This window comes from Mesorhizobium sp. M7A.F.Ca.US.006.01.1.1 (assembly GCF_003997935.1).
Taxonomy (GTDB): Bacteria; Pseudomonadota; Alphaproteobacteria; order Rhizobiales; family Rhizobiaceae; genus Mesorhizobium.
Genome location: NZ_RZQL01000008.1, coordinates 1 through 56,758, shown reverse-complemented (window position 1 = coordinate 56,758; position 56,758 = coordinate 1). Strand labels below are relative to the sequence as shown.

Below are 56,758 nucleotides of genomic sequence, written 5' to 3'. Positions count from 1 at the left end.
ATCCCCCGCCAGGATCGCTTGCAGCGACCGCCGGCCGCGCGCGAGCAGGCTTTCCAGGGCATCGACGCTGACCCGCAATGTCGCTGCCGCCTCGATGTTGGACATCTCCTGATAGTAGACCAGAACGATCGCTTCGCGCTGGCGCGGCGCTATGGCTTGCAGCGCCCGTTCGACCCGAAGCGCATCCTCTTGGCGAGGGGCGTCGGGAAGTGCCGCGGGGTCGACCATTTCCGGCAGGTCGCCGGTCACCCACTCGCGTCTGCGACGCAGCCGGTCGTAGCAAAGGTTGAGCGTCACCCGGTGGATCCAGCTGTCGAAGCGCGCATTGCCGCGCCGCCAGCTCGCGGCATGGCGCCAGATCCGTACGAAGGTCTCCTGCGCGACATCCTCGGCCTCCGCCGCATCGCCGAGCATGCGCACGGCAAGCGCCAGGATACGCGGCAGCTTGCGCGCGACGAGCGTTTGCACGGCTGCCGGCTCGCCGGCGCCAACACGGCGAACCAGCTCCTCGTCCGGATCCGCAGCCATCAGTCGGCGCACTCCCGATGTTCATCGCGCGTCATTGCCTCTTGGTCATTGCTCCTGCTTGGGAGCGGTTTTGTGGCCCGGCAGTTCGTCGGCCGTCAAAATGCCGTCGGCATTCTTGTCCAGCCGGGCGAAGCGCTTGGCGAAGAATGCATCGAGTTCGGCGCGATCGATGAAGCCGTCATGGTTGGAATCGATCCGTGCGAAGGATTTGGCGGCGTCGCCCTTGACGTTGCGCTTCGCCTGAAAAGCCTCCCATTCCAGCAGGCTGATCTTGCCGTCGCCATCCGTGTCGGCCGCCATGATCGCCTTTTCGCGCCGCTTCTGGAATTTGGCCAGCGTGATGTCGGACCTGGTCGCCGAGGCGCCTGGCGCGGCAAGTGGCGCGGCGGTCTGCGGTGCAGGCGGCGTCGTTGCCTGGGCAAGAGCCGCAACGGTCTGCAAACTCAAGGCAACGACTAATATCGAGCGGCTGATCATGTTGTGCGTCTCCAGGTTGGCGCGACGCGAACGGCTTATGCCGCCATCGCGCTTCAACCGTTAAACGCCGCGACCCGGAAAATCCGTCGGTCGCGCGTGCTGATCCGTTCACGCCCGGACAACAGAGGGTGTCCATCCCCACTCGATCGGGATGGAAGGAACTCTAGTCCGACTGGTCGGCCGCAATCAGTTGTTCGGGCTTGAACCCGGCATGTTGCGGGGTCCACACCTCGCCCTCGCGATTGAACCAGTGGCACAGATACATGCCCGAGGCCGCGCCATCGCTGACCGTCATCCTGGGGCCTCCGGATTTCAGCTTGACGACGTCTCCGGTCTTGAAATTGTTGGGCATTTTTTGACCTCCCATGCTGAGGCCATGAGTTTCACACCAAACCGGGGTCTCGACAATGGCAGATCTGCCAAGCCGGCGCCGCAATCCTTTGCGCCAGATGCGAAGGGGTAGACGACAAAACGAAGGGAGAAATGGTGCCGCTTGCGTGACTCGAACACGCGACCCCCGCATTACGAATGCGGTGCTCTACCAACTGAGCTAAAGCGGCCCGGGAAGCCAACGCCTCCAAGATGCGGCGGTGATAGACGCAACCGGGCGCGAATTCAAGATGCGACTTGGCAATTCCTGCGGCGGCATCATGGCACCCTCGAAAGCCGGTCGCCGCCTTGTCCGCCAATCAATCGCCAAGGGATGCTGCACACGGTGCGTGCGCTCCCTGCGCCTGGAAATCGGCGAAACATGCTGATTTTGTTGCCGGAACAGCGCCGGAATGGACTTTGCACACCTCTGCGAGGCAGAATGCGCCGCTCGCCCGTTGATTGATTGGTCGCCTGCGGCTAACGATCACGGCAAGGTTGGCAAAGACAGAGGGACCCGCTTGGACGCGATCGAAAAAGCGATCCGGAACGCCTTGGAGAAAGGCAATGCCGAGGACCGCGCGTTCCGCGAGAAGGTCTATCGCTCGGCTTTTGCCGCGCTTGATCGCGCGCTCCAGGCCAATCCCGGTGTGACCGTTGAGGTCGCCATCAAGCGCCGCAAGGCAATCCAGGCGAAAATCACCGAAATCGAATCCGAGTTCCTGCCGGCGGTGCCGGATGTCGGCCCGCAGGGCGATGCACCGGCGATCGAACTCGGAGCGGACTCGGCGCCCGCGGTCGAAACCGGCCGACAGGCATCGTCCCCCGACGTCGTCGTCGACGGACCCGTGCAATCCGCTGCCGATGCGCCGCGCTCGCGCGTCCTGCCCGTCGTTCCCGACATCATGCCGGACGCCACACTTCCCGATGCTCCGGCCATCGACATGTCGGTTCCGGCCTCGGCCGGCGCGACGACGGAAGTGGCGCCCGACCGCGATGAACGGCGCATAAGGGGGCGTCGCCTGCCGCTGACCGCCATCTTCCTGACCGTGACACTGCTCGCCGCGGTTGGCATCGGCCTGTTCTTCGCCATGCAGACCGGCGTGTTCAAGACATCCGCGCAACTCGACACCGCCCCGCCGCAAGCGCCGCCGACCGTCGAGGACGACGATTTCACTCCGGCCGATGGCGGTCCGGCAAAACCCGGCGCCGCGGATCAGGCGCGCGACTGGATCAATGTGTTTTCGCCGGCCGATGCTTCGCATGTCAGCGCGCCGTCGGACGCCAGGGCCGAGGTGATGAAGGACGATACCGGTTCGTTCCTGCGCATCCGTTCCGGCGCGTCCGGTTCGGCGATCAGCTTCGACGTCGGACAAGGCGTGCTGGAGAAACTGGCCGGCAAACATGCCGTGTTCGACATCATTGCCCGCTCCGAAGAAGGCAAGGAGACGCAGATTTCGGTCGACTGCAATTTCGGCGAACTCGGCGACTGCGGCCGCAAGCGCTATGCGGTGGGCCAGCAGCAGAACGAATATCTGTTCGATGTGCAGTTTCCCGACAAGCATCCGGGCTCGGCCGGCACCATTGCCATCAATTCCGACTTCGACAAGCAGGGCAAGGCCGCGGATATCTACGAAATCCGCGTTTCGATCGAGCCATAGCGCACCCGGCACCGCGCGAAATCAGCGATCGAGCAGCGCCTGCAGCGTCTCGATGCGGTCGGCCTCGTTGGCCGGCTTGTCCCAGCGCAGCCGCGAAATGCGGGGAAAGCGCATGGCGACGCCGGATTTGTGCCGGGTCGAGCGGTTTAGCCCTTCGAAGGCGACTTCCAGCACCAGGCCGTTGTCGCGGTCGGCCCGCACCGAGCGCACCGGCCCGAAACGCTCGATCGTGTTGTCGCGGACATATTTGTCGATCTGCTTCAGCTCCTCGTCGGTGAAGCCGAAATAGGCCTTGCCGACCGGCACCAGTTCCTCCTCGCCTTCGGCACCTGTCCAGACACCGAACGTATAGTCGGAATAGAAGCTGGAGCGTTTGCCGTGGCCGCGCTGGGCATACATCAGCACCGCGTCCACCGTGTGCGGATCGCGCTTCCATTTGAACCACGGACCTTTCGGCCGGCCGGCGACATAGGCCGAGTCCCAGCGCTTCAGCATGACGCCTTCGATGATCGGATGCGGTGGCACCCGGCGCAGTTCCTCCAGCGTTTGCCAATCCGTGAAGTCGACGAATGGCGACAGATCGAAACGGCTCGGGTCGAGCGTCGCGACAAAGCTTTCGAGGCGACCGCGCCGCTCGCGAAACGACAGAGCGCGCAAATCCTCGTCGCCGACCTGGAGCAGATCGTAGCAGCGCATGAAGGCCGGGTATTGCTGCTGCATCTTCGGCGTCACCGTTTTGCGGTTCAGCCGTTGCTGCAGATCCGAGAAGGTTCCCGTCTGGTCCCGGGGATCGCCAACAAGCAGTTCGCCGTCCAGCGTTGCGGAAAAATGCATGGCCTCGGCGAGATCCGGAAAGGCACCCGAAACGTCATCGCCGGTGCGCGAATAGAGCCGGCGGATACCGCCCTCGGCCGCCGCCTGGACACGGATGCCGTCCCATTTCCATTCGGCGGCATAATCCGCCGGATCGAGCTTTTCGAGATCGCCGTCACCGACCGGGTTCGACAGCATCACCGGGCGAAACAATGCCAACGCCGTGTTCCTGGGCTTTTCGGCCTTGCCTTCCAGCCACGCGAACAGCGCTGTGTAAGGCGGTGACAGCCCGTGCCAGAGCTCCTCGATTTCGGCGACTTCGACCTTGCCGAAATCGGCCAGCGCCTGTTTGGCCAGCCGCGCCGATACGCCGATGCGCAGCCCGCCGGTGACCAGCTTGATGATGGCGAAACGCGCCGAGATGCCGGCGCTGTCGAGCAGCCCTGCCAGCACCTTGGGCCCGTCGGAGCGGCTTGCCGCCTGCAGTTTGGCGACGACCTCGCCAAGCGTCGGCTCGCGGTTCGGGATGTTTCCGGGCGTTTGTGGCCAGACCAGCGACACTGTCTCGGCCAAATCACCGACATAGTCGTAGGAATAGCCGAACAGCACCGGATCCATGCGCTCGGTGACGAGCATGCGCAGCATCGCCGGCTTGACCGCGGCGATGTGGAGATCGCCGGTGATGGCAGCCAGCGCCAGCCCGCGATCGGGATCCTCGACGCTGCGGAAATAGTCGGTCAGCAAGGTCAGCTTGCCGTTGCGCGACGGCGTCAGCACCAGGCGGTCGAGAAGTTCGGCGAAGCGGTTCATGGGCGTGTGGACCAGGCCAATGATGGCGGCTTGCGTTCTGTGGCGCCCCCCTCTGTCCTGCCGGACATCTCCCCCTCAAGGGGGGAGATTGGCAGCTTCGCTGACGGCTCTCTCTTTACGAGGTTGGAGATTGGCGAAAGCCGGCACGGCAGCCGATCTCCCCCCTTGAGGGGGAGATGGCCGGCAGGCCAGAGGGGGGCGCCGTAGGGCGCCAAATCGGCCAAACGTGCCATCAATCGCCCTCGTCCTCATAGCCGACCAGGTGCAGCGGCCGGGCGGCGATGCCTTCGAGCTCGCACCAGCGCACCAGCGCTTCCTCGCGGCCGTGCGTCACCCAGATCTCCTCGGCTCCGGTCTCCTTGACGGTGGCGGTCAGCTCATCCCAGTCGGCATGGTCCGAGATGATCAGCGGCAGTTCGACGCCGCCTTGCTTGGCGCGCTGGCGGATGCGCATCCAGCCCGACGCAAAGCACGAGATCGGATCGGGAAAGCGCCGCGCCCAGCGATCGGCGAAGGCCGATGGCGGGCCGACGACGATGGCGCTGGCGAAGTCCTCTTTGCCGCCGCTTTCCACGGTTGCCGGCTCCAGCTGCCCAAGGTCTATGCCTTGGCTCTGATAGTACTCGCTGAGCTTGGCCAGCGCGCCATGGATGTAGAGCGGCTTGTCGTAGCCGGCGTCGCGCAACAGCCGCATCACCCGCTGCGCCTTGCCCAGCGCATAGGCGCCGACCAGATGGGAGCGTTCGGGGAACTGCGCCGCCGATTTCAGCAGGCGGGCGATCTCTTCGGTATCGGGGGGATGGCGAAACACCGGCAGGCCGAAGGTCGCTTCGGTGATGAACACATCGCACGGGATCGGTTCGAATGGCGCACAGGTCGCGTCTCTCTGCCGCTTGTAGTCGCCGGACGCGACGATGCGCGCGCCCTGATGCTCGACCGCTATCTGTGCCGAGCCCAGCACATGGCCGGCCGGATGAAAACTGACGCTGACACCGTTGAGGACAATCGTCTCACCGAGCCCGGCCGCTTGCGTCGTGCCAGCGAAATTCTCGCCGTAGCGCAGGCCCATAATGTCGAGCGTCTGCCGCGTCGCCAGCACCGAGCGGTGGCCGGAACGCGCGTGGTCGGAATGGCCATGCGTGATCAGTGCTCGGTCGACCGGCCGCACCGGGTCGATGAAGAAATCGCCCGGCGGGCAATAGAGGCCCTCGGGCCGGGGATGAAGCAGGTCGCTGGCGCGCATGATCCCCAAGATAGGATATAATTCCGCGGCGGGAAGCCTGTTGTAAGTCACTGCTGACTCCCGCATAGAGCACCGCCGGCTCGATCCGCTGGCAGGACCAATCGCCATGAAACCGCTTCAGGCCTCGTCCGGCGACTTGAACGCCGATCGTCGCGCCGACTATGCCGAGATGCTGCACGCGGATGGCGATCATGCGGCGGCGGCGGAATTGCTGCTCGGTGCGCTGGAAATGACACCGCAATGGGCGATGGGCTGGTTTCGCCTTGGCGAGATGCAGCAGGCGGCGGGCGCGGCGGATCTGGCTGCGCAGGCCTGGACGATGTCGCTGCAACTCGATCCATCGGATCGTCAAGGCGCTGCACTGAACCTGCAATTGATAGGCAAGGCGCCGGCGGTCGATGCGCTCCCCAGCGCCTTCGTCGAGACACTGTTCGACCATTATGCCGAGAGCTTCGATGAGTCCTTGGTCGGCAGGCTGGGTTACCGCCTGCCTGGGATGCTCGACCAGGCCATTCGAGCGGCAAGGTCAGGCCGCTTCGCGCTGGCGCTCGATCTTGGCTGCGGCACCGGCCTGATGGGGCAGAGGCTGCGGCCGATCGCCGACCGGCTGGAGGGCTATGACATTTCGGCCAAAATGCTGAGAAAGGCGCGGGCCAAGGGCGTCTACGATTTCCTCGATAAGGCCGATCTGCGGGATTTTCCCTATGCCGGTCCGAAAGCCGATCTGGTAACGGTGGCCGATGTTTTCATCTACGTCGGCGCGCTGGACAGCGTGGTGAAGACGATTGCCGGCTTGCTGGCCACGGATGGCCTGTTCGCGTTTTCCGTCGAGACGCTGGCTGGCGATGGCGATTTCGTGCTGCTGCCGTCGCGCCGCTACGCGCATGCGCAACACTATGTGCGCGACGTCCTGGCCGACAACGGGCTTTCGGTCCTGTCACTGGAGCCAACCGTCATCCGGCAGGATCGTGGGGAACACGTCAACGGGTTGGTCGTTGTGGCTAGGGCTCCGAACTCAGCTCAGCGAAAGAGCTGACGACAGCCAGTTCGGCGGTGTCGGCAGCTTTTTGCCGGGCAGTGCAATAGGAATTTTTTCTTGACACCCTGCCCTCAGCTATGGTACATTTTCGCCCATGGTGCTGATTTGCGCCAGTGACCCGCCGCACAGGCGGGTTTTTCGTTTGATGCTCCGTCAGCCACGCGCCAGCGGAGGGTCCGTCGCCGCCCCGCAAACATTCTTGCTGTGAAAAAGTCCGATTTGCATGCGCGACTGATATTTGGCATCTGCTCGCATCAGGGCGGGATATCAGGAGGAGCATAGCCGATGCGCTGGAACATGATGATCTTGGCCTCTTGCCTGCTGACCGCCGGCTGTGTCGGCGGCACTTCGATGTCGGAACAGCAGGATGCGAACGTCCAGTCCTCCCTGCAATATGACAGCGTGCCGTGCGACCAGTTGCTGGCGCGGCGCAACGGCTTGGCGCAGCAATACAACCTGCCGATCAAGGCCAAGCCGACCTTCTCCAATCCGGCGATGGGCTTCGGCCCGTTCATGCCGGACATGCGCTCCAAGGCCAAGCGCGATACCGACAAGGCGAGCGGTGAGATCGATGCCATGAACCGGTCGATCGACCGACGCGACTGCGGCCAGCCGGACAAGCAGAAGAAGCTCGCTCTGCCTGGTTAGTACCCCGCCTTGCGGTCCACCAGATTGTCGAGCTTTTCGCCGCGTTCGAAGGCGTCCATCTGGCGTAGCATGATGGGCGCCAGATGCACCGGATCGGAGGTCGCCGCCGCGTGTGGCGTCACGAACACTTTTGGATGTCCCCACAGCGGACTGGTCTTCGGCAGCGGTTCGACCTCGAACACGTCGAGGCTTGCCTCCTTCAATGTGCCGTCATCCAGCGCCCGCAAGATGTCGGCATCCTTCTGCAGGCGGCCGCGCCCGGCATTGATCAGCACGGAACCGCCGAGGCCGTTGCGCTTCCGCAATTCCTTCAGCACGCCGTAGTTGATGATGCCCTTGGTCTCCGGCGTCAGCGGCAAGAGCACCACCAGGATGTCGGTTGCCTTGAGGAAGGGGATCAGTCCGGCCTCGCCGGAATAGGTCGCGACGCCTTGCATAGGCCGCTCTGTGCGTGACCAGCCATTGACGGCAAAGCCGAGCGACAACAGCACTGAGGCCGCGGCGCGGCCGAGACTGCCGAGGCCCATGATGCCGACCGAAATGTCACCGGCAGGCCTCTGCTGCGGCTCGTGCCAGATCTTCTTCGGCTGCTGCGACCGGTAGAGCAGGCCCTGGCGGTGATGGTCGAGCACCCGCCAGACGACATATTCGGTCATGTACTGGGTGAGGTTGTCGGCGACGACCTTGACGATCGGGACGTCGGGCAGGCCGGGATCGGCGAAGATATGGTCGACGCCGGCGCCGATCGAGAAGATGGCGCGCAGATTGGGCAGCGACGCCAGGATATTCGGCTTCTGCTTCCACACCACGGCATAGGTGATCGAGGGATCGCTGGTGCCGTCCGGCTCCAGCACCACCTCGCGTTCGGCCGACAGCAGGTCGCGCCAGCGCTGCGGATGAAAGCCGGTGACGGCAAGCAGGATGCGGCCTTTTTCCATTGCGGTCTTTTAGTCCCTCTCTACGCAAATCACTCGCTGACGATGCCGACCGGCGCCGTCTCGATCTTGAAGGCGGCCGAGATCAGCGCCCGAGTATAGTCGGTTTGCGGATTTTCAAAAATCTGCTGGGAAGGGCCGGCTTCGACGATCCTGCCATTGCGCATGACGATGACGTCGTTGGCGAGCGCCCGGATGACTTTCAAATCATGGCTGATGAAAAGATAGGCGAGGTCGTGCTTGGCCTGCAGGCTGCGCAGCAGGTCGACGACCTGCGCCTGCACGCTCATGTCGAGTGCCGATGTCGGCTCGTCCAGCATGACGAAGCGCGGGTTGAGCACCATGGCGCGTGCGATGGCAACGCGCTGGCGCTGGCCGCCGGAAAACTCATGCGGATAGCGGTTGCGTGTCGCCGGATCGAGCCCGACCTCCTTCAGCACGGCGGCCACCTTGTCGTCGCGCTCGTCGGGCGACAGCTTCGGTTCGTGGATCTTGAGGCCCTCTTCGATGATCTCGGCGATCGACATGCGCGGGCTGAGCGAGCCGAACGGATCCTGGAAGACGATCTGCAATTCGCGTCGGAGCGGCCGCATGGCGTTGAAGGACAGCTGGTTGATGTCGCGACCGTTGAACTGGATCGTTCCGGTCGACGAAATCATGCGCGCCAGCGCCAGGCCGAGCGTCGTCTTGCCAGAGCCGGATTCGCCAACCACGCCGAGCGTCTGGCCAGCGCGCACGGTGACATCGATGCCGTCCACCGCCTTCACATTGTCGACGGTGCGGCGGAAGAAGCCCTGCTTGATCGGGAACCAGACCTTTATGTCCTTGCCGGTCATGACCGGCTTGGCGTCGGCATTGGCGGCCGGCGGTTTGCCCTTCGGCTCGGCCGCCAGCAGATGCCGCGTATAGGCATGCTGCGGATTGGCGAAGATCTCCTTGGTCGGCCCGGTCTCGACGATCTTGCCCTTGGTCATCACGCAGACGCGGTCGGCAATCTTGCGCACGATGCCGAGATCATGGGTGATGAACAGCATCGACATGCCCTTGCGGCTCTTCAAGCCGGCCAGCAGTTCGAGGATCTGCGCCTGCACGGTGACGTCGAGCGCCGTCGTCGGCTCGTCGGCGATCAAGAGTTCGGGCTCGTTGGCCAGCGCCATGGCGATCATCACGCGCTGGCGCTGGCCGCCGGACAACTGGTGCGGATAGGCATCGAGGCGCTTGTGCGGATCGCGGATGCCGACCTCGTTGAGCAAGGCCAGCGTGCGCTCTTTGGCCGGGCGGTCGGCCATGCCCTGGTGCAGCTTCAGGATCTCGACGATTTGATGCTCGATCGTGTGCAGCGGATTGAGCGAGGTCATCGGCTCCTGGAAGATCATGGTGATCTTGTTGCCGCGCACCTGCCGCAACTGCTTCTCGCTCATCGCCAGCAGGTCGTTGCCCTGGAACACGATCTTTCCCGAGGGGTGGCTGGCGCTTGGATAGGGCAGCAGCTTCAGCACCGAAAGCGCCGAGACCGATTTGCCGGAGCCGGATTCGCCGACCAGCGCCACCGTCTCGCCCTTGGCGATGTCGAACGAGATGTGGTCGACAGCCGTCGACTGGCCGCCGCCCTGGCTGAAGGCGACGCTGAGGTCCTGTACGCTGAGCAGGGGGGCTTCGCTCATCTGAACGTCTTGCGCGGATCGAAGGCGTCGCGCGTCGCCTCGCCGACGAAAACCAGCAGCGACAGCATCAGCGAGATGACGACGAAGCCGGAAATGCCGAGCCACGGTGCATTGAGGTTGCGCTGCGCCTGCTTGAGCAGTTCGCCGAGCGAGGCGGAGCCGGGCGGTAGGCCAAAGCCAAGGTAGTCGAGCGAGGTCAGCGTCGAGATCGAGCCTGAGAGCAGGAAGGGCATGAAGGTCAATGTCGCCACCATGGCGTTGGGCAACAGGTGCCGGAACATGATGGTGCGGTTGGGCACGCCGAGCGCGCGGGCCGCGTTGACATATTCGAAATTGCGGGCGCGCAGGAACTCGGCCCGCACCACGCCGACCAGCGCCACCCAGGAGAACAGCAGCATCAGGCCAAGCAGGATGAAGAAGCCCGGCGGCAGGATGGCGGCGACGATGAGCAGGAGATAGAGCACTGGGATCGCGGACCAGATTTCGATGAAACGCTGGAACAAGAGATCCGTCCAGCCGCCGAAATAGCCTTGCACGGCGCCGGCCGCGACGCCGATCAAGGCCGAGCCGGCGGTCAGGATCAGGCCGAACAGCACCGAAATGCGGAAGCCATAGATGACGCGCGCCAGCACGTCGCGCGCCTGGTCGTCGGTGCCCAGCCAATTCCAGTTGCCGACGATGCAGGCAGGGTCGGCGGCACCCTGCGGATACTGGTTGCAGCGCTTCGTGGCGTCATACTGCCAGGACGGCTTGGCCGGGGCTGCTTCCGGAATGGCGTTGTTGACGGTCTGATAGGAGTAGCGCACCGGCGGCCAGATCATCCAGCCATTGGCGTTGATCTCGTCCTGGATGACCGGGTCGCGATAATCGGTGACGGCATAGAAGCCGCCGAATTTTTCCTCGGGGTAGGCGACCAGCACCGGAAACAGGATCTCGCCCTTGTAGGAAGCGATGATCGGCTTGTCGTTGGCGATGAACTCGGAAAACAGCGACAGCACGAACAGGACGAGGAAGATCCACAGCGACCAGTAGCCGCGGCGGTTGGCTTTGAAGTTCTGCAGGCGGCGCTTGTTGAGCGGCGACAGAAACGGCCGCTTTATCCGCGCCGGTGCCGCGTCCACGGGGACTGTAGCCTCCGACATCAGACGTCTCTCCGCTCGAAATCGATGCGCGGATCGACCCAGGTGTAGAGCAGGTCGGACAAGAGCCCGACGAACAGCCCCAGAAGCGAGAAGATGTAGAGATTGGCGAATACCACCGGATAGTCGCGCTCGACCACCGACCGGAAGCCGAGCAGGCCGAGGCCATCGAGGGAGAAGATGTTCTCGATCAGTAGCGAGCCGGTGAAGAAGGCCGAGATGAAGGCGCCGGGAAAGCCGGCGATGACGATCAGCATGGCGTTGCGGAAAACATGGCCGTAGAGCACCTGCCGTTCCGACAGGCCCTTGGCGCGCGCCGTCACCACATACTGCTTGCGGATTTCTTCGAGGAACGAGTTCTTGGTCAGCAGCGTCGTCGTGGCGAAGGCAGACAGCACCAGCGCGGTCAGCGGCAAGGTCATGTGCCAGAAATAGTCGACGATCTTGCCCCACCAGGACAATTGATCCCAATTGTCCGAGGTGAGGCCGCGCAACGGAAACCAGTCCCAGAACGACCCGCCGGCAAACAGCACCATCAGCATGATGCCGAACAGGAAGCCAGGTATGGCATAGCCGACAATGACGACGCCGCTGGTCCAGACGTCGAAGGAAGTGCCGTCCTTGACCGCCTTGCGGATGCCGAGCGGGATCGAGATCAGATAGGACAACAGAGTGATCCACAGCCCGATCGAGATCGACACCGGCATTTTTTCCAGGATCAGGTCGAGCACCGAAATGTCGCGGAAATAGCTGTCGCCGAAATCGAAGCGGGCATAATTCCACAGCATCATACCGAAGCGCTCGAGCGGCGGCTTGTCGAAGCCGAACTGTTTCTCCAGCTTCTTGATGAATTCCGGATCGAGCCCTTGCGCACCGCGATATTTCGAACTGACGTCACCGGCGGCATCGAAATTGCCGCCAGCGCCCGCGTCGCCGCCACCGCCGCCGAGGCGGTCGCTGCCGCCCTGATTGGTCAGCCGGGCGATGACCTGTTCGACCGGACCGCCGGGGGCGAACTGGATGACAGCGAAGGATATCGCCATGATGCCGAACAGCGTCGGGATCATCAAAAGGATGCGGCGCAGGATATAGGCGCCCATCAGGCCTTCTGCCCTCGTTGGGCGAACATCTCAGCCTTTGCCAATTCTTGCCGCCTTGCCCTTATCGAACCACCACAGCGTCTCGACCGGAAAGCCGAAATCGGGCTTCTGTTCGACAAAGCCGAACATGTCCCAATAGGCGACGCGGTGATTCGCCAGATAGTATGTTGGAATCCAGTCGAGCCGCGCGCGCAAGACCCGGTCGAGCGCTCTGAGCGCCGTGACGAGTTCTATACGGTTTTTCGCCTGGCCGGCTGCCGCGATCAGGGCGTCGATGGCCTTGCTTTCGGTGCCCGGATAGTTGCGTTGCCCCGGGATTTTCGCCATCCGGGAATCATAGAGCATCTGCAGGCTGTCGTCGGTCGGCGTCGCCCCGATCGACCAATGCAGCAAGGCAAGATCGAAGTCGTAATTGCTGTGCCGCTGCTCATACTGCGCCGAATCGATTTGCCGGATCGATGCGTCGATGCCGATCGCCTTCATATTCTCGGACCACGGGGTGTAGATGCGAACGATGCCGTCATCCTCCGCCAGCATTTCGACCCGCAGCCGCTCACCCTTGTCGTCGACGACGAAACTGCCATCGCGTTTCCAGCCGGCTTGCGCGAGCAGTCTCGAAGCCTCGCCCAGCAGTTTGCGGTCATGGCCCGAACCGTCGGACAGGGGCTGTGTTACCGCTTCACCGAAAACCTCTGGCGGCAACTCGGCCCGGAACGGCTCCAGCAGGGCCAATTCGTCAGGCGAGGGCAGGCCTTCGGCCTTGTAATCCGATCGTTCGAAGTTCGATTGAGAACGCTCGTAGGAGCCGTAAAACAAGGCCCGCTTCATCCATTCGAAATCGAAGCACCGGGCGATCGCCCGTCGCACCCGCTCATCGCGGAATTGCGGTCGACGCTGGTTCAGTGCGACGCTCTGCATGTCCGGCGTCTTCTCGCCGGGAAATTCCCGTTTGACGATCTTGCCGTCCTTCAGCGCCGGAAAGTCGTATCCGGTCGCCCATACCCGTGAGGTGAACTCCTCGCGAAAATGCGTGTCGCCTTTCTTGAAGGCCTCGAAGGCCGCCTGCCGGTCAAGATAGAAGTCGATGCGGATGCGGTCGAAATTGTAGAGGCCGCGGTTCACTGGCAGATCACGGCCCCAATAGTCGGCCACGCGGTCATATTCGACCGTCTGTCCGGCCGCCACGCGTCCAATCTTGTAGGGACCCGAGCCAAGCGGCGGCGTCATGGTCGAGGCATCGAAATCATTGGCCGTATAAAAGGCCTTGGAGACGATCGGCATCCCCACGATCGCAAGGATGTTTTGCGCCGACTGCTTGCCGTTGAGGGTGAGATCGACGGTAGCGGGATCGACCGCAACCGCGTCGGTCATGTACCGCAACGCCTGGGAAAGGTTCGGATGGCCCTTGTCCTTATAGAGCTTCAGCGAGAAGACAACGTCCTGCGCGGTGAGCGGCGAGCCGTCGTGGAAACGCGCTTGCGGCCGCAGCGCGAAGCGGAAACCGTTGCGATCTGGCGACAGGGTAACGGTTTCGGCAAGCAGGCCATAGGCCGCATCCGGCTCATCGAGCGCGCTTGTCATCAGCGAATCGAAACAGAGTTCGGTACGCGGCGGCGCCTCTCCTTTCAACACCAGCGAATTCAAGGTGTTGAAGGTCAGGAAGCTCTGATTTAGGGTCGAGTTCGGCGGCGCGAAATTCATCTGGCCGCCCTTTGGGGCGTCCGGATTGACGTAGTCGAAATGCATGAAATCGGGCTTGTATTTGAGGTCGCCGAAGGCCGACAGGCCATGCAGCTTGGTGCCGGTCGCAATTTCGGCGAAGGCACGGCCGGGCAACAGGGCGGCGGCTGCCGCGGCACTGCCCAGGGCCAGGAAGTCGCGGCGGGCAAGGGCCGCCGTCAATTGCCACCCTTGTATTTGGCTGCCAGGGCCTTCTCCTTGTCCGGGTCGATCCACCAGGAATCGATGTCGGCTCCGACATAGGCGGGCTGCTTGTCGGGGAATTTGAACTTGTCCCAATAGGCCAGCCACACGGCCGACCGGTAATATTGCGGAACGACGTAGAAGTTCCACAACAGGATGCGGTCGAGCGCATGGGTGGCGGCGACGAGATCGTCGCGATCGGTGGCGAAGATGATGCGATCGACCAGCGCGTCGACGGTCGGATCCTTGATGCCCATCAGATTGCGCGAACCGGGCGAGCCGGCGGCTTTCGAGCTCCAGAAGTCGCGTTGCTCGTTGCCCGGTGATTCCGACTGCTGGAGGATGCCTGTAACGACATCGAAATCGAAATTGTTGACGCGATTGATGTACTGCGTCTGGTCGATGATGCGCAAAGTGGCGTCGACCCCGATCTTGCGCAGATTGGCGATGTAGGGGCTGGCGATCACCTGGTCGGTGTCGTTCCAGCCAAGGATCTCAAACTTGAACGGCGCACCGGTCTTGGCATTGACCATCTTGCCGCCCTTTATCACCCAGCCCGCCTTGGCGAAGAGATCGACCGCCTGCTTCAGGTACTTCCGTTCCGCTTGCGGGGAATCATAGATCGGCAGCTTGAATTCCTGGGTGAAAAGTTCGGGCGGCAGCTTGTCGCGGTATTGTTCCAGGATCTCCAGTTCCTTGCCTTGCGGCAATCCGCTCGACGCCAATTCGGTGCCCTGGAAATAGCTCGATGTTCGGGTGTTGAAGCCGAAGAACAGCGTGCGGTTCATGCTCTCGAAATCGAACGGAATGGTCAGCGCTTCGCGCACCAGCCGGTCCTGGAACAGCGGCCGCCGCTGGTTGAGGACGAAGCCCTGCATCGGTTCAGGCGCCTTGGTCTGGAAGTCCTTCTTGATGACATCGCCGGCCTGGAATGCCGGGAAATTGTAGGCCGTCGCCCATTTGCGCGAACTGTATTCGCGGTTGATGTCTTCCAGCCCGCCCTTGGTGAAGGCGAGCCAGGCAGCGTTGTCGTCGAGGATATAGGTGTAGCGTCGCGTGTCGAAGTTCTCGCGGCCGATCTTCACCGGCAGCTTGGCCGCCCAGTAGTCCGGCACACGCTGCCAGATAATCTCCGAACCCGGCTTGAAGCTGGCGATCTTGTAGGCGGCCGAACCGAGCGGGATTTCCAGGGTCGGCTTGGTCACGTCGCGTTTCTTGCCGTTGGCATCGGTGCCTTCCCACCAATGTTTCGGCAGCACGGCAAGGTCGCCGATGATCTTGGGCAGTTCGCGATTGCCCTTCTGGTTGAAATGGAACTCCACTTCGCGATCCGAAATCGCCACCGCATCGGTGACATTTTCAAAATAGCGGCTGTATTGCGGGCTGTTGGCCTTGAGCACCTGGAACGACCAGATCACGTCATCGACGGTGATCGGCTGGCCGTCATGCCATTTGGCACGCGGGTCGAGCCGGTAGGTCGCGGAGGAATAGTCATCAGGATATTTGTAGGCATCGGCGATCAGCGGATGGCTGGTGCTGCCTTCATCGGTCGCCTGCTCCATCAGCGTGTCGTAGAGCAGGCCGCCGCCGAACCCGACCAGGCCCGCGGCCGGTGATCCCTGGACGACGTAGGGATTGAAGCTGTCGAATGTGCCTGGCACCACCGAATTCAGCGTGCCGCCCTTGGGCGCGTCCGGGTTGACGTAGTCGTAGTGCTGGAAATTGGCGCCGTATTTGGATTCGCCGATCAGCGATGAGGTGGTGCGCCATTCGTCGGCGCGGGCAGCCTGCAATCCCGCCGCCAGAAGGGCTGCCGCCAGCAACGACTTGAGAAGCGTTCGGCCAACCGTCATGCACTATCCTCTTCGCGATGCCCGTTCATGGGCAATCTAGATGATTTGGCGCTCGTGAAAACCGTCATGCGCGGCTTTGTCGCCGCCTATGCGGTTTTCCCAATAAAAAAGCCGGGCTGAACCCGGCTTTTTCAAGGTCGTTGAGATGATATCGAAATTATTGGGCAGGCGCCGGTGCCGGTGCGGCCGGAGCCGGGGCGGCGGGAGCGGCTGGCGCGGCACCCTCAGCCGGCTTTGCCGGAGCGGCTGCATCGGCAGGCTTGGCGCCTGCATCGGCGGCAGCCCCCGGTGCCGGCAGCGGCTTGGGATTGTCCGACAGCGTGCGCAGATAGGCGATGACGTTGGCGCGGTCCTCGTCCTTGGGCAGGCCGGCGAAGCCCATGGCGGTGCCCTTCACGAATTTCTTCGGCGAGGTGATGAAGTGGTTGATGTTGTCGTAGGTCCACTTCTCGGTGCCGCCCTTGGAGAATTCCTTCATGCCGGCCGAATAGGCAAAGCCTTCATGCTCAGCGACCGGGCGGTCGACGAGGTCCCACAGGTCCGGGCCGACCTTGTTCGGGCCGCCCTTTTCGCCGGAATGGCAGGCCTGGCACTTCTTGAAGACGGCAGCACCCTGCTCGACATTGGCGGTCGCCAGCAGATCGGCGATCGGCTTGGCCGCGGCGGCAGGCGCGGCCGGACCGCCTTCGGCGGGCTCGGCGGCCTCGATGGCGAAACCAGGCTTTTCCGGCGCCGGCGACGCAAACAGCGCATCGGACACAATGCCGACCGAGAAGACGACGAAAACGGTTCCGAGCAATCCGGCGAGCAGTTTGTTGACTTCGTTGGAATCCATACGCCCCTTGCTCCCTTTTCCGGCGGACAGAACCGTCCACTCCGTCCGTCGGTATCGTGACCCGTCCTGCCAGGGCGGTCAAATCGGGCGGAAACTAGGTCTTTTGCTGCGGCGTTGCAACACCTATAAGGGCGCTTCCAGTGAGACCTTTTGCCACTTTCCCTGTCCTCTTTCGAGACGCCTTGCACCCGAAATGTCCACGCTGATCCTGATCCCGGCCCGCATGGCTTCGACCCGCCTGCCGGGCAAGCCGCTGGCCGACATCGCCGGCGCCCCGATGATCGTCCATGTCGCCCGCCGCGCCGCCGAAGCCGGCCTTGGCCGGGTGGTGGTGGCGACCGACACGCAAAGCGTGGCGCAAGCGGTGCGCGCGCACGGTTTCGAGGCCGTGATGACGCGCATGGATCACGAATCCGGCTCCGACCGCATCCACGAGGCGCTGGTCGCGCTCGACCCCGGGCGCAAGGTCGAAACCATCGTCAATGTGCAGGGCGACCTGCCGACCATCGATCCCCGGATCATCGCCGCGTCGCTCAGGCCTTTCGAGGACAGTGCGGTGGATATCGCCACGCTCGGCGTCGAGATCGTCCGCGATGAGGAAAAGACCAATCCCAATGTCGTCAAGATCGTCGGCTCGCCGCTTTCAGGCAGCAGGCTGAGGGCGCTCTATTTCACCCGTGCCACGGCGCCTTGGGGCGAGGGGCCACTCTACCATCATGTCGGCCTCTACGCCTATCGCCGCGAAGCACTCGAGCGTTTCGTCGCGCTCAAGCCGTCGCCGCTCGAACGGCGCGAGCGGCTGGAACAGTTGCGGGCGCTGGAAGCCGGCATGCGCATCGACGCCGAGATCGTCCAGTCGCTGCCGCTCGGCGTCGACACGCCCGAAGACCTTGAACGCGCCAGAACCATCCTTGCAAACTGAGAAACTCGAGACTTGGCCCATGCCTGAAAAGACCAACAGAATATCCTTCCAGGGCGAGCCGGGCGCCAATTCCGACACCGCCTCCCGCAACGTCTATCCATCGATGGAGCCGTTGCCGTGTCCGACCTTCGAGGATGCGTTCAACGCGGTCGAGACGGGGAAAGCCGACCTCGCCATGATCCCGATCGAGAACACCATTGCCGGGCGCGTCGCCGATATCCATCATCTCCTGCCGGAATCGAAGCTGCACATCATCGGCGAATATTTCCTGCCCATCCATTTCCAGCTGATGGTGCTGCCGGGCGTCAAGCGCGACGAGATCAAGACGGTGCACAGCCACATCCACGCGCTTGGCCAGTGCCGCAAATACATCCGCAAGAACGGCTGGAAGGCGATCGTCGCCGGCGACACGGCTGGCGCCGCCAAGATGGTCTCCGAGGTCAAGGACCGCACCATGGCGGCACTGTCGCCCGCACTGGCAGCGACCCTCTACGGGCTCGATATCATCGAGCAAAACGTCGAGGACACCGACTCCAACGTCACCCGCTTTGTCGTCCTGACCAAGAACAAGCAATGGGCCGAGCGACCGTCGCCTGACGTCAAGATGATGACGACCTTCATCTTCCGCGTCCGCAACGTGCCGGCCGCGCTCTACAAGGCGATGGGCGGCTTCGCCACCAACGGCATCAACATGACCAAGCTGGAGAGCTACCAGCTGGGCGCTTTCACGGCGACGCTGTTTTACGCCGACATCGAGGGCCATCCCGACGATCCGCTGGTCAAGCTGGCGCTGGACGAGCTTCGTTTCTTCTCGCGCGAAGTGCGGATTCTGGGCGTCTATCCGGCCAGTGAGTCGCGTGAGCAGTGGAAGGTTGCGGACTAGCGCAGTTCACCGTTTCACGGAAACGGCGACCCGCTCTAACTCCTTGTTTTTACGCAATTCCGGACGGAAAACCGTTTCACACTTTTCCTGGAATTGCTCTAGATCACCGCGCCCAGCGGCACATAGTCGATCTCCATGAAGGTCTCGACCTCCGGCACCCAGCGGTCGCGCACGAAGGCGACATGGTCGGGATGATCGTTGTACCTGTTGTAGGCAGCCTGGTCGGCGAACTCCATCGAGAAGCCGAAACGATAGTCGTTCTTGGGGCTGATCTGCCGCAATTGCTCGAAATGCGTGACGCCCCTGATCGCGGTGAGGATTTTCTTGGCGTCGACCAGGAACCGCTTTTCCTCCAGCGAATGCGGCGGATGCTTTAGCGTGAAAACGACGGTGTGACGGATCATGTCCTGCTCCTGCAATGTCTTTGGGTGTTCGCTGCCATCATTCTGAATCGACCCAGGCGCGGATGAGGTGATGCGCAATCGCGCCTTTCGGCGGCGTGACCAGATTGTCCTTGTGCGTCCTTTCCAGCATCAGGCGCACCTCGTCGCGAAAAAACCAGCGGCAGTCCTCAAGTTCGTTGAGGTCGGCCTGGATATCGTCATTGAGCGGCTCGCCGAAGCAGCCGATCATCAGCGAATAGGGAAACGGCCAGGGCTGGCTGGCGTGGTAGACGACGCGGCCAAGCCGGATGCCGGCCTCTTCCAGCGTCTCGCGGCGCACCGCCGCCTCGATCGTCTCGCCCGGCTCGATGAAGCCCGCAAGGGCCGAGTACATGCCCGGCGCGAAATGACGGCCGCGGCCGAGCAGGCACTTCTCCCGCGTTGCCGTCAGCATGATCGCCACCGGGTCGGTGCGCGGAAAATGCTCGGTGCCGCAATTCGGGCAATGGCGCTTGTAGCCGCCGGCCCGCATCTGTGATTCGGTACCGCATTTGCTGCAGAAGCGATGGCTGGCATGCCAGGCAAGCAGGGCCGCCCCTTGCGCCATCGCGCCAGCCGCCGCCTCGTCGATCAGCCCTTGCATGTAGACCGAGCGGTAGTCGATGGCCTTGACTGTTTCCGGAAGCTGTTCGGGTTCGACGCCGGCGGGCACGGCCAGCACCGGTCCTCGTTCGGAAAAGCCGAGCAGGATGCCTTGCGCCAGGGAAACCTTGAAGGGCTCGCTCTCGGTCGCGCCGAACCAGGGGTCGAGATCGCCGCCATCGCCGAGCCTCAGATAGAGCCGGCCGCCATGCATCAGAAGCAGCCGCGTCGCCGGGTCGGCCAGCGCCTTGTCGACCGAATCGTCGGCACGGTTCTCGGACTGCCGGTCGATCGTGTTGCCGGCGAAGCCGACGAACTGGCTCGGCTCGCGCAAAGGCGCGTCAAACAGGCGGAAGCTCATGGGGACTCTGGAATATGTTGAGGGATGGACACGAGGAACGCTTATAGCGCCGCCTTGATCGTTTCGGCAAACCGTCGCAGGTCGGAACGTTGATAGGGCTCTCGGAGGCCATGTCCCCACACCGGGCCTGGCCAGCCGGGATCGCCTTCCGAACGGGCGACGACATGGATGTGCAGCTGGCGTACGATGTTGCCGAGCGCGCCGGTGTTGATCTTGGTGCAGCCGGTCGCTTTTTTCAGCGCCTGCGCCACCATGTTGGTTTCGAAGGTCAGCATTGCCTGGTCGAGCGGCGTCATGTCATGGATTTCCTCCGCGCCGGGCCGCTGCGGCACCAGCAGCAGCCATGGCCAGCGGCGGTCGTTCATCACCCGCAGTTCGCACAGCCCAAGCCACATCAACTGCTCGCTGTCCGCCTCCAGCCGGGCATCCAGCGTGAATCCGGCCTTCAGGCCCGGCAGCATCGGCGTTTCCCTTGCTTTTCTTGGTTTCTTCAAACGCAGGAACGCTAGAGCGGCGGCAAGAGGGCTGCAAGCGAATCATTGCTCCCCTCACGCTTTGTGCGCCAATTCCATATTTTTGCGATTTCTTCGGCGGACTTGCATTTCGTCGCGCAATTGCCGATATGGAAAGCGGGAGGTTGGTGGTGGACGATCCACTCGCCAACCGGGTCAGGTCCGGAAGGAAGCAGCCCTAACGAGCCCGGAACGGGTCATTGTTCCAGCCTCCCACCTCATCGGCCCCTCTCGCGACATTGACGACGCATTGCAGCGCGGGCGAGACTATGCGCAGGAATCGGCCGCCTTCGGGCGCGGCCATTTGGAGCTTTACGGGCGTATGAGCGAAGCCGGAAATTCGGGACCAAAAAGCCTGGAGATAGGCAAGGCCGCCGCCTATCGCGTGCTGGCGCGCAAGTACCGTCCCTCGAACTTCTCCGAGCTGGTCGGCCAGGAGCCGATGGTGCGCACCCTGACCAACGCCTTTGCCACCGGCCGCATCGCCCAGGCCTGGATGCTGACCGGCGTGCGCGGCGTCGGCAAGACCACGACGGCGCGCATCCTCGCGCGCGCCCTGAACTATAAAACCGCTGATATCGACCTGCCTTCGGTCGACCTAGCCGTGCTTGGCGAGCATTGCCAGGCGATCATGGAAGGCCGCCATGTCGACGTCATCGAGATGGACGCCGCCTCGCACACCGGCATCGACGACATCAGGGACATCATCGAGCGCGTGCGCTACGCGCCGGTCTCGGCACGCTACAAGGTCTACATCATCGACGAAGTGCACATGCTGTCGACGCAGGCCTTCAACGGCCTGCTGAAGACGCTGGAAGAGCCGCCGCCACACGTCAAATTCATCTTCGCCACCACCGAAATCCGCAAGGTCCCGATCACCGTCCTGTCGCGCTGCCAGCGCTTTGACCTGAGGCGCATCGACGCCGGCGCGCTGGTCGCGCATCTGTCCTCGATATCGGCCAAGGAAGGCATTTCGGTTGACGACGATGCGCTGGCGATGATCGCGCGCGCCGCCGAAGGCTCGGCCCGTGATTCGCTCTCCATCCTCGACCAGGCGATTGCCCATGGCGCCGGCTCCGTCAGCGCCGATGCGGTCCGGGCGATGCTGGGGCTCGCAGACCGCGCCCGCATCGTCGACCTGTTCGAACATGTGATGAAGGGCGATGTCGCGGCAGCCCTTGGCGAATTCCGTGCGCAATACGATACCGGCGCCGATCCGGCCGCCGTGCTGACCGATCTTGCCGAATTCAACCATCTCGTCACCCGGCTGCGTTTCGTGCCGGCGGCCATCGAGGATGCCTCGCTATCCGAGGACGAGCGGCAGCGCGGCGCCGATTTCGCCAGGACGCTGTCGGTCAGGGTGCTGTCGCGGACATGGCAGATGCTGCTCAAGGGCATTCCCGAAGTGCAGTCGTCCAACCGGCCGGTCAGTGCCGCCGAAATGGTGCTGATCCGGCTGGCGCACGCCGCCGACCTGCCGACGCTAGACGAGGCGTTGAGATCTCTCGAAGGTGCCGCACCGGTGCAAAATGGCGCGCCGCGCCCGAATGGGGCGCCTGCAGGGGGAGGCAATGGCGCCAGCGCGGTGGCGCAGACGCGCATGCCCGCCGGTCCGGGCGGCGCGCTGACCATGCGGCTGGTCGAAGCCTCGCCTGCTCCCGTTGCCTACGTCGCTCCGCCGGAGCCGGTCATGGAGGCGCAATCGGCGCCGCTGAAATCGCTGGCCGACATCATTGCCCTGGCCGATGCGCAGCGCGACATCGCCTTCAAGGTGCTGGTCAAGAGCTGCATCCGGTTTGTGCGCATCGAGCCTGGCCGCATCGACGTCGGCCTGACCAGCGACGCGCCCAAGATGCTGCTCAACGACCTGACGACGAAATTGCGCGCCTGGACCGGCCGCAGTTGGCTGGTCTCGCTGTCGAAGGAAGAGGGCGGCCAGACGCTCGCCGAAATGGAATCGGCCAAGCGCGAGACGGCTTTTCTCGATGCCAAGAGCGACCCGACCGTGGCCGCCATCCTGGCGCGCTTTCCCGGTGCCAAGATCATCGACGTGCGCATTCCAGACGCGCCGGAGGCCGAAACGACAGAGGCGGAAGTGCCGGTCGAGCCGCCCGCTGACGACGATGAACCCTGATCCAGCCACGAATCCGCAAAGGACCCGACCATGAAAGATCTTCTCGGCCTGATGGGCAAGGCGAAGGAAATGCAGGCCAAGTTCCAGGCCATGCAGGACGAGATCGCCATGCTGGAAGCGTCCGGCCAGGCCGGCGGCGGCCTGGTCACCGTGACGCTGACCGGAAAATTCGAGATGAAGTCGTTGAAGATCGATCCATCTCTGTTCAAGGAAGACGATGTCGAAATCCTGGAAGACCTGGTGCTGGCCGCTCACAACGACGCCAAGACCAAGGTCGAGCAGATCATGCAGGAAAAGACCAAGGCGCTGACCGCAGGTCTGCCGATCCCGCCGGGAATGAAACTGCCCTTCTAGCATTCGGCACGGCCATGACCGACGACCCCTCCGAAAGATTGATCGAGCAGCGTATCCGCAACAGGATCTACGAGATCCTGGAAATCCTGGCCGATTGCGACGACGGCGTCGATCTCGTCGGCATCAAGGGTTATTTCTATCTGTTCGAGGATTTCGTCCATCGCCCGTCGATCGAAGCCGGCACATCGGCGCTTTCGAAGGACGAGCGCGCGATCGTGCTGGAGATCGCTGAATTCCTGGAGGCGGCAAGCGAGACAAATCCGGACTTCACCAAGGCTGAGTTCATAGACAGCGACTGGCCGGGAAAGATCGCGCCGACGGCCAGGGAGGCGCGGACGCTGTTCCTCCGGCGCGGCCTGTTTTCGGAGAAGGTCGAGGAACTCGAGCCTGGCCAGCCGGCCGTGATTGCGGCTGGGCGATAGACCGGTTCCAGGAAAAATGAACAGCGTTTGCCTGGGAAAGGCGCGTAGTGCTTTCCCTTGGGGCAATTGCGGCGAAACAAAGAGAGAGCGGTCATCGCTTTTGTGAAATGATGGCTCGATCTATCTGGAAAGCCACGAAATTGTGCCAATTTGGCAACAGTGCCCTGTTAATAACGTTTTGGCCATCATTTTGCCCGAAAGTGTCTCATTCTTGCCGCAGCCTGGGGGCGGGCACGAAGTGAGAGGGTTACCTGTTGATTTCCACGCGATGGAAGACGCCGCTGTTGCTCGGCGCCGTCATTTCACCCCTGTTTTTGGCTGCCTGCAGCCAGACCACTTCACACGGCATGTCCGTCGCCAGCCTGACCGACGCCATCACGCCGGGTTTCCTGAGCTCCCGGGCCTACAGCCACACGCCAAATGACAAGGAATGCCTGGAACGGGCGATGTTCTTTGAATCCAACCGTTCGAGCCGCGACGGAATGATCGCGGTCGGCACGGTGGTGATGAACCGGCTGCGCTCCGGCAATCACGGCAGCACCATCTGCGAGGTGGTGGGCGAGCGCGGGCAGTTTGCCCCCGGCGTCATGACAAGGCCGATGAATTCGCGCGCAATGCCCGATGTCGAGGAAGCCGCCGACGCGGTGCTGAAGGGCGAGCGCAAGTCCAAGCTCAAGAACACCATGTTTTTCCACACCGCCGGCCTGCGCTTCCCCTACAAGAACATGCATTACACCATGGTTGCCGGCGGCAATGCCTTCTACGAGAAGCGCGGCCGCAACTGGCAGCCGCTGCCGGATGAGCCGCAGGTCGCCGTTGCCTCGGCGGCGCCGCAGAAGTCAGCCGAACCGGTAACGCTGGTCGCGTCCGCCGAGCCGGTGCGTCCGGCCAAGCCGGCCACCGTCCGGTCCGTCCCTGCCCAGCAGACCTATATGACAGCGGCCGCCGCGCCGGCCGCGAAATCCGCGCGTGTCTCGGCGGAGCCGACGGTGGTGGCGATGCAGGAACCGATGGAGGAACCGGATGCCGCCCGTTTTGGCGGAACCTTGAACGCAAGGACAAGGGTCATCTCCTCGGTCGAGGACGCGCCGCAAGAGGCGTCGATGGGATTCCAGTCGACACCTGAGAACACCGATGCCGTCGGCGCGATGATTGTCAGCCAGGGCCGGCCGCTCGAAGCCAACTGATCTGCGTTCTATGGTCTGTCCAATGGTCCGCCTAGCCAATATGGCGGGTTCATGCGGATGCGGGATGTTCCAAAGCGCTCTGAAAAATCCTGGAGCGGTTCACCGTTTCGCGGAAACGGTGAACCGCTCCAGCTTTTCGTTTTGACGCGATTCCCAAGGGAAAGCGCTTCGCGCTTTTCCCGGGAAAACCGCTTCGCACTTTTCCTGGAATTGCTCTAGATCAGAGCGATGTCGAAGCGAATCGCCGGTCCAGAGATCGAACGTCTGATCCAGCTCCTGGCCAAGGTGCCGGGGCTGGGTCCCCGTTCGGCCAGGCGCGCCGCCCTTCATCTGATCAAGAAGAAGGAGCAGCTTTTGTCGCCGCTGGCCGCCGCCATGGCCGAGGCGGCCGACAAGGTGCGCATCTGCTCGACCTGCGGCAATGTCGATACATCGGACCCTTGCATGATCTGCACCGATCCGCGCCGCGATGCCGGCACCATCATCGTCGTCGAGGACGTCTCCGACCTGTGGGCGCTGGAGCGCGCGGCGGCGATGAATGTGCGCTACCACGTTCTGGGCGGCACATTGTCGCCGCTCGACGGCATCGGCCCCGATCAGCTCAACATGCGCTCGCTGGTCGATCGCGTCGCCGGCGGCGAGGTCAAGGAGATCATCCTCGCCGTCAATGCGACGGTGGAGGGCCAGACGACCGCGCATTACCTCACCGACCAGTTGTCCGGCTTCGACATCAAGGTGACGCGGCTGGCGCATGGCGTGCCGGTCGGCGGCGAACTCGACTATCTCGACGAGGGCACGCTGGCCGCAGCGCTGCGCTCGCGGACGGCGTTTTGACAAAGTTGCGGCAGAGGATGCGGATCATGATTGCTGCGCGTCCTTCCAGGCTAGTGCCAAGCACCCCCCTCGGCAGGACAGAGGGGGGTGTGAAGGAACGCAAACCTCTCAGATTGGTTCTGTTTTCTTTTTTTGCAGTTCTTCTCTCGGTCTTTCTCGCCCCCGCCTCCGCCGCAAAAATCGACGACCAGTTCCGCGCCTGGCTGCAGAACGACCTCTGGCCGCAGGCCAAGTCACAAGGCATTTCCAAAACCACCTTCGATGCCGCTTTCGACGGCATCAAGCCCAATCTGAAGCTGCCGGACCTGGTCAAGCCGGGCGAGAAGACGACCACGCCGCAAAAGCAGCACCAGGCTGAATTCGGCTCGCCCGGCGCCTATTTCGCCGAGAAGACGGTTCGCGCGGTGACGGCGGGCGGGCGGGCGCGCGAAGCCACCAATGCCAGGACACTTGCGGCCATCGAAAAGCGCTACGGCGTGCCGGGCGAAGTGCTGCTCGCGATCTGGGGCCGCGAGACCGGCTTCGGCGCGGCAAAAATGCCCTACGACGCCTTCGAAGTGCTGGGCACCAAGGCGTTCATGTCGACCAGGAAGGATTTCTTCCGCACCGAACTGCTTGCGGCACTCGAGATCGTCGAGCGTGGTCTTGCTCCGGTCAGCGCGATGAAATCGTCCTGGGCCGGCGCGCTCGGCCAGCCGCAATTCATGCCGACCTCGTTCCTGAAACATGCCGTCGATTTCGACGGCGACGGGCGCGTCGACATCTGGAACTCGACGCCGGACGTGCTGGCCTCGATCGCCAATTATCTTGTCCATTACGGTTGGGTGAAGGGCCGCAGCTGGGGTTTCGAGGTGACGGTGCCGGAAAGCGTTTCCTGTTCGCTGGAAGGCCCCGACCAGGGCAAGAAAATCTCGCAATGGGCTGATATGGGCATCAAGCGCGTCGGCGGCAAACCGTTTCCGGCGAGTGAGCTGGAGGCCGAAGGCTTCCTGCTGATGCCGGCAGGGCGCAGCGGCCCGGCCTTTGTCGCCACCCCCAATTTCTACGTGCTGAAGCAATATAACACCAGCGACCTCTACGCGCTGTTCATCGGCCACGGCGCCGATCGCATCGCCCATGGTGACGCGAATTTTGCCGGCAGCTGGGGCGCGGTTGGCGGGCTCCACCGTTCGGACATCGCGGCCCTGCAGCGGGCGCTGGAAGCCAAGGGCTATGATGTCGGCAGCGCCGATGGCCTGCCCGGCTTCAAGACCCGCCGCTCGATCGGCACATGGCAAGCCAAGAACGGCCGCGCCGCCACCTGCTTTCCTGACGCCGACCTGGTCGCGGCGCTAAAGTAGTCGCGACATTCGCCAGATTTCCCCCGATAGGCAGCCCCGATTGGCTGGCCGATGCGTCGACATCCCACCGGCCTTTCTGGCCTATCGAGCCATCGTATAAATGCTCGTTGCCCGCCACGAGGCCGCCGGATATGGTGTTGACCAACTGGACAAAAACCGCAACGGTGAGAGATCAGTGGAGCCTTCTCCAGGCCCGAAAAGAATTACACAAGCCTGAGCCGGGAACTCAGGTCAACAAACAACAAAACAGGGAACAATCACGATGATGATGGAAAAGTTTGCTCTACGCTCTCGCTTCCTGCTGGCGGGTGCGGCTATGTCCGCGCTGCTTCTGGCCGGCGCGCCCGCCGGTGCGGTCACGCCCGCCGACACGCTGGTCGAAGGTTTCGCGATCGACGACATCATCTCCATGGATCCGGGCGAGGCGTTCGAGCTGTCGACCGCCGAGGTCACCGGCAACACCTATGATCTGCTTGTCCGTCTCGACCTCAGCGACACCTCCAAGGTCAAGGGCGACCTTGCCGAAAGCTGGACCGTCTCCGATGACGGCCTGACCTACACGTTCAAGCTCAAGCCCGGCCTCAAATTCGCCTCCGGCAATCCGATCACCGCAGCCGACGTCGCCTGGTCGTTCGAACGTGTGATCAAGCTCGATAAGAGCCCGGCCTTCATCATCGGCCAGTTCGGCATCAGCGGCGACAATGTCGCAGAGAAGGCCAAGGCGGTCGACGAGACCACCTTCCAGTTCACCGTCGACAAGCCCTATGCGCCAAGCTTCGTGCTGAACTGTCTGTCGGCAACGGTCGCGTCGGTGGTCGACGCCAAGCTGGTCAAGGAACATGTCGCTGCGGTGACGCCGAGCGCCGACTACAAATGGGACAATGATTTCGGCAATGCCTGGCTGAAGACCGGCTATGCCGGCTCCGGCGTCTTCAAGTTGCGCGAATGGCGGGCCAACGAGGTGGTCGTTCTCGAGCGCAACGACAATTACTACGGCGAGAAGGCCAAGCTTGCCCGCGTCATCTACCGCAACATGAAGGAAAGCTCAGGCCAGCGCCTGGCGCTCGAGGCCGGCGACATCGACGTTGCCCGCAATCTCGAGCCGAACGACCTCGACGCCATCGCCAAGAATGCTGATCTGACCTCGACCAGCGCGCCGAAGGGCACCGTCTATTACATCAGCCTCAACCAGAAGAATGCCAACCTCGCCAAGCCCGAGGTGCGCCAGGCATTCAAATACCTGGTAGACTATGATGCGCTGAGCTCGACGATCCTCAAGGGCATCGGCGAAATCCATCAGACCTTCCTGCCCAAAGGCGTGCTCGGCGAATTGGATGAGAATCCGTTCAAGTTCGATGTCGCCAAGGCCAAGGAGTTGCTGGCCAAGGCCGGTCTGCCCGACGGCTTCAGCGTAACCATGGACGTACGCACCGGTCAGCCGACGACCGGCATGGCGGAATCGATCCAGCAGACGCTCGGACAGGCCGGCATCAAGCTCGAGATCATCCCGGGCGACGGCAAGCAGACGCTGACCAAGTACCGCGCCCGCAACCACGACATCTATATCGGCCAATGGGGTCAGGATTATTTCGATCCGAACTCCAACGCCCAGACCTTTGCCTCGAACCCGGACAATTCGGATGCAGCCAGGACCAAGACGCTGGCCTGGCGCAACGCGTGGGATATTCCGGATCTGACCAAGCAGACGGAAGCGGCATTGCTCGAGAAGGACGCCGGCAAACGCGCCGACATGTACAAGGATCTTGAAAAGAAGATCCTCGACACCAGCCCCTTCGTTGTCATCCACCAGCAGCTGGAAGTGGCCGGCCTGCGCAAGAACCTCAAGGGCTTTGCGCTCGGCCCGAGCTTCGACACCAACTTCGTCGGACCGGTGTCCAAGGAATAATGCTCGCGGACACGCCGCATGAGCGCTGTTGAAAAAGAAGTGGCGGCGGGGCGCGGCAGCGCCCGCGCCGTCGCTATTGGATCCTCGCTTGGCCGTTTCCTGGTCATCGCGATCACGACCTATCTTGGTCTGCTCGCGGTCACCTTCTTCATCGGCCGCGTCATTCCGATCGACCCGGTGCTGGCGGTGCTCGGCGACCGGGCGCCGGCCAATGTCATTGAGCGCACGCGCCGCGAGATGGGCCTCGATTTGCCGTTGATCGAGCAATTCTACATCTATGTGAAGAATGCGCTGAGCGGTAATTTCGGCGTCTCCGTGCTGACCACCAATCCTGTCATGACCGACATTCGCCGGGCGCTTCCGGCCACGACGGAACTGGCGACCCTCGGAACGCTGATCGGCGCGTTGTTCGGCGTGCCGCTCGGCGTGCTGGCCGCGGTCAGGCGCGGCAGCCTCATCGACCAGATTGTGCGCGTCATCGGCCTGATCGGCTATTCCGTGCCGATCTTCTGGCTGGGACTGCTGGCGCTGGTGCTGTTCTATGCCAAGCTGCAATGGGTCGCTTTCCCCGCGCGGCTCGACATCGTCTATGAGTACACCTTTACGCCGATCACCGGCTTCTATCTCCTCGACTCTGCGATGCAGGGGCAGTGGGACGTTTTTTACGACGCCTTCCGCCACATCATCCTGCCGGCCTCGCTGCTCGGCTATTTCTCGCTCGCCTACATCAGCCGCATGACACGCTCGTTCATGCTCAACGAATTGTCGCAGGAATACATCGTCGCGGCGCGCGCCAAGGGCCTGTCGGAAACCCGTATCATCTGGGGTCACGCGCTGCGCAATGCGGCGGTGCCGATGGTGACGGTGATCGCGCTCTCCTATGCCGGGCTGCTCGAAGGTTCGGTGCTGACCGAGACAGTGTTTTCGTGGCCGGGCATCGGCCTTTATATCACCAATTCGCTGCAGAACGCCGACATGAATGCGGTGCTCGGCGGCACCATCGTCATCGGCTCGGTGTTCATCGCCATCAATCTCCTCTCCGACCTCCTGTATCGGGTGCTCGATCCGAGGACGAAGTCCGCATGAGCGCAGATACCATCCAGAGCCGTCGCGACTGGCTGCTCAGCGAGCGGCCGGCCTCGCGCATGCAGGCGAGGCTCGGCCGCGCCTATGTGGCGTGGCGGCGCTTTTCCGCCAACCGGCTGGCCTTTCTCGGCCTGCTCATCATCATCGCCCTGCTGGTCGTCGCCGCCCTTGCTGGGGTGCTGGCGCCTTATTCTCCGACGTTCGGCGACCTGAAGAACGCGCGCCTGCTGGCGCCGAGCGCCGAGCACTGGTTCGGCACCGACGATCTCGGCCGCGATATCCTGTCGCGCATCCTCTACGGCTCGCGCTGGACGCTTTATGTGGTCATCCTGGTCGCCATCATCGCGGCACCGATCGGCCTTCTGGTCGGCACGGTGGCCGGCTATGCCGGCGGCTGGACCGATGCCATCCTGATGCGCATCACCGACATCTTCCTCGCCTTTCCCAAGCTGATCCTGGCGCTGGCCTTTGTCGCAGCACTTGGCCCTGGCATCGAGAATGCGGTGCTGGCCATCGCCATCACCTCATGGCCACCCTACGCCCGTATCGCGCGCGCCGAGACGCTGACGGTGCGCAATTCCGATTACATCAAGGCGGTGCAGCTGATGGGCGCCTCGCCCTTCCGCATCGTGCTGCGCCACATCATGCCGCTTTGCATTTCGTCCCTGATCGTCAGAGTGACGCTTGACATGGCCGGCATCATCCTGACCGCCGCCGGGCTCGGTTTCCTCGGCCTCGGCGCGCAACCGCCGCTGCCCGAATGGGGCACGATGATCGCGTCCGGCCGCCGCTTCGTGCTCGATCAATGGTGGGTGGCCGGTGCGCCGGGCTTCGCCATTCTCATCGTCAGCCTCGGCTTCAACCTGCTCGGCGACGGCCTGCGCGACGCGCTCGATCCTCGCAGTGGTGACCAATGAGCAGAGAGACAAAGACGCTTCTCGACGTCGACGACCTGCGCGTCACTTTCCCGACCCGCACCGGGCTGATCGAGGCGGTGCGCGGCGTATCCTTTTCGCTTGGCCGCGAACGGCTCGGCATCGTCGGCGAGTCCGGCTCGGGAAAATCGCAGACCGGCCGCGCCATCATGGGCTTGACGCCGCCGCAGGCGCGGATATCGGCCACCAAGCTCGCCTTCGACGGCATCGACCTGCTCACCGTCTCGCCGCGCGAACGCCGGGCGCTACGCGGTAAGCGCATCGCCATGATCCTGCAGGATCCGAAATACTCGCTCGACCCGGTCATGAGCATCGGCCGCCAGATCGTCGAGACGCTGCGCACCCATGAAAAGGTCGGCAAGGCCGAGGCACGCGACCGTGCATTGGCCATGCTGGAGGCGGTGCAGATCCGTGATCCCTCTCGCGTCTTCAACTTGCATCCGCATGAAGTTTCGGGCGGCATGGGCCAGCGCGCCATGATCGCCATGATGCTGATCGCCGGTCCGGAAATGATGATCGCCGACGAGCCGACCTCGGCGCTCGACGTCACCGTGCAGCTCGATGTGCTCGGCATTCTCGACCGGCTGGTCAGTGAGCGCGGCATGGGGCTGATCTTCATCTCGCACGATCTGCGCCTGGTCTCGTCCTTTTGCGACCGCGTCATCGTCATGTATGCCGGCAAGGTGGTCGAGCAGCTCAAGGCGTCTGAACTCGGCCAGGCCCAGCACCCCTACACGCGCGGCCTGCTCAATTGCATGCCCAAGATCGGTGCCGACCGCCACCCGCTGCCGGTGCTCGACCGCAAGCCGGAGTGGGCGGCATGACTTCCGCGATTGCCGTCGACAGGCTGGAAGTGATCTTCGACCGTTTTCGCGCACTGAAGGGCGTTAGCCTCGACGTGCAGCCGGGCGAATCCTTCGGCCTGGTCGGTGAATCCGGCTCTGGCAAATCGACGCTGCTGCGGGCCATCGCCGGTCTTGCGCCGGTCGCTTCGGGCGGCATCATCGTCAATGGCAAGACGCTCGGCGCACGCCGCGACAAGGCCTTTTATCGCGAAGTGCAGATGGTGTTCCAGGATCCGTATGGCTCGCTGCACCCACGCCAGACGGTCGACCGCCTGCTGCAGGAGCCGCTTGCCATCCATGGCTTTGCCGACGGCGAAAAGCGCATCCAGCGGGCGCTCGACGAAGTCGGTCTCGGCAACGGCTTTCGCTTCCGCTATTCGCATCAGCTCTCCGGCGGCCAGCGCCAGCGTGTGGCGATCGCCCGTGCGCTGATCCTCGAACCGTCGATCCTGCTGCTCGACGAGCCGACCTCGGCGCTCGATGCCTCGGTGCAGGCGGAAGTGCTCAACTTGTTGGAAGAGGTGCGCAAGCGGCGCAAGCTGACCTTTCTGATGGTCAGTCACGACCTCGCCATCATCACCCATATGTGCGAGCGACTGATGGTGATGCAAAGCGGTGAGGCGGTGGAGAACCTGGCGGCGGCCGATCTCGTCGAGCGCCATGTCAGCAAGGATTATACGCGCAATCTGTTGCGGGCGAGCGAGGGGTTTGTGCGGGCGTAGCTGGATCTCTACGTCGAGTTCTGTGGCGCCCCCCTCTGGCCTGCCGGCCATCTCCCCCTCAAGGGGGGAGATTACTCGCACAACCGCTTTCGCCAATTACAAACAGGGCAAGGTTGGCGAGGTGACCGAAACTGCCAATCTCCCCCCTTGAGGGGGAGATGCCCGGCAGGGCAGAGGGGGGCGCCACGGAACTCGACGTCAATCGCAACTTGTCCTTAGGCTGGGCCGCCTTCCGTAATCGCGTCACCTGCCGGTTCAGCACCTTCCGACCCCTGCTTCGGCTCCTTGATCCTGAACCACGTCACATAAAGCGCCGGCAGGAACAGCAGCGTAATCGCCGTGCCGGCAATGATGCCGCCCATCATGGCATAGGCCATCGGCCCCCAGAACACTTCGCGCGCGATCGGGATCAGCGCCAGGCTGGCGGCCGCCGCCGTCAGCGCGATCGGCCGCATGCGGTGTTCGGTCGCTTCGATGACCGCCGCCCAGCGGTCCTTGCCCTCCCGCACAAGATCCTCGATCTGCACGATCAGGATGACCGAATTGCGGATCAGGATGCCGATCAGCGCCAGCACGCCGAGGATGGCGACGAAGCCGAGCGGTGCTCCGCTCGGCACAAGGGCCGCCACCACGCCGATCAGGCCCAGTGGCGCCACCGCCACCACAAGGAACAGGCGCTGGAAGCTTTGCAATTGCACCATCAGGATCGTCGCCATCACGAACAGCATCAACGGCACCACGGCGGCGATCGGTCCCTGGCTTTTGCCGCTCTCCTCGACCGAGCCGGCGGTGGCGATCGAATAGCCCGGCGGCAGCTTGGCGATGAAGGCATCGACCGATGGTTTCAGTTCGTTGACGACGGTGGCCGGCAGCACGTCGCCGACCAGTCCGGCGCGCACGGTGATCGTCGGGATGCGGTCGCGTCGCCACACCGTCGGCTGCTCCAGATCGTAGCGGAAGTTGGCGACTGCCGCGAGCGGGATCGCCTCGCCGGTACTGGTCGGCAGCTGCATGTTTTGCAAGGTTTCGATCGAGCCGCGTTCTGACCCACGCGAGCGCGCCACGACATTGATCAGATAGGTGGCGTCGCGCACCTGCGTGATGGTGGCGCCGCCGACCGTGCTGTTGAGCGCGCTGGCGATGTCGGAAGAGGTGATGCCGAGCTGGCGTGCCTTGTCCTGCAGCACGTCGACCCTCAGCACGCGCTGCGGCTCATTCCAGTCGAAGGTCGGCGCGGCCAACTTTGGATTGGCGGAGATGACACCGGCGAATTGCTGCGCCAGTTCGCGCACCGTCTGGATGTCGGGACCGCCGACACGATACTGCACCGGGCGGCCGACCGGCGGTCCGAGTTCGAGCGGCTTGACGAACGCGTCGGTGCCGACGAACTCCTCGCGCAGCAGTTTTTCAAGCGCCGGCTTGACCCGGTTACGGGCTTCGATGCTCTTGGTGACGATGACGGTCTGGCCGAAATAGGGATTGGCCGGCTGCACGTCATAGGCGAGCACAAAACGGACCGCACCCTGGCCGATATAGGACGAAAAATGGTCGATGTCGGGATTGCCGACCAGCGCCCGCTGCTCGAAGCGCTCCATCTGGTCGCGCGTGTCGGCGATCGAAGAATTCTGCGGCAGGTTCCAGTCGACGATCAGCTCCGGCCGGTCGGAAGGTGGAAAGAACTGCTGCTGTACCAGGCCGAAGCCGGCGATCGAGCCAGCAAACAACAGCACCGTGGCGATGATGGTCAGCCAGTGATGGCGCACCGAGCCGACAAGCACGCGCCGGAACAGCGAGGTGAAGCGGCCCGGCTGGTCGTGATGCTTGGTTTTCATCGTCGCCGGCAGGATGGTGACGCCGAGCAGTGGCGCAAACAGCACCGCCACGATCCATGACACCAGCAGCGAAACGGCGATGACCACGAATAGGGTGAAGGTATATTCGCCGGCGGCGCTGTTGTTGAGGCCGATCGGGATGAAGCCGGCGACCGTCACCAGCGTACCGGTCAGCATCGGAAAGGCGGTCGATGTGTAGACATAGGTCGCAGCCTTGCGCAGATTGTCGCCGACCTCCAGTCGCGCCACCATCATCTCGACCGCGATCATCGCGTCGTCGACCAGAAGCCCGAGCGCGATGATCAGCGCACCCAGGGAAATACGCTGCAGCGAAATGCCGAGATAGGCCATGACCGTGAAGGTGATGGCCAGCACCAGCGGGATCGACAGCGCCACGACGAAGCCGGCGCGCATGCCGAGGCTGATGAACGACACCGCGAGCACGATCGCCACCGCCTCGAACAGCGCGCGCGTAAAGCCCGAGACGGCCTCCTCGACAATGACCGGCTGGTCGGCCACCAGATGCACGCCGACGCCGACCGGCAGGTCGGCCAGCACCTTGTTCATCTCCTTGTGCAGCGCCTCGCCGAATTCGAGCAGATTGGCGTTGGGTTTCATGCCGATGGCGAGCCCGATCGCGTCCTGGCCGTTGAAGCGGAACAGCGCCGTTGGCGGATCGGCATAGCCGCGCGTGATCGTCGCCACGTCGCTCAGGCGGAAGAAGCGGTCGTTGACGCGCAGATTGATGGCGCGCAGGCTTTCCTCGGACGTGAACTGCCCGCCGACACGCACGCTGATGCGCTCCGGCCCGGACTGGATGACGCCGGACGGCGTGATCGCGTTCTGCGCCTGCAGGCTGGCGACGATCGCTTGCTGGTTGAGGCCGAGGGCGGCGATCTGGCGGGTCGAGAATTCGAGATAGATCGCCTCGTCCTGGGCGCCGACCAGGTCGACCTTGCCGGCGTTGGGCACGGTCAGGATTTTCGTTCTGGCGTCCTCGACATAGTCGCGCAACTGGCGCGGCGTCAGCCCGTCCGATGTGAAGGCGTAGATGTTGCCATAGACATCGCCGAAGCGGTCGTTGAAGAACGGTCCCTGCACGCCTTGCGGAAACTGCGCCCCGATGTCGTTGACCATGTTGCGCACCTGAATCCAGTTCGGCACGACATCGCGTGCCTTGGTGGTGTCCTTCAGGTTGACGAAGATGACGGTCTGGCCGGCCGTGGTGACGGACTTGGTATAGTCGAGGCTGTCGAGTTCCTCGAGTTTCTTCTCGATACGGTCGGTCACCTGCTGCACGGTTTCCTTGACCGAAGCGCCCGGCCAGTTGGCCTGAATGATCATCGTCTTGATGGTGAAGTTGGGGTCTTCTTCACGGCCGAGATTGAGGTAGGAGAACACGCCGGCCACGACGAAGACCAGCATGAAATACCAGACCACGGAGCGGTGGTTGAGCGCCCAGTCGGAGAGATTGAAGCCTTTCATGAGGCGCCTCCCTCGGGCACTGTCACCTTCTGACCTTCGCTCAGGCTGTGGACGCCCGCCGTGACAACACGCATGCCGGCCTCCAGCCCCTCGGCCACCGTGAAGGTGCCGCCATTCTTCGACGCGATCTTTATGTCGCGTGCGTTCACGCTGGATGTCTGCGGGTCGACGATCCACACTTTCGCGGAGCCGTTCTTTTCGAGCAGCGCCGACATGGGCAGTTCGATCGTCGGTGCCACCTTGGTCACGCGGGTCGCCGTCACCGTCGAGCCGAGCCGGAAAGCCTGTGGTGGATCGGTGAGCGTCAGCTTGACGCGTCGCGTGCGGGTCGAGCCTTCGGACTGTGGCGCGATCTCGCGCAGCTTGGCCTCTGTCTGAATTGTCGGCAGCGATTGCAGGATGACCTGGAACGGCGTGCCGGCCGCGAGATCACCGGTCAATTGGTCGGGAATGTCGACGACCGCCTCGCGCAGGTCCGAACGCGCTACGGTGACGACCGTCTGGCCGGGTGAGACGGTCTGGCCGACCTCGGCGCCAACGGCGGTGACAACACCGTCGAAATCAGAGAACAGCCTGGCATACCCCTGCTGTTCCTGCGATTTGGCCAACGAAGCCTTGGCCCGCTCGACGCCGGCCTCCGCGGCTTTGCGTGCCTGCTGCGCAGCATCGAAGACAGCCTGAGATGTGTTGGCCGAGGCAAGCAGCTGGCGCTGCCGTTCTTCACTGGCGGCAGCGTTGGCGAATTGCGCCTCGGCATTGGAGAGCTCCGCCTTTGCCGCCTGGACGGCCAGCTCCAGCGCAGTCGGATCAAGTGCGGCGATGGTCGTGCCCTTGCTGACGATGTCGCCCACATTGACATCGCGCGAGACGACCCGACCAAGCAGGCGGAAGGCCAGATCGGCGCTGACCTGCGGTTCGACTGAACCGGCGAAGCCGAAGACCTGGGTGGTGCGTGGCTCGATCACCACCGACAGCACCGGCCGGATGATCTCGGGCGGCTTTTCATCGGACTTCGAGCAGGAGGCGAGCGTGCCGAGCACAAGCACACCGAGCAGGATGGGTGGCAGCCGGCTCATTGGCTCGCTCCCGATATTTCGATCGTTTGTCCGGGACTGAGTAACTGTCCGCCCGATGTGACGACGCTTTGGCCCTCATCCAGCCCCTTTGCGATCACGACCGTGCCGGAATCGAACGCCAGCACCTCGACCGGCGCCATTGCCACCGCCTTGGTCGCGGGGTCGACGATCCAGACTGCCGGCTTGCCGGCGCTGGACGTCAGCGCCTGCCAGGGCAGCAGGATCGCCTTTGCCGGCTTGGCGCTGACCGAGCCGATGACAGCCGCGCCTAGTGGCATGCCGGCGGGCGTGTCGGGAATGGCGACCTTGACCCGGATCGAGCCGGAAGCAGGGTCGACCGCCGGCGAGATTTCGCGCACCTTGCCCGTCGCCCTGATCTGCGGGTCGGACAACAGCGTGATCGTCACCGCAGGCGATGCCGGCGTCTTGGCAACCAGCGTCTCCTGCACGTTGAACACCGCGTCGCGGTCGCCGTCCTCGGCGACGGTGAAGACGGTTTGTGCGGCTTGCACCACCTGGCCGGCTTCGACCTGGCGGGCCGTGATCACGCCCGCGGCACCGGCCTTGAGCTCGGTGAAGGAAAGGTTTTGCTGGGCGTTGGCGAAAGCGCTCTGCGCTGCGTCGACGCTGCCTTGCGCGACCTTCAGCGCCTGGTCGGCGGCGTCATAATCGCGCCTGGTCGTAAAACCCTGGGCGAGCAGCGTCTTCTGCCGCTCGAAGGCGGCGGCGGACTGGGTCAATTGCGCCTGTGCCGCGTCGAGATCGGCCTGCGCCGAGCGCAAATCGGATTCCTGCTCCTGCGGATCGATTCGGGCAAGCACAGTGCCTTGATCGACATGCTGGCCGACATCGACAAGCCGCTCGGCGACGCGGCCGCCGACCCGGAACGACAGATTGTTCAGCGTGCGCGCGGCGATCACGCCGGTCAGCGAGGTTCTCGGCGCATAGTTGGCCATCGCCACCGTCTCGGTGCGCACCATGATGGGCAGTTTTTTGGCCGCCGCCTCCTGCTTCTGGCAGCCGGTTAGCAGAAGGGCCGCCGTGCAAGCGAAAAGCACCGAGGCGATCGGAAAAGAAGACAGGCAGGGGGTTTTGACCAATGGCGGCGAGACGGACGATGTCGCGTTCCTGCTCATGGGCTCCCCCAGCCGCGGGCAGCTCGCTGAGCGCGATACCTTGCGGACATCCAGAGGATAGTCGATCCCCGGGAAAAGGAAAACCGGTCTCGTACGTGTATCGCCTGACTGGTTAAGCGCCGGGATCTGCCTCACCGCAGGCCCAATAGCCTGCCGGTGGTGCCGACTTGAGGAAAACGTGAAATAAGGTCAGAAGACGCCTCAACGGCATCAAACAGGACGGGCGCCGGCCCGGTGAGGATATCATGAAGAATTCAGCCATTTCCGAACGCAAGAACCAATCGATTTCCCGCGGCGTCGGCATGACCACGCAGATCTATGCCGACCGGGCTGAAAATTCGGAAATCTGGGATGTCGAGGGGCGTCGCTATATCGATTTCTCGTCGGGCATCGCCGTCGTCAACACCGGGCATCGCCATCCCAGGGTGATCGAGGCGGTCAAGGCACAGCTCGACCGCTTCACCCACACCTGCCACCAGGTGGTGCCCTATGAGAGCTATGTGCGCCTGGCCGAACGGCTGAACGGCATGTTGCCCGGCAAGTTCGAGAAGAAGACGATCTTCGTCACCACCGGGGCCGAGGCGGTAGAGAACGCCATCAAGATCGCCCGCAATGCCACCGGCCGTCAGGCGGTCATCGCCTTCGCCGGCGGCTTCCATGGCCGCACCTTCATGGGCATGGCGCTGACCGGCAAGGTCGTGCCCTACAAGGTCGGCTTCGGCGCCATGCCGGGCGACGTCTATCATGCGCCGTTCCCTGTGCCGCTGCACGGTGTCTCGGTCGCCGACTCCCTGGCCGCGCTCGACCGGCTGTTCAAGGCCGATGTCGATCCGGCCCGCGTCGCCGCCATCATCATCGAGCCGGTTCAGGGCGAGGGCGGCTTCTACGACGCGCCGCGTGACTTCCTGGTTGCGCTGCGCAAGCTTTGCGACCAGCACGGCATGCTGCTGATCGCCGACGAAGTGCAGACCGGCTTTGCCCGCACCGGCAAGATGTTTGCGATGGATCACCATGAGGTGGCCGCCGACATCACCACCATGGCCAAGAGCCTGGCCGGCGGTTTCCCGCTGGCGGCGGTCACCGGCCGCGCCGAAATCATGGATGCGCCCGGCCCCGGCGGGCTCGGCGGCACCTATGGCGGCAGCCCGATCGGCGTTGCCGCCGCGCACGCCGTGCTCGACGTGATCGAGGACGAAAACCTGTGCGACCGCGCCAACACGCTGGGCGCAAGGCTGAAGCAGCGGCTGCAGTCGATCCGTGACGACGTGCCCGAGATCGTCGACATCAGAGGCCTCGGCTTCATGAATGCGGTCGAGTTCAACGACGTCAAGAAGGGCCTGCCGTCGGCCGAGATCGCCAATGCGATCCGGCTGAAGGCACTCGACAAGGGCCTGATCCTGTTGACCTGCGGCGTCTACGGCAACGTCATCCGTTTCCTCGCCCCGATCACCATCCAGGACGGCGTCATGAACGAGGCGCTGGACATTCTGGAAAGCTCGATCCGCGAAGTCTGCGCCGCCTGAAAGGGCGGCGCCCATTCTCCTGCGGGCCTACCTCAAAACGAGAAAAGCTGCCGTCACGAGCTTGGGTTCTGTAGCCAGGCGGGAATGTCCCGCTTGGCGTGCAGCACTCGCCACACATCGATATGATCGGGCTGCTCAAGATAGAAAATCAGATATGGATAGCGCTTGAGTTGCACACTGCGCAGACCAGGCAATTCAATTTCGTAGGCATACCTCAGAGAGCCAGATGCCGGGTGGCTCGCTATCAGTTTGTAGGCGTTTTGAAGATCCTCGACATAGCCCAACGCCATATGCGAACCAACTTCGCGTGCATAGTAATCAACGGCGTCCTCGATATCCCGCAGAGCAAGCTTTCGAGGAACAATTGCCTTCGTCACCTAATTTATTGGCCCTGCGCTCGTTTTCGCAGGGCGGCGAAATAGTCATCGTCTACCGGAGCGCCCGGCGCCGATGATGCGCCCTCGAGGAGCAAACCGCGCAGAAGTTGACGATCTTGATCATGGCGGATCAATTCACGCACATACTCGCTGCTCGTGCCATAGCCGCGATCCGTCACCTGCTGATCGACAAAATGCTTCAAGCTGTCGGGCAGTGAGATATTCATGGTGCTCATTCAGGCATTTTATTTCGTATGGCAAAAATTGGCAAGCCTACGCGCTGGCCTTGGCCGGCTCCATATTCTGAAACGCGGCAAGTGCCGCTTTCAGCCCCTCGGGGCCGGCGGCCACCGTTTCCGACGTCGGCGAGAAGCCGGCGCCGAGCATCTTGCGGCCAAGCATGTGGTCGCCGGGGCGGTTGACCGATTCGATGCCGAGCAGCCGATCGCCGGCATAGTGGTAGATCGAGAATTTGTTGTCGGGCAGGTCGCCCAGCACGACATGGCTGTCGCCGCCGGCGGTCAGGCCGACCATCTGCAGCTTCATGTCGCCGATGTCGGACCAGAACCATGGCACCGCCGAATAGGCGTCGGCATGGCCCGATATCGTGCGCGCGGCAAGCCGCGCCTGATCGGTGGCATTCTGCACCGATTCCAGCCGCACCTCGCCGCCGGTGAACCAGTGACGGTAGGAGGCAGCATCGCCAATAGCGAGAATCTCCGGCACCGACGTGCGCATCTGATGATCGACGCGAATGCCGTTGGCGATGCCGAGGCCGGCAGCCTGCGCCAGTTCGACATTCGGCACGGCACCAATGCCGACGATGACCATGCGCGCCGGCAGCCTTTCGCCTGACGAGGTGATCGCGGCCACGACATGACCGTTTTCGCCATCGAGCTTGGCGATCGAGGTGCCGGCGAGGATGCGCACGCCCGTCGCTTCCAGCCGTTGCCGGACGTGGCTCGCCACCACCGGCGCCACGGCGCGGCCGAGCAGCCGGTCCACCGCCTCGACCACTGTCACCGTGCGGCCGGCGGCCCGCAACGTGGCTGCGATCTCCAGCCCGATGAAACCGCCGCCGAGGATGACGACCTCGTCGCTTTGCGCGCTGAGGTCGCGGATCAGCCGCGCATCGGCCAGCGAGCGCAGGGACAGCACACCGGACAGATCGGCACCGGGCAGCGGCAGCGTGCGCGGGCGCGAGCCTGTCGCCAGGATCAGGTGATCGAAGGCAAGCGCACCACCGCCGGCAATATCCAAGCTGCTGCGTCCGGCATCGATGCGATCGATCTTGACGCCAGGCCGGTAGTCGATAGCGCTGCCGGTGTAGAAGGCCTCGCCACGCAAGGGTTGTGGCTTGGCCTCGGTATCCTTGATGAAGGTCTTCGACAGCGGCGGCTTGTGGTAGGGAAGTTCGTCCTCATCTCCGACGAGGATCACCGGCCCGTCATAGCCGTCCTCGCGCAGACTTGCGGCCGCTTGCACGCCCGCATGACCCGCGCCGACAATGACCACACCGTTCTTCATCGCACTCAATCCCGATTCGACCCTAGGATGTTCCGCCAGATGGCAATTGTCTGGCACCGCTGCAAGCGAGCTTTTGCGGGTCGCATCCGGGATGGCGGCTGTCAATCGCACAGTTCAGCGGCAAGACCGGTGCAGGAAAATGCATAAAGTTGACAGTTGCAGTTTAGAATAATTCTAAAGTGTTGTTTCAATTGACTTTTCTTGCGGATTGTCATTGACATCCGATGGTGTCGCAGCTTTATGGAAGCTCGCGCGTCAGCGCATCCCTTTAATGTCTGGGCCTTGAACCCTTTCGATTGGAGGCATTTTGGTGTCTTTCTTCCGCGAACCGCGCGATGGCGCGGCATCTCTTGCGCCCAATGGCCCGCAGATGGCCTGGCGCCGGTTGCTGTGCGCGCCGTTTACAGAATTTCCGAGAAACTGGAGAGTGATTATGACAGCACGATATGGCAGCAGGCTTGCGGCGATCGGCGCCACTGCCCTGCTGACGGCGGCGGTATTCGTGTTGCCGGCAAAGGCGGAAACCGATGCAAAGGCGGTCATCAAGACCTATTCCGACATTGCGCTCGCCAAATACGAGGATTCGCTGACCACCGCGCAGGCGCTCGACAAGGCGATCGACGCGCTGCTCGCCACGCCATCGGTGGAAACCCTCAACGCTGCCCGTGACGCCTGGAAAGCATCGCGCGTTCCCTACCAGCAGACCGAGGTCTACCGCTTCGGCAACAAGATCGTCGACGACTGGGAAGGCAAGGTGAATTCCTGGCCGCTGGATGAAGGCTTGATCGACTACGTCGCCAAGAGCTACGGCACCGAATCGGACGCGAACGCGCTCTACACGGCCAATGTGATCGCCAACAAGGAGATCGAGATCAACGGCAAGAAGGTCGATGCATCGAAGCTTTCGCCGGAATTCCTCTCCGGCACGCTGCAGGGAGCCGGCGGTATCGAGGCCAATGTAGCCACCGGCTATCACGCCATCGAATTCCTGCTCTGGGGCCAGGACCTGCATGGCACCGGCCCGGGTGCCGGCGAGCGCCCCTTCACCGACTACGACCTCAATAACTGCACCGGCGGCAATTGCGACCGCCGCGCCGAGTATCTGAAATCGGCCAGCGACCTTCTGGTTTCGGATCTTCAGGAGATGGTCGGCAACTGGAAGGAAGACGGCGCCGCCCGCAAGGCTCTTGTCGATGGCGAGCCGAACACGGCGATCTCGACGATCTTCACCGGCATGGGCTCGCTGTCCTACGGCGAACTGGCCGGCGAGCGCATGAAGCTCGGCCTGCTGCTGCATGATCCGGAAGAGGAGCACGATTGCTTCTCCGACAACACCTACAATTCGCATCTCTACGACGCCATCGGCATTCGCGCGGCCTACCACGCCAGCTATACCAGGCTCGACGGCACTGTCGTAGCGGGGCCCTCGGTGGCCGACATGGTGAAGGCGGCCGATCCGGCGATCGACAAGGAACTGTCCGACAAGCTCGATGTTTCGGTCGCCAAGATGGAGGCGATCAAGGCGCGTGCACTGGCCGGCGAGGCCTATGATCAGCAGATCGCCGAGGGCAACATTGAGGGCAACGCCACCGTGCAGGCGGCGATCGATGCGCTGATCGATCAGACCAAGTCGATTGAGCGCGCCGTCGGCTCCCTGAAGCTCAGCACCATCGCCTTCGAAGGGTCCGACAGCCTCGACGCGCCGGACAAGGTGTTCAAGTAAGGGTAAACGACGGAGACTGATCCGGAGCCGGACAACCGGCTTTGGAACGGTCTCCGCCAGAAGATCAAGCCAAACGGCGCGGGAGACGCCGTCAGCCAGCCGAGCAAGCCAATGCTGATTTGTCATTGCAATATCATCACCGAGAAGGAGATCGAGCAGACGATCGTCGGGCTGCTGGACCAGGATCCCTGGCAACTGATCGTGCCGGCGAAGATCTATCATGCAATGCAAAAGCGCGGTCGCTGTTGCGGCTGCTTCCCAAATGTGGTGGAAACGATCATTCGGGTCACCGAAAATTACCACGCCCGCTCGGAGGCGAGCGGCGTGGATGTCGTTTCACACCTGGATCGCGTCAGAGGCCTGCGCATCCAATACGGGAGCAGAATTCATGAAAGGCGATCCGCAGATCATCGAGCGGCTTAACGAGGCCCTTTTTCTGGAGCTTGGGGCCGTCAATCAGTACTGGGTGCATTTCCGTCTGCTTGAGGACTGGGGATACGCCAAGCTGGCAAAGAAGGAGCGGGCTGAATCGATCGAGGAGATGCACCATGCCGACAAGCTCGTCGCCCGCATCATCTTCCTCGAAGGCCATCCGAACCTGCAGTCCGTGGCGCCGCTGCGCATCGGGCAGAACGTCAAGGAAGTGCTCGAATCCGACCTTGCCGGCGAATATGACGCACGTACCGCCTACAAGCGCTCGCGCGAAATCTGCAACGACGCTGGCGACTACGTGACGATGAAGCTGTTCGAGGAATTGCTGGCCGACGAAGAGGGTCACATCGACTTCCTCGAGACGCAGCTCGACCTGCTTGCCTCGATCGGCGAGGAAAAATACGGCCAGCTCAACGCCGCATCGGCGGACGAGGCGGAGTAAAGGCATGCGGGAATGCGGCGCCTGTTAGAATTCGTGCGCCGCTCGCGGCGGGCCAATCGCTCGCCGCTCCCTGAGAAGACGCCGGCCGGATTGGCGCGTCGGCGCGGTGTCATCCTCATGTTGGCGCTTACCTCTTCGGCGATGGCTGGTGATCTTCAACCTGCCGGCCTCGCCACCACGCGCACCGACCTCAATGCGAAGGATCAGGCGCGCGTCACCGCCATCACCAGGCCGACGTCGGATTTTTCCAAACCCGAGCAGTTCGAACTGATGCAAGGTGGCGCCGGCACGTCCCGAAAGGACGTCAGCCGCGATTCCTTCTCGCAATCCTCGGCCAACATCACCTTCGAGGAAGAGGGCGACTTCAAGCTCGGCAATGCCCTTTTCCGCAAGAACTGGGTCTCGTCGCCATCCTCGACGCAGGCTTCGGACGGGCTCGGCCCGCTGTTCAACGAACGTGCCTGCCAGAACTGCCATCTGAAGGACGGCCGCGGCCGTCCGCCGCAAGGCGACGCCGGCACCACGTCGATGTTCCTGCGGCTGGCCCGCGACGCCAGCAGCGTCGAAGAGAAGGCGGCGCTTGCCGACCACGAGGTGCTCAACTTCCCCGACCCGGTCTACGGCATGCAATTGCAGGAGCTCGCCGTACCCGGCCTGCCCGGTGAAGGCAGGATGCATGTCGACTATCAGGAACGTAAGGTAGAGCTGACGGACGGCACTGTAATCTCCTTGCGCAAGCCGGGCTATTCGGTTGTCGATGCTGCCTATGGACCAATCGATCCGCGCACCACGCTGTCGCCGCGGCTGACGCCGCCAATGATCGGCCTGGGCCTGATCGAACAGATCGCGCCGGCTGATATTCTCGCCCACGCCGATCCGGACGACAGGGACGGCGACGGCATTTCCGGCAGGCCGAACATCGTGCGCGATAGCCTGAACGGGGAACTGACGCTCGGCCGCTTCGGCTGGAAGGCGCAGACTGCTTCGATCCGCCAGCAGGCGGCGGATGCCTTTGCCGGCGACATCGGCATCTCGACGCCCGAAGAGCCGAAACACTGGGGCGACTGCACTGCCGCGCAAGCCAAATGCCTCGCCATGCCGAACGGCGTGCAGCAGCGTCTCGGCCCGGTCGAGGCGCCGCCGCCGGTGATGGATCTCGTCACCTTCTATTCGCAGAACCTGGCCGTGCCGGCGCGCCGCGGCCTCGACCGGCCGGACGTGCTCGCGGGCAAAAAAACATTCTACGAGATCGGCTGCATTGCCTGCCACACACCGAAATTCGTCACGCGCCGCGATACGCCCAACAAGGCGCAGGCCTTCCAGTTGATCTGGCCCTATTCCGACTTCCTGCTGCACGACATGGGGCCTGATCTGGCCGATGGCCAGGCTGTGGGCGATGCGACGGGCAATGAGTGGCGCACGCCGCCGCTGTGGGGCATCGGCCTGACCGAGACGGTCAACGGCAATTCCTTCTTCCTGCATGACGGGCGCGCGCGCAGCCTGACCGAGGCGATCCTGTGGCATGGCGGCGAGGCGCAGAAAGCGCGCGACCGCTTTGCCGCCGCCAGTGCGACTGAGCGCGACGCGCTGCTCAAATTCCTGGAGTCACTGTGATGTTCAAGCGTTCTGCATTGTTTCTCGTTCTTCCGCTGGCCCTGCTGGGCGTTGTCCCTGCGTCGGCGGCGGTCAAAGCCTCCGACATCATCCAGCGGGCGATCGATGGCTTCGTCCGCCCGGCCTATGCCGGCCTGCACGAGCATGCGGAAGCCTTGACCGGATCCATGCGCAAGCTGTGCGTCACGCCCTCGCAAGGAGAACTCGATGCCGCACGCGCCGAATTCTCCGCCACCGTCTATGCCTGGTCGTCAGCCGAAATCATCAGCTTCGGGCCGATCAAGGAGAACAACCGGCTGGAACGCATGCTGTTCTGGCCGGATCGCAAGAGCATTGGCCTGAAGCAGGTGCAGGCGGCGCTGTCGGCCAAAGATCCAACCGCCACCGATCCGGCACAACTGGCCGGCAAGAGCGTTGCCATGCAGGGGCTGGGCGCGCTCGAATTCGTTCTTTATGGCGACGGCGCCGATGCACTTGCCGGCAAGGATGATCCCTACCGCTGCGCTTATGGCACTGCTGTTGCCGGCAACATCGAAACCATGGCCGGTGAGGTCAGCGCCGCCTGGAACAAGCCGGACGGCTTTGCAGCGCTTTGGGCCAATCCGGGGCCGCAGAACGCGCTCTACCGCGACGGCAATGAAGCGGTGACCGAACTGGTCGGCGTCTTCATCAACGAGCTGGAAATGGTGCGCGACGTGCGCCTGAAAGGGTTTTTCGGCGGCAAGCCGGGCGCGGACAAGCCGAAGCAAGCGATTTATTGGCGCTCGCAAAACACCACCGCGTCACTGGCCGGCAATCTCTCCGGCATCGATACGCTGTTCCAGGCCTCGAAACTTGGCGACGCCCTGCCGGCCGATGCGCGCTGGATGGCCGAATCGATCCACATCCAGCTGGTCAACGGCGTCGCCACCGCCAAGGCCATCAGCGGTCCAATCGACAAGGCGCTTGCCGATCCGGCGCTGCGTGACAAACTCGACCATTTCGCGCTGATCACCTCCAGCCTGTCGACCCTGATCGGCACCAGGTTGACCGCTGAATTCGGCCTGACCGCTGGCTTCTCCTCGCTGGATGGGGACTGAATTGAAAACCGCTCTGATAGATCGCCGCGATTTCCTGAGAGCTGCAGGCGTTGGCTTCATGGCCGCGATGGCGCCATCGGCTTGGGCAACGACGCTTGCGGCCGACGCCGTCTTCGCCACCGCTTTCGTCAAACGCGACGGCAGCTTTGGCGCTGCCGTCCTGTCCCAGGCCGGCAAAGTCCTGCATGCGATCGACCTGCCCGATCGCGGCCACGATGTCACCTTCGATCCCATATCGAAACGCTCGGTGGTCTTCGCGCGCCAGCCCGGCACCTTCGCCGTGGTTTTCGATCACTCGGGCCGTGACGCGCCGTTGACCATCGCCAGCATCCCCGGTCGGCATTTCTTCGGCCATGGCGTGTTCTCGGCCGACGGGGCGCTGCTCTATGCCACCGAAAACGACTTCGACAACGCCGCAGGCGTCGTCGGCGTGTACGATGCGCGGGCGAAATTCAGCCGTGTCGGCGAGTTCCCGACCTATGGCATGGGTCCGCACGAGCTTCTGCTCCTGGGCGATGGCAGGACGATTGCGGTTGCAAATGGCGGCATCGAGACCCATCCGGATTACGGCCGTGCCGAGCTCAACATCGCCACCATGAAGCCGTCCTACGTGCTGATAGACCGCATAACCGGCAACCTTGTCGAGAAGCACGAATTGCCGGCCGCACTGCATCAGCTGTCGATCCGCCACATGGACACCGATCCGTCCGGAACCGTCTGGTTCGGCTGCCAGTACAGGGGGCCGGGCACCGATCGTCCGTTGCTGGTCGGCCGCGCCACGCGCGGCAAGGATCTGCAGCTGCTCGACATGCCGCAGGACGTTTTGTCCGGCTTCCGCAACTACATAGGCTCGGTCGCCGCCAATCCGGCTGCCGGCACCGTCGCGGTCTCTTCGCCGGAAGGCAATTCGCTTGTCGTCATCGATGCGGCCAGCGGCCGGGTCGTCGCGAACAGCGCGCTGGTCGAGGTCTGCGGCGTGGCGCCCGACAGAACCGGCTTCATGGCCACCACCGGCGCCGGCGAGATCGTCGAGGGCAGCGGTGCGACACGCTCCGAACCGGACTATGTCTGGGACAACCACATGCTGCGCATCGAACAGGCCGCATAGGCTACAAGCGAAGCCGCTTAACGAATTATGCACTATCCCCTTGCGGTGGCGGGCCGTGGCGGGCACAGGGAATTGTTTTTCGAACCGGGCGTTTCATGAATTTGCTTGCCATCGACTGTGCCGCCAACCTCTGCGCTGCTAGCGTCTATGACGCGACGGCGAAGCGGGAGCTTGGCCGTTCGGTGCTCGATCTCGGCAAGGGCCATGCCGAGCATCTGATGGCGGTCATCGCCGAAGCGCTGGAGGCAAGCGCAACCGACTATGCCGGTCTTGGCGCCATTGCCGTCTCTGTCGGCCCCGGTTCCTTCACCGGTCTGCGCGTCGGCGTCTCGACCGCGCGTGGGCTGGCGCTGGCGCTGAAGATACCCGCAATCGGGGTGACGACACTGGAGGCGCTGGCCGCCGAAGCATCAGCGGCATTTCCCGGTCGCGCCGTGCTGGCGGCGCTCGATGCCGGCCGTGAGGAGATCCACGCGGCCTTTTACGACAAAATGTCAGTCTTGACTTACGGTCCGGCCGTGGCCACGCTGGCTGACGTGGTGGCCATGGCGATGGAAACGTCTCCGGTGCTTGCCGGCACCGCGGCAGCGCTCATCAGCGCATCGGCCGGGCGCAAATTCGATGTCGGCCCTCGGACGGCCACCGCCGACATTGTCACCTACGCCCGCCTGGCTGCCGCCAAGGGCGCGGGCGAACGGCCGAAACCACTCTATCTGCGCGGCGCCGACGCCAAGCCGCAGGCCGGGTTCATTCTTTCAAGGATCAGACCATGATCCCGAAAAGTGGGAGCCGGTTTTCGGAAGAGGTCATGGTCAAACAAGAAAACAAAAATTAGATGCGCATACCTTTTCTCCAACCACGCCGCCGGGACTATGCGCTCGAGCCGCTGAGGATCGCCGACAGTCCGGCGGTCTCGCTGCTGCACCGCGAGGACTTTGTCCGCCCCTGGACCGATGGCGAATTCGCGGCCCTGCTCGAACAGGACACTGTGTTCGGCTATGCCGCGCGCGAAACCGGACAGGGCTCCAAGCCGCCCGTCGGCTTCGTGCTGGCGCGGCTTGCGGCAGGCGAGGGCGAGATCCTGACCGTCGCGGTGGCGCGATCGCATCGCCGGCAGGGGCTGGGCTGGCAATTGATGGACGCGGTGTTGCGCGAACTGCACGCGCAGCGCGCCGAAGCGCTGTTCCTCGAGGTCGACGAGACCAATGTCGCGGCGATCGCGCTTTATCGCCGGCTGGGCTTCCGCGAGGTCGGCAAGCGGCCGAATTACTACAGGTCGGCCGAACACGGACCGACCGGCGCGCTTGTCATGCGCCGCGATCTTCGCTAGCGAGACGGCCGGGATGGGGCGATGATCAAGAAAATCAGGATTTTCCTGGCACTGGGCCTCGTTGTCGCCGGTTCGCTGGTCCTCGTGCCGTTACAGATACTGTCGATGAAGACCGGCTGGTGGCCGGAAACCTTCATCCTCAAGATCTGGCACAGGCTGATCATCAGGGCGCTCGGCATGCGCATCCATGTCAAGGGAACGCTGTCCGACAAGCGCCCGCTGCTGGTTGCGTCCAATCACATCTCCTGGACCGACATCATGGTGCTCGGTTCTTTTGCCGACGTAAAGTTCATCGCCAGGGCGGATATGGAAGGCTGGCCGCTGATCGGCATGCTGTCGAAGCTGCAGCGCACCGTGTTCATCGAGCGCGAGCGCAAGCGTTCGTCGGGCGACCAGGCAAGCGAGATTGCCAGCCGCATGGCCAAGGGCGATGCGATGGTGCTGTTTGCCGAGGGCTCGACCGGCGACGGCAATATGGTCCTGCCGTTCAAGAGCACGCTGTTCGGCGCCGCCTCGATGGCGATTTCGGAAGGCGCGGCGGAACAGGTGTTCATCCAGCCGGTGGCGATCGCCTATACGCGTCTGCACGGCGTGCCGCTCGGCCGCCGGCATCGCCCGCTTGCCGCCTGGATCGGCGATGAGGATTTGATGCCGCATCTCAAGGTATTGCTGGCGGAGGGCGCGCTCGACGTCGAGGTGCATTTCGGCGAGGCAATCGCCTTTTCCAAGGGTTCGAACCGCAAGGAGACGTCGAAACTGATGGAAAGCCAGGTGCGTGAGATGATGCAGGCGGCGCTTGCCGACCCGCAGCCGAGCCGCTAGCCCCGGCATGCCCTTGCTGGCGCGGGCCGAGAATCGTCTGTTTTTTGTCACGGAAAGGCGCTAGAAGCCGCCTTATGGACTTGAACACGATAGAAAGCGACGACATCGGCACTACGGCTGGACAGCCGGCGGTGCTTTCCGCGGCAGCGAGAAAGGTCTTCATCAAGACCTATGGCTGCCAGATGAATGTCTATGATTCACAGCGTATGGCCGATGCGCTGGCTGCCGACGGCTATTCCGCGACCGATGCCATTGGCGAGGCTGACCTTGTGCTGCTGAACACCTGTCATATCAGGGAGAAGGCGGCCGAAAAGGTCTATTCCGAGCTTGGCCGTATCCGCGATATGAAGGCCGAACGTGCCCTGGCCGGCCGCGAGATGCTGATCGGCGTCGCCGGCTGTGTGGCGCAGGCCGAAGGCGCCGAGATCATCCGCCGTTCGCCGGCCGTCGACCTGGTCATCGGCCCGCAGACTTATCACCGGCTTCCCGACGTGCTGGCCCGGGTGCGCGGCGGCGAAAAGATCGTCGAGACCGACTACGCCATCGAGGACAAGTTCGAGCATCTGCCGCAGCCCAAGCGCGCGGAGGTCATCAAGCGCGGCGTCACCGCCTTCCTCACCGTGCAGGAAGGCTGCGACAAGTTCTGCACCTTTTGCGTTGTGCCCTACACAAGGGGCTCCGAAGTCTCCCGGCCGGTGGCGCAGATTGTCGCGGAGGCTGAGCGCCTGGCCGAAGCCGGCGTGCGGGAAGTGACGCTGCTTGGCCAGAACGTCAATGCCTGGCATGGCCAGGGCGAGAACGGCCAGGAGTGGGGCCTTGGCCGCCTGCTGTTCAGGCTGGCCGAAATTCCCGGGCTGGCGCGTCTGCGCTACACCACCAGCCACCCGCGCGACATGGATGACGAGCTGATAGCGGCCCATCGCGATCTGCCGTCGTTGATGCCCTATCTGCATCTGCCGGTGCAATCAGGCTCCGACCGCATCCTCAAGGCGATGAATCGCCGGCACACGGCGAGGGATTATCTGGCGCTGCTCGACCGTATTCGTACCGCGCGGCCCGACATCGCGCTCTCCGGCGACTTCATCGTCGGCTTTCCCGGCGAGACAGAAGCGGATTTCGAGGCGACCATGGAACTGGTGCGCCAGGTCAATTACGCCTCGGCCTTTTCGTTCAAATATTCGCCGCGTCCGGGCACGCCGGGCGCCGAAATGCCCGACCATGTGCCGGAAACGGTCAAGGACGAGCGCTTGCAGAGACTGCAGGCTCTGCTTGTGAACCAGCAGCAGGATTTTGGTTTGAGCCTCGTCGGAACCACCATCGACACGCTGATCGAGAAGCCCGGCCGTCAGGCCGGCCAGAAGGTTGGCCGCTCACCTTGGCTGCAGCCGGTTATTGTTGATGAAAAGGCCGGCGAAATCGGTGACATTATCCAGGTGCGAATCACGAAGACGGGCTACAATAGCCTGTTCGCCGAATTGGCCTGAGGGGTCTCGGCAGATGAGGAGAGACGGTTGAGCGCAGCAGAGCTGAAGAACCTGCCCCCGGTACCGGCATCTGGGGCTTCTGACATGGCGCACATCGTTCTGACTTTCGACAACAACAAGCTTGCCAGCGCCCTTTACGGTCAGTTCGACGAAAACCTCGCTAGGCTGGAGCAGAAGCTTGGCGTCGACATCCGCTCACGCGGCAACCAACTGACCATCAAGGGCTCGGCATCGGCCGCCGAGCAGGCGCGCCGTGCGCTCGACAATCTCTACGGCATTCTCCAGAAGGGCGTCGACATCGGCCAGTCCGACGTCGACGGCGCCGTGCGCATGGCGATCGCCGCCGACGATCAGCTGACCCTGCCGACGTTGGAGCGCAAGGGCAAGGTCTCCGCCGCCCAGATCGCCACCCGCAAGAAGACGATCTATGCCCGCTCGCTCAACCAGGACGCCTATATGCGGGCGCTGGAACGGTCGGAACTGGTGTTCGGCATCGGCCCGGCCGGCACCGGCAAGACCTATCTGGCGGTGGCGCATGCGGCGATGCTGCTCGAGCGCGGCATGGTCGAGCGCATCATCCTCTCGCGGCCGGCGGTCGAGGCCGGCGAACGGCTCGGCTTCCTGCCTGGCGACATGAAGGAGAAGGTCGATCCCTATCTGCGACCGCTCTATGATGCGCTCTACGACATGATGCCCGCCGACAAGGTCGAGCGCGCCATTGCCGCCGAAGTGATCGAGATCGCACCGCTCGCCTTCATGCGCGGCCGCACGCTGGCGCATGCCGCCGTCATCCTCGACGAGGCGCAGAACACCACGCCGATGCAGATGAAGATGTTCCTGACGCGTCTGGGCGAAAACTCGCGCATGATCGTCACCGGCGACCCGACCCAGATCGACCTTCCCTCGAACACCAAATCGGGCCTGGTCGAAGCCTTGCGGGTGCTGGACGGCGTGGCGGGTGCGGTCACCGTGCGCTTCAACGACGGCGACGTGGTCCGCCATCCGCTGGTGGCGGAAATCGTCAGGGCCTACGACCGGGACGCCAAGCTGGCTCGTGGCCTCGGCGCCGAGAATTGATGTTGGCGATGCGGCTTCATGCCTGAGGACATAATATCCGGCGACGGGAATGTTCCCGTCGACATCGACATATCGATTGAGGCGGGCAACTGGCCCGACGAGGCAGGCCTGACGCGGCTGGTCGATCGCGCCGTCAAGGCGGCTTTTGCCGAAACCGGCGTGGCGGGCCGTTCCGAACTCAGCCTCGTTTTTACCGACGATGCCCATATCCAGGTTCTCAACGCCGGCTGGCGTGGCAAGGACAAACCGACCAACGTCTTGTCTTTCCCGGCTTTTCCGTTTGCGCAAGGCGGTCCGTTGCCGCCGATGCTGGGCGACATCGTGCTGGCCGCCGAAACGGTCGCCCATGAAGCGGCACTGGAAGACAAGCCTGTCGAGAACCATATCACCCATCTCGTCATCCACGGCCTGCTGCATCTGCTGGGCTACGATCACGAGACCGAGGCCGAGGCCGAGGCGATGGAAGCCGTCGAACGCGCGGCGCTTGCAAGGCTTGCCATTCCCGACCCCTACGCGTAACTACATCTGACCAATTGACCGGACGACGATGAACGACAAACCAGAGACTGCCGCCCGCCCCGACGCCGGCAGTGCGACCAAGGCTTCCGATACGTCGGAAGAGGGATCAAGTCCGAGTACCGTTACCTCTGGCGCTAGCAGTACCTCTGCTGCCGCCGGCACCGGCAGCGCTGCCAGCGAGACATCGCCCGCCGGTCCCTCCCTGTTCGACCGCGTTCTGGGCCTGTTTCGGCAACGCAACGGAACCAGCCTGCGTGAGGAAATCGCCGGCGCGCTTGCCGAGACGACGAGCGATGCCGGCGCCTTCTCGCCCGGCGAACGCGCCATGCTCAACAACATCCTGCGGCTGCGCGAAGTGCGCGTCGAGGACGTCATGGTACCGCGCGCCGACATTCAGGGGGTCGAAATCACGACGACGCTCGGCGATCTCCTGGGCACTTTCGAACAATCCGGCCATTCCCGCATGCCCGTCTATTCCGAGACGCTCGACGATCCACGCGGGATGGTCCATATTCGTGACGTGCTGGCCCACATCACCAAGATCGCGCGCGTCAAGAAGGGCCGCACGACCAGGAAAACCCCCGCCGCCACGGTTCTCGATCTTGCCCAGGTCGACCTCGCCCGCACCATTGGCGACCTCAATCTGATCCGCCCGGTGCTGTTCGTGCCGCCGTCGATGCTTGCCTCCGACCTGATGGGCCGCATGCAGACGACGCGCACCCAGATGGCGCTGGTCATCGACGAGTATGGCGGCACCGACGGCCTTGCCTCGCTGGAAGACATCGTCGAGATGGTGGTCGGCGACATCGAGGACGAACATGACGACGACGAGCCGATGATCACCCAGAGCGGCGACGGCGTGTTCATCGTCGATGGCAAGGCCGAGATCGACGACGTCGCCAAGATGATCGGCGGGGATTTCGCCGCCGGTGAACATGGCGAATATGTCGACACGATCGGCGGCATGATTTTCAACACGCTTGGCCGTGTTCCGGCCCGCGGCGAGGTGGTCCAGGCCATACCCGGCTTCGAATTCCACGTCCTCGACGCCGATCCGCGCCGCGTCAAGCGCGTGCGCATCGTGCAGAGCCAGAAAGGCGAGCGCCGCCGGCGCGCCACCGCGCGAACCGAACAGGCGTAAGTGTTTCGCTCGCCCGATGACTGTCGAAGACCCCTTCAAGCATTCCACGCTGGGGTCCGGTGTCTTCTACAAGGACCCTCGCGCCGCGCTGGACTGGCTTGAAGCAGCATTTGGCTTTGAGCGTAGCATGGTGGTCAGCGATGCTGAGGGAAAACTCGTCCATGCAGAGATGCGATTCGGCGACAGCTACATCATCGTCGATTCCGAATGGAGCGATTACGTCGCCAGCCCGGCTTCGGTCTCGGGCAGGAACACGCAGTCGATCTATGTCAGGCTGAAGCGCGGCCTGGATGCGCATTGCGAGAAGGCGCGGGCTGCCGAGGCTGATATAATCCAGGAGCCGGCGGATCAGTTCTACGGTGAGCGCCAGTATCGTGCCCGCGACCCTGAGGGCCATGTCTGGACCTTCACGCAGACCATCCGTTCGGTTCCGCGCGAGGAGGCCGAGCGGCTGGGGGGCGTTCAAATCGAGGGTTGGCACCGGTAGGGCAGGGCCGGAACTGTGCATCACAGCCAGTCCATCCGCCGTTTGGAGCGCGGAGCGCAGCCTGTTAAATCTTGTGTCCTGATTCGCGACTCGGAAGTATGCATGGAGCGCCTCACCGGCCGGATAATTCTGCTTTGGGGTTGGCGGCGTGCGCTCGTGGCGTTTCTCGCAGGCGCTTTTGCCGTGCTTGGGCAGGCGCCTTACGACTTCTTCGCTGCCTGTTTCGTCTCGTTTCCGCTGCTGGTCTGGCTGCTCGACGGCGCCACCGGCGAAGCTTCCGGCAGCTTGTTCCGGCGTCTGCGGCCGGCTTTCGCCGTCGGTTGGTGGTTCGGTTTCGGCTATTTCCTCGCCGGCCTCTGGTGGATCGGCTCGGCGCTGCTGGTCGAGGCCGACAACTTTGCCTGGGCGCTTCCCTTCGCGGTGGTCGGCATTCCTTTCATGCTCGCCTTTTTCTACGGCTTTGCGGCAATCGTTGCCCGGCTGCTGTGGAGCAACGACATTGGCCGCATCGCCGCCCTTGCCTTCGGATTCGGCCTGGCGGAATGGCTGCGCGATTTCCTGTTCACCGGTTTTCCCTGGAATGCCGTCGGCTACGCGGCCATGCCCGTGCCGCTGCTGATGCAGAGCGTCTCGGTGACGGGCATGATCGGCATGAACGCGCTCGCGGTGTTCGTCTTCGCATTGCCGGCACTGCTGGCGGCACGTCGGCACCTGCGCCTCGGCGCGGCACTGTTTGTCGTGCTCGCCGCCGCCCATGTCGGCTTCGGCTATGTCAGGCTTGCCGCTCCCGAACCGCCAGCTTCACGCAGCCTGGATGTCCGCATCGTCCAGCCGGCCGTGGACCTGTCGGAAAAGTGGGATGCCTCGGTGCGCGACCGCATCTTCGCGGTCCTGATGGGGCTCTCGGCCAAGGCGCCGGACCCAGGCCATCAAAAGCCGCAACTGATCCTGTGGCCCGAAACCTCGGTACCTTTCCTCTTCACCGAGCGTCCAGACGCATTGACGGCGCTGGGGGACATGCTCGGACCCGACCAGATGCTGATTGCCGGCGTCGTTCGCGAGGAAGGCGGTTCGGCGGCGAATGCCGACAGCCGTTACTACAACTCTGTGGTGGCGATCGACGACAAGGGTGAAATCACGGACGCAGTCGACAAGGTTCACCTGGTGCCGTTCGGCGAATACCTGCCTTTCGCCGATCTGCTCCAGCGTTTCGGCATCGAGCAACTGGTTGCCGGGCCAATGAGTTTCGCGGCCGGCAATGAGCGGCACGCCATCACGCTGCCCGATGGCATCCGTGCTCTGCCATTTATCTGCTATGAAGTGATCTTTCCCGATCTTGTGGCAGTTGACGCTGCGTCAGCGCAGCTTATTGTGAACGTTACCAACGATGCGTGGTTCGGCGACACGCCGGGTCCGTATCAGCATTTCAGGCAGGCCCAGATCCGCGCGGTGGAAAATGGATTGCCATTGGTACGTGCTGCCAACAACGGCATCTCGGCCGTCGTCGATCCGCGCGGGCGCATCGTCGATGCGCTGGCGATCGACGCACGCGGCGCCATCGATGCCCACATACCGATTTCCGGACAGGCGCTCATATCTCCCGGCCAACGGCGCATTAACGGAATGCTGATCATGTTGCTGTTTGCCGTTGGGGCAGCGCTGTTGAACGTAAGGCAAAGGCTACGGGTGAATTGACAGCCAACACATTAGAAACTCATACTGTAAGTGCCTGAAAATTTCTCGAAGCCGGTGGATCGTTCTGTTGGGGCAGTTGCCTCCGGCTTTGTTTGGGCGAGAAAAAAATAGAGAAAGCCGAAAAAATTCGGCGAGGAAAAAATGACAGAAGATAACAAGAAGAAACCGAATCCGATCGACATCCATGTTGGCAGTCGCATCCGGCTTCGCCGTAACATGCTGGGAATGAGCCAGGAAAAGCTGGGAGAAAACCTCGGCATCACATTTCAACAGATTCAGAAATATGAAAAAGGCACCAACCGCGTCGGCGCCAGCCGATTGCAGGCGATAGCGTCCATACTCGG

54 protein-coding genes, 1 tRNA gene and 1 other RNA gene (1 of these 56 cut by a window edge) are annotated in these 56,758 nt (G+C 63.2%); 34 read left to right on the top strand and 22 right to left on the bottom strand.

Going from position 1 to position 56,758, the window contains the following annotated elements; all coding sequences use genetic code 11:
- The 4 genes from EN943_RS03075 to EN943_RS03060 form a co-directional block, all read right to left on the bottom strand.
- Positions 1-528, bottom strand: the 5' portion of a protein-coding gene (locus EN943_RS03075; protein WP_127411449.1) for an RNA polymerase sigma factor. 15 nt of this gene lie to the left of the window's left edge; 528 of the gene's 543 nt are visible here — the first part of the coding sequence; the start codon lies at positions 526-528; its stop codon lies off the left edge, out of view.
- A gap of 45 nt (positions 529-573) precedes the next feature.
- On the bottom strand, positions 574-1,005 hold the full coding sequence (locus EN943_RS03070; protein ID WP_127411448.1) for an acid-shock protein: 432 nt from the start codon (positions 1,003-1,005) through the stop codon (positions 574-576).
- A gap of 163 nt (positions 1,006-1,168) precedes the next feature.
- Positions 1,169-1,357, bottom strand: coding sequence for a DUF2158 domain-containing protein (locus EN943_RS03065; protein WP_013527958.1), 189 nt, complete (start codon positions 1,355-1,357; stop codon positions 1,169-1,171).
- A 132-nt stretch (positions 1,358-1,489) separates the two neighbouring features.
- A tRNA-Thr gene (locus tag EN943_RS03060) sits at positions 1,490-1,565 on the bottom strand.
- A 330-nt stretch (positions 1,566-1,895) separates the two neighbouring features.
- On the opposite strand from EN943_RS03060, the gene EN943_RS03055 reads away from it, so the two are divergent.
- Positions 1,896-3,035 (top strand): hypothetical protein, encoded by a 1,140-nt coding sequence (locus EN943_RS03055; protein ID WP_164778053.1) that lies wholly within the window; start codon positions 1,896-1,898, stop codon positions 3,033-3,035.
- Between the two features lie 21 nt (positions 3,036-3,056).
- On the opposite strand, the gene EN943_RS03050 is transcribed toward EN943_RS03055, so the two are convergent.
- Together EN943_RS03050 and EN943_RS03040 are read right to left on the bottom strand one after the other, a co-directional pair.
- Positions 3,057-4,658: a cisplatin damage response ATP-dependent DNA ligase gene (locus EN943_RS03050; RefSeq protein WP_127411446.1), complete on the bottom strand. Its 1,602-nt coding sequence runs from the start codon at positions 4,656-4,658 to the stop codon at positions 3,057-3,059.
- Positions 4,659-4,890: 232 nt separating this feature from the next.
- On the bottom strand, positions 4,891-5,901 hold the full coding sequence (locus EN943_RS03040; protein WP_127411444.1) for a ligase-associated DNA damage response exonuclease: 1,011 nt from the start codon (positions 5,899-5,901) through the stop codon (positions 4,891-4,893).
- Between the two features lie 106 nt (positions 5,902-6,007).
- Here EN943_RS03040 and EN943_RS03035 point away from each other — a divergent pair, with 106 nt between their 5' ends.
- Both EN943_RS03035 and EN943_RS03030 read left to right on the top strand, forming a co-directional pair.
- Positions 6,008-6,937: a methyltransferase domain-containing protein gene (locus tag EN943_RS03035; RefSeq protein WP_127411443.1), complete on the top strand. Its 930-nt coding sequence runs from the start codon at positions 6,008-6,010 to the stop codon at positions 6,935-6,937.
- 288 nt (positions 6,938-7,225) lie between these two features.
- On the top strand, positions 7,226-7,588 hold the full coding sequence (locus EN943_RS03030) for a hypothetical protein (RefSeq protein WP_127411442.1): 363 nt from the start codon (positions 7,226-7,228) through the stop codon (positions 7,586-7,588).
- Here EN943_RS03030 and EN943_RS03025 read toward each other — a convergent pair.
- The 7 genes from EN943_RS03025 to EN943_RS02995 all read right to left on the bottom strand — a co-directional run bounded on the left by EN943_RS03025 (position 7,585) and on the right by EN943_RS02995 (position 17,037).
- The gene (locus EN943_RS03025; RefSeq protein WP_127411441.1) at positions 7,585-8,526 is read right to left on the bottom strand and encodes a glyoxylate/hydroxypyruvate reductase A; all 942 of its coding nucleotides are present in this window, start codon (positions 8,524-8,526) and stop codon (positions 7,585-7,587) included. The two genes, EN943_RS03030 and EN943_RS03025, sit on opposite strands and share 4 nt — an antisense overlap.
- A gap of 29 nt (positions 8,527-8,555) precedes the next feature.
- Positions 8,556-10,187, bottom strand: a complete 1,632-nt coding sequence (locus EN943_RS03020; protein ID WP_063171155.1) for an ABC transporter ATP-binding protein — start codon at positions 10,185-10,187, stop codon at positions 8,556-8,558.
- Positions 10,184-11,329, bottom strand: coding sequence for an ABC transporter permease (locus EN943_RS03015; RefSeq protein ID WP_127411440.1), 1,146 nt, complete (start codon positions 11,327-11,329; stop codon positions 10,184-10,186). The genes EN943_RS03020 and EN943_RS03015 overlap by 4 nt, the downstream gene beginning before the upstream one ends.
- Complete coding sequence (locus EN943_RS03010; protein ID WP_127411439.1) at positions 11,329-12,426, bottom strand: microcin C ABC transporter permease YejB; 1,098 nt, start codon at positions 12,424-12,426, stop codon at positions 11,329-11,331. The genes EN943_RS03015 and EN943_RS03010 overlap by 1 nt, the downstream gene beginning before the upstream one ends.
- 30 nt (positions 12,427-12,456) lie before the next feature.
- Entirely contained in the window at positions 12,457-14,328 is a 1,872-nt protein-coding gene (locus EN943_RS03005; RefSeq protein ID WP_127411438.1) for an extracellular solute-binding protein, read from the bottom strand.
- Positions 14,325-16,202, bottom strand: coding sequence for an extracellular solute-binding protein (locus tag EN943_RS03000; protein WP_127411437.1), 1,878 nt, complete (start codon positions 16,200-16,202; stop codon positions 14,325-14,327). Before EN943_RS03000 ends, EN943_RS03005 begins: the two co-directional genes overlap by 4 nt.
- Before the next feature lie 157 nt (positions 16,203-16,359).
- A complete protein-coding gene (locus EN943_RS02995; protein WP_013527938.1) occupies positions 16,360-17,037 on the bottom strand; it encodes a cytochrome c family protein in 678 nt (225 codons plus the stop codon).
- A gap of 193 nt (positions 17,038-17,230) precedes the next feature.
- On the opposite strand from EN943_RS02995, the gene EN943_RS02990 reads away from it, so the two are divergent.
- Positions 17,231-17,959 (top strand): 3-deoxy-manno-octulosonate cytidylyltransferase, encoded by a 729-nt coding sequence (locus EN943_RS02990; protein ID WP_127411436.1) that lies wholly within the window; start codon positions 17,231-17,233, stop codon positions 17,957-17,959.
- Between the two features lie 19 nt (positions 17,960-17,978).
- Positions 17,979-18,842, top strand: a complete 864-nt coding sequence (locus tag EN943_RS02985) for a prephenate dehydratase (RefSeq protein WP_109666762.1) — start codon at positions 17,979-17,981, stop codon at positions 18,840-18,842.
- A 98-nt stretch (positions 18,843-18,940) separates the two neighbouring features.
- Here EN943_RS02985 and EN943_RS02980 read toward each other — a convergent pair whose 3' ends face one another.
- The 3 genes from EN943_RS02980 to EN943_RS02970 are packed head-to-tail and all read right to left on the bottom strand — an operon-like array spanning position 18,941 to position 20,689.
- Entirely contained in the window at positions 18,941-19,246 is a 306-nt protein-coding gene (locus tag EN943_RS02980; RefSeq protein WP_127268465.1) for a Dabb family protein, read from the bottom strand.
- A 37-nt stretch (positions 19,247-19,283) separates the two neighbouring features.
- Positions 19,284-20,228 (bottom strand): NAD(+) diphosphatase, encoded by a 945-nt coding sequence (gene nudC, locus EN943_RS02975; RefSeq protein WP_127411435.1) that lies wholly within the window; start codon positions 20,226-20,228, stop codon positions 19,284-19,286.
- A gap of 41 nt (positions 20,229-20,269) precedes the next feature.
- Positions 20,270-20,689 carry an HIT family protein gene (locus EN943_RS02970; RefSeq protein ID WP_127411434.1) on the bottom strand — a complete coding sequence of 140 codons (420 nt, stop codon included), beginning with the start codon at positions 20,687-20,689 and terminating at the stop codon, positions 20,270-20,272.
- Positions 20,690-20,860: 171 nt separating this feature from the next.
- Between EN943_RS02970 and ffs the strand changes: the two genes are divergently transcribed.
- From ffs to EN943_RS02910, 12 genes are all read left to right on the top strand, one after another.
- Positions 20,861-20,957, top strand: an RNA gene (gene ffs / locus EN943_RS02965) — signal recognition particle sRNA small type.
- Between the two features lie 105 nt (positions 20,958-21,062).
- Complete coding sequence (locus EN943_RS02960) at positions 21,063-22,874, top strand: DNA polymerase III subunit gamma/tau (protein WP_127411433.1); 1,812 nt, start codon at positions 21,063-21,065, stop codon at positions 22,872-22,874.
- Positions 22,875-22,904: 30 nt separating this feature from the next.
- Positions 22,905-23,228 carry a YbaB/EbfC family nucleoid-associated protein gene (locus EN943_RS02955; RefSeq protein WP_127411432.1) on the top strand — a complete coding sequence of 108 codons (324 nt, stop codon included), beginning with the start codon at positions 22,905-22,907 and terminating at the stop codon, positions 23,226-23,228.
- Between the two features lie 14 nt (positions 23,229-23,242).
- Positions 23,243-23,650 carry a hypothetical protein gene (locus EN943_RS02950; protein WP_127411431.1) on the top strand — a complete coding sequence of 136 codons (408 nt, stop codon included), beginning with the start codon at positions 23,243-23,245 and terminating at the stop codon, positions 23,648-23,650.
- 254 nt (positions 23,651-23,904) lie between these two features.
- Positions 23,905-24,837, top strand: coding sequence for a cell wall hydrolase (locus EN943_RS02945; RefSeq protein ID WP_127411430.1), 933 nt, complete (start codon positions 23,905-23,907; stop codon positions 24,835-24,837).
- Positions 24,838-25,065: 228 nt separating this feature from the next.
- Positions 25,066-25,671 carry a recombination mediator RecR gene (gene recR, locus EN943_RS02940; RefSeq protein WP_027039603.1) on the top strand — a complete coding sequence of 202 codons (606 nt, stop codon included), beginning with the start codon at positions 25,066-25,068 and terminating at the stop codon, positions 25,669-25,671.
- A gap of 26 nt (positions 25,672-25,697) precedes the next feature.
- A complete protein-coding gene (locus EN943_RS02935; RefSeq protein ID WP_127411429.1) occupies positions 25,698-27,011 on the top strand; it encodes a lytic murein transglycosylase in 1,314 nt (437 codons plus the stop codon).
- A 262-nt stretch (positions 27,012-27,273) separates the two neighbouring features.
- Positions 27,274-28,917, top strand: coding sequence for an ABC transporter substrate-binding protein (locus EN943_RS02930; RefSeq protein WP_127411428.1), 1,644 nt, complete (start codon positions 27,274-27,276; stop codon positions 28,915-28,917).
- Between the two features lie 18 nt (positions 28,918-28,935).
- Positions 28,936-30,003, top strand: coding sequence for an ABC transporter permease (locus EN943_RS02925; RefSeq protein WP_127411427.1), 1,068 nt, complete (start codon positions 28,936-28,938; stop codon positions 30,001-30,003).
- Positions 30,000-30,920, top strand: coding sequence for a nickel transporter permease (gene nikC / locus EN943_RS02920; RefSeq protein WP_027039599.1), 921 nt, complete (start codon positions 30,000-30,002; stop codon positions 30,918-30,920). The genes EN943_RS02925 and nikC overlap by 4 nt, the downstream gene beginning before the upstream one ends.
- Complete coding sequence (locus EN943_RS02915) at positions 30,917-31,762, top strand: ABC transporter ATP-binding protein (protein ID WP_127411426.1); 846 nt, start codon at positions 30,917-30,919, stop codon at positions 31,760-31,762. Before nikC ends, EN943_RS02915 begins: the two co-directional genes overlap by 4 nt.
- Complete coding sequence (locus EN943_RS02910) at positions 31,759-32,505, top strand: ABC transporter ATP-binding protein (RefSeq protein ID WP_127411425.1); 747 nt, start codon at positions 31,759-31,761, stop codon at positions 32,503-32,505. Before EN943_RS02915 ends, EN943_RS02910 begins: the two co-directional genes overlap by 4 nt.
- A gap of 215 nt (positions 32,506-32,720) precedes the next feature.
- On the opposite strand, the gene EN943_RS02900 is transcribed toward EN943_RS02910, so the two are convergent.
- Genes EN943_RS02900 through EN943_RS02890 form a run of 3 tightly spaced genes read right to left on the bottom strand, consistent with a single transcriptional unit; the run spans position 32,721 to position 38,034 of the window.
- Positions 32,721-35,822, bottom strand: a complete 3,102-nt coding sequence (locus EN943_RS02900; protein ID WP_127411424.1) for an efflux RND transporter permease subunit — start codon at positions 35,820-35,822, stop codon at positions 32,721-32,723.
- The gene (locus EN943_RS02895; RefSeq protein WP_127411423.1) at positions 35,819-36,898 is read right to left on the bottom strand and encodes an efflux RND transporter periplasmic adaptor subunit; all 1,080 of its coding nucleotides are present in this window, start codon (positions 36,896-36,898) and stop codon (positions 35,819-35,821) included. The genes EN943_RS02900 and EN943_RS02895 overlap by 4 nt, the downstream gene beginning before the upstream one ends.
- On the bottom strand, positions 36,895-38,034 hold the full coding sequence (locus tag EN943_RS02890) for an efflux RND transporter periplasmic adaptor subunit (RefSeq protein ID WP_127411422.1): 1,140 nt from the start codon (positions 38,032-38,034) through the stop codon (positions 36,895-36,897). The genes EN943_RS02895 and EN943_RS02890 overlap by 4 nt, the downstream gene beginning before the upstream one ends.
- Before the next feature lie 245 nt (positions 38,035-38,279).
- Between EN943_RS02890 and EN943_RS02885 the strand changes: the two genes are divergently transcribed.
- Positions 38,280-39,557 carry a 4-aminobutyrate--2-oxoglutarate transaminase gene (locus tag EN943_RS02885; RefSeq protein WP_127411421.1) on the top strand — a complete coding sequence of 426 codons (1,278 nt, stop codon included), beginning with the start codon at positions 38,280-38,282 and terminating at the stop codon, positions 39,555-39,557.
- A 53-nt stretch (positions 39,558-39,610) separates the two neighbouring features.
- On the opposite strand, the gene EN943_RS02880 is transcribed toward EN943_RS02885, so the two are convergent.
- From EN943_RS02880 to EN943_RS02870, 3 genes are read right to left on the bottom strand one after another with little or no spacing between them, the layout of a single operon-like run.
- Positions 39,611-39,934, bottom strand: a complete 324-nt coding sequence (locus EN943_RS02880; RefSeq protein WP_127411420.1) for a type II toxin-antitoxin system RelE/ParE family toxin — start codon at positions 39,932-39,934, stop codon at positions 39,611-39,613.
- Between the two features lie 5 nt (positions 39,935-39,939).
- Positions 39,940-40,170: a type II toxin-antitoxin system ParD family antitoxin gene (locus tag EN943_RS02875; RefSeq protein WP_027061046.1), complete on the bottom strand. Its 231-nt coding sequence runs from the start codon at positions 40,168-40,170 to the stop codon at positions 39,940-39,942.
- A gap of 37 nt (positions 40,171-40,207) precedes the next feature.
- Entirely contained in the window at positions 40,208-41,461 is a 1,254-nt protein-coding gene (locus EN943_RS02870) for an FAD-dependent oxidoreductase (protein WP_127411419.1), read from the bottom strand.
- A 433-nt stretch (positions 41,462-41,894) separates the two neighbouring features.
- On the opposite strand from EN943_RS02870, the gene EN943_RS02865 reads away from it, so the two are divergent.
- The 16 genes from EN943_RS02865 to EN943_RS02790 all read left to right on the top strand — a co-directional run.
- Complete coding sequence (locus tag EN943_RS02865; protein ID WP_127411418.1) at positions 41,895-43,184, top strand: imelysin family protein; 1,290 nt, start codon at positions 41,895-41,897, stop codon at positions 43,182-43,184.
- A gap of 111 nt (positions 43,185-43,295) precedes the next feature.
- On the top strand, positions 43,296-43,607 hold the full coding sequence (locus EN943_RS02860) for a (2Fe-2S)-binding protein (RefSeq protein WP_013527915.1): 312 nt from the start codon (positions 43,296-43,298) through the stop codon (positions 43,605-43,607).
- Positions 43,573-44,058: a bacterioferritin gene (bfr, locus tag EN943_RS02855; protein WP_013527914.1), complete on the top strand. Its 486-nt coding sequence runs from the start codon at positions 43,573-43,575 to the stop codon at positions 44,056-44,058. Before EN943_RS02860 ends, bfr begins: the two co-directional genes overlap by 35 nt.
- Positions 44,059-44,070: 12 nt before the next feature.
- Positions 44,071-45,672: a di-heme oxidoredictase family protein gene (locus tag EN943_RS02850; RefSeq protein ID WP_127411417.1), complete on the top strand. Its 1,602-nt coding sequence runs from the start codon at positions 44,071-44,073 to the stop codon at positions 45,670-45,672.
- Complete coding sequence (locus EN943_RS02845) at positions 45,672-46,751, top strand: imelysin family protein (protein WP_127411416.1); 1,080 nt, start codon at positions 45,672-45,674, stop codon at positions 46,749-46,751. Before EN943_RS02850 ends, EN943_RS02845 begins: the two co-directional genes overlap by 1 nt.
- Position 46,752: 1 nt before the next feature.
- Complete coding sequence (locus EN943_RS02840) at positions 46,753-47,859, top strand: DUF1513 domain-containing protein (RefSeq protein ID WP_127411415.1); 1,107 nt, start codon at positions 46,753-46,755, stop codon at positions 47,857-47,859.
- Positions 47,860-47,954: 95 nt separating this feature from the next.
- Positions 47,955-48,632: a tRNA (adenosine(37)-N6)-threonylcarbamoyltransferase complex dimerization subunit type 1 TsaB gene (gene tsaB, locus EN943_RS02835; RefSeq protein ID WP_127411414.1), complete on the top strand. Its 678-nt coding sequence runs from the start codon at positions 47,955-47,957 to the stop codon at positions 48,630-48,632.
- A 62-nt stretch (positions 48,633-48,694) separates the two neighbouring features.
- Positions 48,695-49,189 carry a ribosomal protein S18-alanine N-acetyltransferase gene (gene rimI, locus EN943_RS02830; RefSeq protein ID WP_024503455.1) on the top strand — a complete coding sequence of 165 codons (495 nt, stop codon included), beginning with the start codon at positions 48,695-48,697 and terminating at the stop codon, positions 49,187-49,189.
- 21 nt (positions 49,190-49,210) lie between these two features.
- Positions 49,211-50,011, top strand: coding sequence for a 1-acyl-sn-glycerol-3-phosphate acyltransferase (locus tag EN943_RS02825; RefSeq protein WP_127411413.1), 801 nt, complete (start codon positions 49,211-49,213; stop codon positions 50,009-50,011).
- A 74-nt stretch (positions 50,012-50,085) separates the two neighbouring features.
- The gene (miaB, locus tag EN943_RS02820; RefSeq protein WP_127411412.1) at positions 50,086-51,495 is read left to right on the top strand and encodes a tRNA (N6-isopentenyl adenosine(37)-C2)-methylthiotransferase MiaB; all 1,410 of its coding nucleotides are present in this window, start codon (positions 50,086-50,088) and stop codon (positions 51,493-51,495) included.
- 84 nt (positions 51,496-51,579) lie between these two features.
- Positions 51,580-52,572, top strand: coding sequence for a PhoH family protein (locus tag EN943_RS02815; RefSeq protein WP_023758127.1), 993 nt, complete (start codon positions 51,580-51,582; stop codon positions 52,570-52,572).
- An 18-nt stretch (positions 52,573-52,590) separates the two neighbouring features.
- A complete protein-coding gene (gene ybeY / locus EN943_RS02810; protein ID WP_127411411.1) occupies positions 52,591-53,091 on the top strand; it encodes an rRNA maturation RNase YbeY in 501 nt (166 codons plus the stop codon).
- Between the two features lie 28 nt (positions 53,092-53,119).
- Complete coding sequence (locus EN943_RS02805; protein ID WP_127411410.1) at positions 53,120-54,232, top strand: hemolysin family protein; 1,113 nt, start codon at positions 53,120-53,122, stop codon at positions 54,230-54,232.
- Positions 54,233-54,248: 16 nt separating this feature from the next.
- The gene (locus EN943_RS02800) at positions 54,249-54,719 is read left to right on the top strand and encodes a VOC family protein (protein ID WP_127411409.1); all 471 of its coding nucleotides are present in this window, start codon (positions 54,249-54,251) and stop codon (positions 54,717-54,719) included.
- Between the two features lie 102 nt (positions 54,720-54,821).
- Positions 54,822-56,414: an apolipoprotein N-acyltransferase gene (lnt, locus tag EN943_RS02795; RefSeq protein WP_127411408.1), complete on the top strand. Its 1,593-nt coding sequence runs from the start codon at positions 54,822-54,824 to the stop codon at positions 56,412-56,414.
- Positions 56,415-56,555: 141 nt separating this feature from the next.
- Positions 56,556-56,758, top strand: a 203-nt coding sequence (locus tag EN943_RS02790) for a helix-turn-helix transcriptional regulator (RefSeq protein ID WP_164778052.1), incomplete at its 3' end; no start/stop codon positions are given.

Coding starts and splice junctions, on each gene's coding strand:
- bfr (WP_013527914.1), top strand. CDS start 43,573: ATGAAAGGCGATCCGCAGATCATCGAGCGGCTTAACGAGGCCCTTTTT.
- EN943_RS02875 (WP_027061046.1), bottom strand. CDS start 40,170: ATGAGCACCATGAATATCTCACTGCCCGACAGCTTGAAGCATTTTGTC.
- EN943_RS02925 (WP_127411427.1), top strand. CDS start 28,936: ATGAGCGCTGTTGAAAAAGAAGTGGCGGCGGGGCGCGGCAGCGCCCGC.
- EN943_RS02950 (WP_127411431.1), top strand. CDS start 23,243: ATGACCGACGACCCCTCCGAAAGATTGATCGAGCAGCGTATCCGCAAC.
- EN943_RS03070 (WP_127411448.1), bottom strand. CDS start 1,005: ATGATCAGCCGCTCGATATTAGTCGTTGCCTTGAGTTTGCAGACCGTT.
- EN943_RS02985 (WP_109666762.1), top strand. CDS start 17,979: ATGCCTGAAAAGACCAACAGAATATCCTTCCAGGGCGAGCCGGGCGCC.
- nikC (WP_027039599.1), top strand. CDS start 30,000: ATGAGCGCAGATACCATCCAGAGCCGTCGCGACTGGCTGCTCAGCGAG.
- EN943_RS03050 (WP_127411446.1), bottom strand. CDS start 4,658: ATGAACCGCTTCGCCGAACTTCTCGACCGCCTGGTGCTGACGCCGTCG.
- miaB (WP_127411412.1), top strand. CDS start 50,086: ATGGACTTGAACACGATAGAAAGCGACGACATCGGCACTACGGCTGGA.
- ybeY (WP_127411411.1), top strand. CDS start 52,591: ATGCCTGAGGACATAATATCCGGCGACGGGAATGTTCCCGTCGACATC.
- EN943_RS02970 (WP_127411434.1), bottom strand. CDS start 20,689: ATGCTGCCGGGCCTGAAGGCCGGATTCACGCTGGATGCCCGGCTGGAG.
- EN943_RS02815 (WP_023758127.1), top strand. CDS start 51,580: ATGGCGCACATCGTTCTGACTTTCGACAACAACAAGCTTGCCAGCGCC.
- EN943_RS02910 (WP_127411425.1), top strand. CDS start 31,759: ATGACTTCCGCGATTGCCGTCGACAGGCTGGAAGTGATCTTCGACCGT.
- EN943_RS03065 (WP_013527958.1), bottom strand. CDS start 1,357: ATGCCCAACAATTTCAAGACCGGAGACGTCGTCAAGCTGAAATCCGGA.
- EN943_RS02825 (WP_127411413.1), top strand. CDS start 49,211: ATGATCAAGAAAATCAGGATTTTCCTGGCACTGGGCCTCGTTGTCGCC.
- EN943_RS03040 (WP_127411444.1), bottom strand. CDS start 5,901: ATGCGCGCCAGCGACCTGCTTCATCCCCGGCCCGAGGGCCTCTATTGC.
- EN943_RS02895 (WP_127411423.1), bottom strand. CDS start 36,898: ATGAGCCGGCTGCCACCCATCCTGCTCGGTGTGCTTGTGCTCGGCACG.
- EN943_RS03015 (WP_127411440.1), bottom strand. CDS start 11,329: ATGTCGGAGGCTACAGTCCCCGTGGACGCGGCACCGGCGCGGATAAAG.
- EN943_RS03000 (WP_127411437.1), bottom strand. CDS start 16,202: ATGACGGTTGGCCGAACGCTTCTCAAGTCGTTGCTGGCGGCAGCCCTT.
- recR (WP_027039603.1), top strand. CDS start 25,066: ATGTCGAAGCGAATCGCCGGTCCAGAGATCGAACGTCTGATCCAGCTC.
- EN943_RS02870 (WP_127411419.1), bottom strand. CDS start 41,461: ATGAAGAACGGTGTGGTCATTGTCGGCGCGGGTCATGCGGGCGTGCAA.
- EN943_RS02800 (WP_127411409.1), top strand. CDS start 54,249: ATGACTGTCGAAGACCCCTTCAAGCATTCCACGCTGGGGTCCGGTGTC.
- tsaB (WP_127411414.1), top strand. CDS start 47,955: ATGAATTTGCTTGCCATCGACTGTGCCGCCAACCTCTGCGCTGCTAGC.
- EN943_RS02960 (WP_127411433.1), top strand. CDS start 21,063: ATGAGCGAAGCCGGAAATTCGGGACCAAAAAGCCTGGAGATAGGCAAG.
- EN943_RS02890 (WP_127411422.1), bottom strand. CDS start 38,034: ATGAGCAGGAACGCGACATCGTCCGTCTCGCCGCCATTGGTCAAAACC.
- EN943_RS02850 (WP_127411417.1), top strand. CDS start 44,071: ATGCGGCGCCTGTTAGAATTCGTGCGCCGCTCGCGGCGGGCCAATCGC.
- EN943_RS02805 (WP_127411410.1), top strand. CDS start 53,120: ATGAACGACAAACCAGAGACTGCCGCCCGCCCCGACGCCGGCAGTGCG.
- EN943_RS02865 (WP_127411418.1), top strand. CDS start 41,895: ATGACAGCACGATATGGCAGCAGGCTTGCGGCGATCGGCGCCACTGCC.
- EN943_RS02995 (WP_013527938.1), bottom strand. CDS start 17,037: ATGGATTCCAACGAAGTCAACAAACTGCTCGCCGGATTGCTCGGAACC.
- EN943_RS02845 (WP_127411416.1), top strand. CDS start 45,672: ATGTTCAAGCGTTCTGCATTGTTTCTCGTTCTTCCGCTGGCCCTGCTG.
- EN943_RS03030 (WP_127411442.1), top strand. CDS start 7,226: ATGCGCTGGAACATGATGATCTTGGCCTCTTGCCTGCTGACCGCCGGC.
- EN943_RS02900 (WP_127411424.1), bottom strand. CDS start 35,822: ATGAAAGGCTTCAATCTCTCCGACTGGGCGCTCAACCACCGCTCCGTG.
- EN943_RS03010 (WP_127411439.1), bottom strand. CDS start 12,426: ATGGGCGCCTATATCCTGCGCCGCATCCTTTTGATGATCCCGACGCTG.
- lnt (WP_127411408.1), top strand. CDS start 54,822: ATGGAGCGCCTCACCGGCCGGATAATTCTGCTTTGGGGTTGGCGGCGT.
- EN943_RS02990 (WP_127411436.1), top strand. CDS start 17,231: ATGTCCACGCTGATCCTGATCCCGGCCCGCATGGCTTCGACCCGCCTG.
- nudC (WP_127411435.1), bottom strand. CDS start 20,228: ATGAGCTTCCGCCTGTTTGACGCGCCTTTGCGCGAGCCGAGCCAGTTC.
- EN943_RS03025 (WP_127411441.1), bottom strand. CDS start 8,526: ATGGAAAAAGGCCGCATCCTGCTTGCCGTCACCGGCTTTCATCCGCAG.
- EN943_RS02955 (WP_127411432.1), top strand. CDS start 22,905: ATGAAAGATCTTCTCGGCCTGATGGGCAAGGCGAAGGAAATGCAGGCC.
- EN943_RS03020 (WP_063171155.1), bottom strand. CDS start 10,187: ATGAGCGAAGCCCCCCTGCTCAGCGTACAGGACCTCAGCGTCGCCTTC.
- EN943_RS03035 (WP_127411443.1), top strand. CDS start 6,008: ATGAAACCGCTTCAGGCCTCGTCCGGCGACTTGAACGCCGATCGTCGC.
- EN943_RS02935 (WP_127411429.1), top strand. CDS start 25,698: ATGATTGCTGCGCGTCCTTCCAGGCTAGTGCCAAGCACCCCCCTCGGC.
- EN943_RS02980 (WP_127268465.1), bottom strand. CDS start 19,246: ATGATCCGTCACACCGTCGTTTTCACGCTAAAGCATCCGCCGCATTCG.
- EN943_RS02930 (WP_127411428.1), top strand. CDS start 27,274: ATGATGATGGAAAAGTTTGCTCTACGCTCTCGCTTCCTGCTGGCGGGT.
- EN943_RS02885 (WP_127411421.1), top strand. CDS start 38,280: ATGAAGAATTCAGCCATTTCCGAACGCAAGAACCAATCGATTTCCCGC.
- EN943_RS02915 (WP_127411426.1), top strand. CDS start 30,917: ATGAGCAGAGAGACAAAGACGCTTCTCGACGTCGACGACCTGCGCGTC.
- EN943_RS02860 (WP_013527915.1), top strand. CDS start 43,296: ATGCTGATTTGTCATTGCAATATCATCACCGAGAAGGAGATCGAGCAG.
- rimI (WP_024503455.1), top strand. CDS start 48,695: ATGCGCATACCTTTTCTCCAACCACGCCGCCGGGACTATGCGCTCGAG.